At 36.6% G+C, this 45,578-nt stretch carries 29 protein-coding genes and 2 pseudogenes; 9 read left to right on the top strand and 22 right to left on the bottom strand.

Going from position 1 to position 45,578, the window contains the following annotated elements:
* On the bottom strand, positions 1-704 hold a 704-nt coding region (gene ilvC / locus Q0W26_RS02820; protein ID WP_298522158.1), incomplete at its 3' end, for a ketol-acid reductoisomerase.
* A 224-nt stretch (positions 705-928) separates the two neighbouring features.
* Between ilvC and Q0W26_RS02815 the strand changes: the two genes are divergently transcribed.
* Positions 929-3,058 carry a hypothetical protein gene (locus tag Q0W26_RS02815; RefSeq protein ID WP_298522157.1) on the top strand — a complete coding sequence of 710 codons (2,130 nt, stop codon included), beginning with the start codon at positions 929-931 and terminating at the stop codon, positions 3,056-3,058.
* Positions 3,059-3,247: 189 nt separating this feature from the next.
* Here Q0W26_RS02815 and Q0W26_RS02810 read toward each other — a convergent pair whose 3' ends face one another.
* The 3 genes from Q0W26_RS02810 to Q0W26_RS02800 are packed head-to-tail and all read right to left on the bottom strand — an operon-like array spanning position 3,248 to position 5,958.
* Positions 3,248-3,775, bottom strand: a complete 528-nt coding sequence (locus Q0W26_RS02810) for a carbonic anhydrase (RefSeq protein WP_298522156.1) — start codon at positions 3,773-3,775, stop codon at positions 3,248-3,250.
* A 2-nt stretch (positions 3,776-3,777) separates the two neighbouring features.
* Entirely contained in the window at positions 3,778-4,263 is a 486-nt protein-coding gene (gene ilvN / locus Q0W26_RS02805) for an acetolactate synthase small subunit (RefSeq protein ID WP_298522154.1), read from the bottom strand.
* The gene (locus Q0W26_RS02800; protein WP_298522152.1) at positions 4,264-5,958 is read right to left on the bottom strand and encodes an acetolactate synthase large subunit; all 1,695 of its coding nucleotides are present in this window, start codon (positions 5,956-5,958) and stop codon (positions 4,264-4,266) included.
* Between the two features lie 96 nt (positions 5,959-6,054).
* Between Q0W26_RS02800 and Q0W26_RS02795 the strand changes: the two genes are divergently transcribed.
* Together Q0W26_RS02795 and Q0W26_RS02790 are read left to right on the top strand one after the other, a co-directional pair.
* The gene (locus Q0W26_RS02795; protein WP_298522150.1) at positions 6,055-6,390 is read left to right on the top strand and encodes a DUF2085 domain-containing protein; all 336 of its coding nucleotides are present in this window, start codon (positions 6,055-6,057) and stop codon (positions 6,388-6,390) included.
* Positions 6,377-6,637, top strand: a complete 261-nt coding sequence (locus Q0W26_RS02790) for a zinc-ribbon domain-containing protein (protein ID WP_298522147.1) — start codon at positions 6,377-6,379, stop codon at positions 6,635-6,637. The genes Q0W26_RS02795 and Q0W26_RS02790 overlap by 14 nt, the downstream gene beginning before the upstream one ends.
* 5 nt (positions 6,638-6,642) lie before the next feature.
* Here Q0W26_RS02790 and argF read toward each other — a convergent pair whose 3' ends face one another.
* The 3 genes from argF to purD form a co-directional block, all read right to left on the bottom strand.
* On the bottom strand, positions 6,643-7,551 hold the full coding sequence (gene argF, locus Q0W26_RS02785) for an ornithine carbamoyltransferase (protein ID WP_298522145.1): 909 nt from the start codon (positions 7,549-7,551) through the stop codon (positions 6,643-6,645).
* Positions 7,552-7,620: 69 nt separating this feature from the next.
* Positions 7,621-8,319 carry a TMEM175 family protein gene (locus Q0W26_RS02780; RefSeq protein WP_298522143.1) on the bottom strand — a complete coding sequence of 233 codons (699 nt, stop codon included), beginning with the start codon at positions 8,317-8,319 and terminating at the stop codon, positions 7,621-7,623.
* Positions 8,320-8,478: 159 nt separating this feature from the next.
* The gene (gene purD, locus Q0W26_RS02775; protein ID WP_298522141.1) at positions 8,479-9,789 is read right to left on the bottom strand and encodes a phosphoribosylamine--glycine ligase; all 1,311 of its coding nucleotides are present in this window, start codon (positions 9,787-9,789) and stop codon (positions 8,479-8,481) included.
* Positions 9,790-9,884: 95 nt separating this feature from the next.
* On the opposite strand from purD, the gene Q0W26_RS02770 reads away from it, so the two are divergent.
* Complete coding sequence (locus tag Q0W26_RS02770) at positions 9,885-10,499, top strand: hypothetical protein (protein ID WP_298522139.1); 615 nt, start codon at positions 9,885-9,887, stop codon at positions 10,497-10,499.
* Positions 10,500-10,919: 420 nt separating this feature from the next.
* Positions 10,920-14,486, top strand: a complete 3,567-nt coding sequence (locus Q0W26_RS02765) for a C1 family peptidase (RefSeq protein ID WP_298522137.1) — start codon at positions 10,920-10,922, stop codon at positions 14,484-14,486.
* A gap of 147 nt (positions 14,487-14,633) precedes the next feature.
* Here the strand turns inward: Q0W26_RS02765 and Q0W26_RS02760 are convergent, their stop codons facing one another.
* A complete protein-coding gene (locus Q0W26_RS02760) occupies positions 14,634-15,533 on the bottom strand; it encodes a hypothetical protein (RefSeq protein WP_298522135.1) in 900 nt (299 codons plus the stop codon).
* Positions 15,534-15,751: 218 nt separating this feature from the next.
* Here Q0W26_RS02760 and Q0W26_RS02755 point away from each other — a divergent pair, with 218 nt between their 5' ends.
* The 3 genes from Q0W26_RS02755 to Q0W26_RS02745 are packed head-to-tail and all read left to right on the top strand — an operon-like array spanning position 15,752 to position 18,055.
* Positions 15,752-17,122: an MATE family efflux transporter gene (locus Q0W26_RS02755; RefSeq protein ID WP_298522132.1), complete on the top strand. Its 1,371-nt coding sequence runs from the start codon at positions 15,752-15,754 to the stop codon at positions 17,120-17,122.
* Positions 17,112-17,525, top strand: a complete 414-nt coding sequence (locus Q0W26_RS02750) for a MarR family winged helix-turn-helix transcriptional regulator (protein ID WP_298522130.1) — start codon at positions 17,112-17,114, stop codon at positions 17,523-17,525. The genes Q0W26_RS02755 and Q0W26_RS02750 overlap by 11 nt, the downstream gene beginning before the upstream one ends.
* Positions 17,522-18,055: a nitroreductase gene (locus Q0W26_RS02745; RefSeq protein WP_298522128.1), complete on the top strand. Its 534-nt coding sequence runs from the start codon at positions 17,522-17,524 to the stop codon at positions 18,053-18,055. Before Q0W26_RS02750 ends, Q0W26_RS02745 begins: the two co-directional genes overlap by 4 nt.
* 207 nt (positions 18,056-18,262) lie before the next feature.
* On the opposite strand, the gene argS is transcribed toward Q0W26_RS02745, so the two are convergent.
* The 11 genes and pseudogenes from argS to Q0W26_RS02690 form a co-directional block, all read right to left on the bottom strand.
* The gene (gene argS, locus Q0W26_RS02740; protein ID WP_298522126.1) at positions 18,263-19,963 is read right to left on the bottom strand and encodes an arginine--tRNA ligase; all 1,701 of its coding nucleotides are present in this window, start codon (positions 19,961-19,963) and stop codon (positions 18,263-18,265) included.
* A gap of 18 nt (positions 19,964-19,981) precedes the next feature.
* Positions 19,982-20,407 carry a signal peptidase I gene (locus tag Q0W26_RS02735; RefSeq protein WP_298522124.1) on the bottom strand — a complete coding sequence of 142 codons (426 nt, stop codon included), beginning with the start codon at positions 20,405-20,407 and terminating at the stop codon, positions 19,982-19,984.
* Positions 20,408-20,411: 4 nt separating this feature from the next.
* Positions 20,412-21,686 (bottom strand): glutamate-1-semialdehyde 2,1-aminomutase, encoded by a 1,275-nt coding sequence (gene hemL, locus Q0W26_RS02730; RefSeq protein ID WP_298522122.1) that lies wholly within the window; start codon positions 21,684-21,686, stop codon positions 20,412-20,414.
* Positions 21,687-21,695: 9 nt separating this feature from the next.
* The gene (locus tag Q0W26_RS02725; protein ID WP_298522120.1) at positions 21,696-22,325 is read right to left on the bottom strand and encodes a cobalt-precorrin-8 methylmutase; all 630 of its coding nucleotides are present in this window, start codon (positions 22,323-22,325) and stop codon (positions 21,696-21,698) included.
* Between the two features lie 82 nt (positions 22,326-22,407).
* The gene (locus tag Q0W26_RS02720; protein WP_298522117.1) at positions 22,408-23,610 is read right to left on the bottom strand and encodes an aminoacetone oxidase family FAD-binding enzyme; all 1,203 of its coding nucleotides are present in this window, start codon (positions 23,608-23,610) and stop codon (positions 22,408-22,410) included.
* 4 nt (positions 23,611-23,614) lie between these two features.
* Positions 23,615-24,900: pseudogene (gene aspS, locus Q0W26_RS02715) on the bottom strand (aspartate--tRNA(Asn) ligase).
* Between the two features lie 187 nt (positions 24,901-25,087).
* Positions 25,088-26,359 carry a histidinol dehydrogenase gene (gene hisD / locus Q0W26_RS02710; protein WP_298522114.1) on the bottom strand — a complete coding sequence of 424 codons (1,272 nt, stop codon included), beginning with the start codon at positions 26,357-26,359 and terminating at the stop codon, positions 25,088-25,090.
* A 7-nt stretch (positions 26,360-26,366) separates the two neighbouring features.
* The gene (gene ilvD, locus Q0W26_RS02705; RefSeq protein WP_298522112.1) at positions 26,367-28,016 is read right to left on the bottom strand and encodes a dihydroxy-acid dehydratase; all 1,650 of its coding nucleotides are present in this window, start codon (positions 28,014-28,016) and stop codon (positions 26,367-26,369) included.
* Positions 28,017-28,299: 283 nt separating this feature from the next.
* Positions 28,300-38,745: a CARDB domain-containing protein gene (locus Q0W26_RS02700; RefSeq protein WP_298522110.1), complete on the bottom strand. Its 10,446-nt coding sequence runs from the start codon at positions 38,743-38,745 to the stop codon at positions 28,300-28,302.
* Positions 38,746-39,146: 401 nt separating this feature from the next.
* Positions 39,147-40,049 carry a hypothetical protein gene (locus tag Q0W26_RS02695; RefSeq protein WP_298522108.1) on the bottom strand — a complete coding sequence of 301 codons (903 nt, stop codon included), beginning with the start codon at positions 40,047-40,049 and terminating at the stop codon, positions 39,147-39,149.
* A gap of 809 nt (positions 40,050-40,858) precedes the next feature.
* Positions 40,859-41,644 (bottom strand): DUF11 domain-containing protein, encoded by a 786-nt coding sequence (locus tag Q0W26_RS02690; protein WP_298522103.1) that lies wholly within the window; start codon positions 41,642-41,644, stop codon positions 40,859-40,861.
* Positions 41,645-42,042: 398 nt separating this feature from the next.
* Here Q0W26_RS02690 and Q0W26_RS02685 point away from each other — a divergent pair, with 398 nt between their 5' ends.
* Positions 42,043-43,155: a radical SAM protein gene (locus tag Q0W26_RS02685; RefSeq protein WP_298522100.1), complete on the top strand. Its 1,113-nt coding sequence runs from the start codon at positions 42,043-42,045 to the stop codon at positions 43,153-43,155.
* 190 nt (positions 43,156-43,345) lie between these two features.
* Here Q0W26_RS02685 and Q0W26_RS02680 read toward each other — a convergent pair whose 3' ends face one another.
* The 3 genes and pseudogenes from Q0W26_RS02680 to Q0W26_RS02670 form a co-directional block, all read right to left on the bottom strand.
* Entirely contained in the window at positions 43,346-43,906 is a 561-nt protein-coding gene (locus Q0W26_RS02680; RefSeq protein ID WP_298522097.1) for an AAA family ATPase, read from the bottom strand.
* Positions 43,899-44,684 carry a ParA family protein gene (locus tag Q0W26_RS02675; RefSeq protein WP_298522095.1) on the bottom strand — a complete coding sequence of 262 codons (786 nt, stop codon included), beginning with the start codon at positions 44,682-44,684 and terminating at the stop codon, positions 43,899-43,901. Before Q0W26_RS02675 ends, Q0W26_RS02680 begins: the two co-directional genes overlap by 8 nt.
* A 402-nt stretch (positions 44,685-45,086) precedes the next feature.
* Positions 45,087-45,578: pseudogene (locus Q0W26_RS02670) on the bottom strand (TrpB-like pyridoxal-phosphate dependent enzyme); the annotation flags it as partial.

Below are 45,578 nucleotides of genomic sequence, written 5' to 3'. Positions count from 1 at the left end.
ACGATGAGTTTTACTTCGTGACAGGTTTCAAAGTAAGCGATTTCAGGTTGGTAACCTGCTTCAACTAAAGTAGTGAATCCTGCATTGATCAATTCAGTGATACCGCCGCATAAAACGGTTTGTTCACCGAACAAATCTGTTTCAGTTTCTTCTTTGAATGTTGTTTCCAAAACACCTGCTTTAGTTAATCCGCATGCTTTTGCCATGCCTAATGCAAGTTGTAAAGCATCTCCAGTAGCGTCTTGTTGGACTGCTACTAAACCAGGAATACCGAATCCTTCTTCGTAGGTTCTTCTTACCATGGATCCAGGACCTTTTGGTGCAAACATTACAACGTTTACACTTTCATCAGGTTTAATCAATTCAAAGTGGATGTTGTAACCGTGAGAGAATGAAATGGTGTTTCCAGCTTCAACATAAGGTGCAATCTGTTCGTTGTATACCTTTTCCTGGATTTCATCTGGAAGCAAAATGTGAATAATGTCTGCTTCTTTTGCAGCATCTTCGATGGTTTTAACAGTCATTCCATCTTCTTTTGCTACATTCCAAGAGCTACCATTTTCTCTTAAACCAACAATAACGTTAGCTCCACTATCAGCCATATTTCTAGATTGTGCTCTACCTTGAGAACCATAACCGATTACGGCAATGGTTTTTCCTTCTAAAGCATCAGTATTTACATCTGCATCGTAATACATTTTCATTTAAAATCATCTCTTAATAAAATTACTAGATATAAAATATCACATAATAGATATGAATTTCAATATTTATAAAAGTAACTTAAAATATATGTTTAAATTAGACTTATTAGGGTGATATTATTAGAAATAAATTTTTAAAAATCTTCATATTTGCATTAATCTTATTTTTATGTGTCGGAATAGCTTGTGCCCACGAAAACGATACCGTTAATGTCAATGATGAATTGTCTGTCGATGATAATTCACAAATTGACAACATTAAAGAACTTATTGACAATTGTGAAGACAATGGTGTTGTCAATCTTGAAGGAAAGACATACGGTTTGGATGCATCAAATGAAACACACATTGTCTTAAATAAAACCGTGACAATTGCAGGAATAGACAACGAAACAGTCATTGACGGGAAAAACACTTCACTATTCCTTGACGTTAATAAAAGCAAAACAATAATTGATGACAACTCTATAATAATCGGATATTGGAAGGACGGTTATGAATTCAAATACATGGGAAAGAACGTGACCTTCAAAAACATCACATTCAAGGATTTGAAGATGACAACCTGGCATGAAATGACCTTTGAAAACTGCAGATTCATAAATTCCACATTTACAAGTTATGAATATCCAAATACATTTAAAAACTGCAGTTTTGACGAATCAGCTATTGAAATGGTCCTATTTTTTGGATATGATAAAGACTTATACCATGATCATTCAAAAATCATGAATTGCCGCTTCACCAATTCAACAATCGGATATAAAGCAGAATATACTAAAAACTACATACAGATTATCGGAGGAGACCAATTCCAAATTACAAACAGTCTAGATTTAATTAATTCAAGTTTCAGCAATTCAATTATTAGCCTATATCGCAATAATATCACAATTTCAAATTCAAACTTAAGCAATTCATCCTTAAGAAGCAGTTCCTGCATTTTTAACATTGCAAACACTGACTTTAACAATCCTAAAATCGATGTAGGATACACCACAATCTCAATATCCAAATCCAATTTGGAAAATCCGAAAATCAGATTGAACGGAGGCTATTTTTCAAAAGGAGCTGAACTGAATCTGGAAAACACTACAATAAACAATTGTGAGCTGGAAACTACAGTAACTTTCGGTTCCAGAATCGGAAGCTTGAAAATGAACAATTCACAAATCAGCAACTCCACATTCAACTTAACTTACATCAACGTGTTATTGAACAACTCCCAATTTGACAACTCCTCATTTGAATTGTTCTTCTCAGCTGCCGATATCATCGATTCCACATTCCTCAATAATGAAACTATCCTCAATACCATCAAAACAAGAAACTACAAGGAAGTGTACATATCAAAAGACGATGAAATCTTCCTGCCTTCACTGAAGGAATGTCAGGTTAAAACCGACTACAACGTGACAAACTCCTATCTGATTAACTGCAGCGGAAAGTTCGAAATCAAGGCTGATGACATTAACATGGACACCACCCACAAAATTACAGTAAATAATGAAAGCGTTTATTACTTCAACGACAAATTGGTCATCAATGTAAAGGATCATCTGGGAAATCCAGTAATCGGACTTGAAATATTCATCGAGGATTTGGATGATTACACCTATCCTACACCATCCGTTAAAACAAATTCAGAGGGAATTGCAGAGTACAGATTAAATAAGGTTGGCAATGTAAAATTAAAAATTTATTATAAAACTGAAGGCATGCTGTATAGCGATGCGGAATATGGAATAGATTTAAATTTGACAGTGAAACCAACAGTAACCGGCATTAAAGTCAGCAAGGTCAATTTCAATGCAAATGTCTATTCAAACATCAAAGGCTATCTTAAAATTGAAGCGATTGCAAACAGCAGTGCGGATTTAAAGAATCTTAAATTCTCATATAAAGTCTACACCAACGGCAAGGCAAAGACATACTACACAAAAACAGATTCAAAGGGAAAAACAACCTTTAAATTGCCTAAAGCACTTACTGCAGGAACACACAAAATTGAAATCAAACTTGTAAACACCAACATCAAAAAGACAGTTAAGGTAAAGATTGCAAAAGCGAAAACAACCCTGAAAGCTCCTAAAGTAACCAGCAAGTTTAAAAGATCCAAGTACTTCAAGGTTAGCGTGAAAAACAAGGCAACAAAAAAGGCCGTATCAAACGTTAAAGTTAAAATCAAGGTCTACACAGGTAAAAAATACAAAACATACAATGTAAAAACAAACAAGAAGGGAATGGCTAAAATCAACACCAAAAAATTAAAGGTTGGAAAACACAAGGTTGCAATCTCTTCAGCAAACAGCAACTATCAGATTAAGGCAAGCAGCCTAATTACAATTAGATAAAAAGAACGATTATGTTAATGTCATTGTCTGGTGAAACCTATCGAATTATCAATCGGCATTGACATTAACGCCACACATTTGAAAAAATGAATATGAATAAAAATGCGGATATATATCCATCACCAAAAATAACTTAAAAAAGCGAAATTGCAATCGTTAATATTAAAAAAATAGGAAAAATAGATGGGTTTAGTAACCATCTACTAAAACTTTTAGCTCTCCGGTTACAATGTCAATGATAAGACCGTGTACCGGTACGTCTGGAATCAATGGGTGGTTTTTGATTTTTTCAACGACATTTTTTACGTTTTCTTCTTCGTCTTCAAATCCACCGATCCATTCAGCCAAATCATATTTGGCGATGTCCTCTTCAGCAATGCCTCGAGCAAGCATTTTTTCTTTTAATGCATCAGCATCTGCACCGGCCATACCACATTCTGTGTGACCTACAACCAATACTTCTTCACAGCCTAAGTTGTATAAAGCAGCACCGATTGATCTGATTGCATCTTCGCCGACAATTGAGTTACCAGCGTTTCTAACTATTTTTGCATCTCCTCTTTCAAGACCTAATGCAGGTTCGAAAAAGTCAATCAATCTGCAGTCCATACATGTCAGGATAGCTAACTTCTTTTGTGCATGGTGAGACATTTCTTTGCCTTCAAAGTTTTCAACGAATTTCTTATTATCTTCTAAAACATTTTCCAATATAGTCATTTTTATACTCCCCTTGCCATTGCAGTAAGGCCAGTACGTGAAATCTTTTTGATTCCATAACCTTTTAATAAAGATATGAATGCATCTATCTTTTCAATATCTCCCGTCAGTTCGATTATCAATGTTTCTTCGGTTACATCAACAATCTTTGCCCTGAAGATATTTGTATATTGCATTATTTCTGCTCTTGCCTTTTCATTAGGAATATTGACTTTGATAAGGCACAATTCCCTCTGAACAGCATTTTTAGTGATATCTTTAATCTTGATAACATCAATTACCTTGTTGAGTTGTTTTGTGACCTGCTCCAGACCCTTTTGATCTGCCCTGACGGTTATTACCATACGGGACAATCCTTCCACTTCAGATTCCCCAACGGTAATGCTGTCAATGTTAAATCCTCTCCTGTTAAATAGGCCAGCTACCTTCTGTAAAACACCCGGCTTGTCTTCAACCAGTGTGGAGATAACGTGATAATTTTCCAACATCTAAATCACATCCTTTTCAAGTTTGTATTCACCAATCATTTCATTGATTCCGGCTCCAGGCGGAAGCATAGGCAATGCCTCCTCGGAATCTATTACAATATCCAATAGGATTGGTTCATTATCCTTAATTGCTGAAGCAAGAGCCTCTTTAGTTTCACCAGGCTTTGTAATTCTAACAGCATCCACCTTGAAACTTTCAGCCAATTTAACGAAATCAGGACTGTCCTGGAATTCTGTCTGTGAGTGCCTGCTATTATACAGTAATGTCTGCCATTGATATACCATTCCCAAGGTTCTGTTTTCAAGAACGACTGCAATTACAGGCAAATCATAATCATGGACTGTTGCAAGTTCCTGACATACCATCAGGAACCCGCCGTCACCGTTGATTGATACGACAGGGTCTTCCGGACATGCAACTTTAGCTCCGATTGCTGATGGGAATCCGAATCCCATGGTTCCAAGCCCTCCTGAGGATATGAATTTACGAGGCTTTTGGGTGTCATAAAAATGAGCCGCCCACATCTGGTTTTGGCCTACGTCAGTTGTCAATATGGATTCAGGAGTCAAAACTTCTGAAATCTCCTTTATGACTGTTTGTGGCTTCAACGGTACGTCATCATAAGTTACCCTTGGAAGCAGTTCCTGCTTTTTATGCTTAATCATGTCGGCCCATGACTTGACGTCAGTGGATACCTCATGATTCTCCAAGGTCTTGTTTAATGAGGCTAATACGTTTTTGGCATCGCCGACAATCGGCAAATCAACATCCACATTCTTGCCTATTTCGGCAGGGTCTATGTCAATGTGAATGACTTTTGTATCCGGAACAAAGCTATCGAGTCTTCCAGTGGTTCTGTCTGAAAATCTAATACCGACAGCTATCAGCAAATCGGATTCGTTAATGTAATCATTTGAAACTTTTCTTCCGTGCATACCAAGCATGCCTAATGACAAATCATCAGTTTCATCAACTGCCCCTTTACCTAAAAGTGAAGTCATTACAGGAGCATTTATGGTTTGTGAAAGCTTTTTTAATTCACAGCATGCATTGGATATTATAACACCTGCACCTGCAAGGATAACAGGTCTTTTAGCTTGCTTTATCAAATCCCTGGCCTTCTTAATTTGCCTTATATTACCTTTAATTGTTGGATTATATCCAGGAGTGCTTATCACTGAATCATCAAATTTTGTGAGTTCGCCTTCCTGAACCTCTTTTGGAACATCAATCAAAACCGGACCCGGCCTTCCGCTTGAAGCAATTTCAAAGGAAGATTTGACCATTGAAGGTATCAAATCAGGATCTTTAGGCTGGAAACTATGCTTTGTAATAGGCATTGTAATTCCAACTATGTCCGCTTCCTGAAATGCGTCATTTCCAATCAAATGAGTGGGAACCTGTCCGGTAATTGCCACAATTGGAGAAGAATCCATGTATGCAGTCGCTATACCAGTGACCAAATTGGTTGCTCCGGGACCGGAAGTTGCCAAACACACACCCACTTTACCTGAAGCTCTTGCATATCCGTCTGCTGCATGAGCTGCGCATTGTTCGTGTCTAACCAATATATGCTCCATGTCTGAGTCATATAGCATGTCGTAAAATGGTATGGTCTGTCCGCCAGGGTAACCAAAAATTGTTTTTACACCCATATTTTTAAGGGATTCAATTATCGCTTCTCCGCCTCTCATTTTAAAAACCTTTTTATATATTATACACTTACTTATGAATAAAAAAATATATATAATTATCTTATTAAATTTAATGTTAGTAAATTGTGTGATAATATGAACATTACAAAATACTTATGCCACAGGATTCCGGAGAGAAGCTTCTTTTTCAGAGGCCATCAGTTCCCAGTATGCGCCAGATGCACAGGATTCTATACAGGGCTGGCCGTTTTTTTAATCTGGAACTTCTTCTTCAAAATCAGTTATGACATTAACACTTTGATAATGTCAATGATATTGATGGTTCCGGTGGCAATCGACGGCATCACACAATATTTCGGACCAAGAGAGAGCACAAACAACTTACGGTTCATTACCGGTTTCATTGGTGGAATCGGCTTGATAATATTTTTGAAAATAATAATGAGGTGGATTTTGAATGTATTGCTATAAATGCGGAGAAAACAATCCTGATGAAGCAAAATACTGTAAAAACTGTGGATCATTGTTGAAAAAAGAAGAAACGGTTAAAAAAGTTGAAGTAATCGACAATAACAATCAAAATTCAAACAACAGCTACAAAAGCACAACTACAACCACATCAAGCAGTTCAAGCAGCGACTCATCAATGTGGATTGGATGCTGCTGCGTAGGTTTAATTGTAATCTTCATCATTTCCGCACTGTTCAGCGGAATATAACATTATTAATCTTTTAGATAATAATATAAGACTGCCTTTTGGGCATGCATCCTGTTTTCCGCTTCATCATAGATTACGGATTGCGGCCCGTCAATGACATCGGCAGTTACTTCCTGACCTCTTATTGCAGGAAGGCAATGCATGAAAATAGCGCCCTCATTTGCAAGAGCCATTAAATCTGTATTGACCTGAAACGGTGCAAAGTCAATTTCCCTTTGGGCAGCTTCAGCTTCATCACCCATACTTACCCAAACATCAGTATAAACAACATCGACGTTTTCTAAAGCGATGCCGATATCGTCGCTGACAGTGATTTCAGTATTGTTCTCTGTAGCGAACTCTTTAGCCTTATTTAAAATTTCTTCATCAGGTTCATAACCTTTAGGGCAAGCTACAGACATGTCCATTCCCAAAAGGGGAGCGATAAGTAAAAGGGAATTGCAGACGTTGTTTCCGTCACCAACAAAACAGATTTTTTTGCCTTCAAAGGTTCCGAAATGTCCCTTGATTGTCAATGCGTCGGCAAGGGCTTGGCATGGATGTTCCAAATCCGTAAGTCCGCTTATTACAGGTACATCGGAATATTTGGCTAATTCTTCCACATCACTATGTTTGATGGCCCTGATCATTATTCCATCAACAAAGCGACTCAATACTTTAGCGGTGTCCAAAATCGGTTCTCCTCTTCCCATCTGCAAGTCATTGGATGATAAGAATATGGCTCTTCCGCCCAGTTGATACATTCCTACATCAAAAGAAACCCTTGTTCTTGTTGATGACTTTTGAAATATCATTGCCAATGTCTTATCTTGAAGAGGTTTTTCTTCCATCTCACCCGCTTTAATTTTACTAGCCAAATCGAGAATGTATGTAACATCCTCCTTAATATCACAAACAGATAATAAACTATCCATCTTAAATTCCCCTTTTTATAATTATAAAAAAGAATATTTGTAAAAGATATATATTAAATGTTTCTATGATTACATTCTATAATGAATATCCCTTAATGTTGAGATTACCGGAACCAGCAGAAACAGATAAATGAAGTTGCGGGAAACGTTGAAGTCCAGCAGGTTTACGACAACAGTTAATCCCATTATTATAAGGAGGGTATTAATAATATGTCTTTTTTCACTTTTGGAAGGCATTTCTTCGAAAAATCTTCTTGAATCAGCATAGTAGTACATCAGTAAAAAGAACACTATTGTTAAAAATATGTTCAGGCCAAATAGGGTTTCTGATAAGAAGAAATGAGAATAATTTCCAATCAGTGAAGTCGAAAACGGTATGAATGAAATGCAAATCAGGAATAGTATGTTAATCCATAGATAAGGAATGTTCAGCCTTTTGATCTTTATGAATTCATGATGGTAAATCCAGAATGAACTGATTAAAACGAAACTGACTATTGTAACGCCGACGGTTGGTGTTAATGTTGAGATGAATGATATGAAATCAGAATAGCTGGCAATCTGAAGTTCCGGCAGCGCAATACCGAATACCAGCAATGTCATTACCATTCCGAAAATTCCGTCGGTAAGTCCCATCAATCGGCCGGGATCGATGTCAACATCACTTTCAAATGCCAGTTTGAAACGCTCATAATAGCTTAATCTCCTATTTACTTTTCGAAGATGTTTCTTTTCTTTTATAGCACTTCTGTATTCTGAATTATTCAATTCCTTTGATAATTTATTAAGCTTTTCAATATAATCCTCATCCGAAGAGTTTTCCTTTAAAATCTCAAGTCTATGATGAATATCCTCCTTAAACTCATCTAATTCTTCAGGACTATATCTCTTAATTTAAACCACCAAAATTAAAAAAAGAAAAGAAATTTAGTTTAAAATTTCTTTCATATGTTCTACACGTTTATTTACAAGGTCTGTTGTGCCTACATCCCTTCTGTGGTAAACATTACCTTTAACGAATTCACATGCCTTTTCAGCTACCTTTTCAGCTTCTTCTATGGATTCTCCACTGGCTACAATTCCCAATGCCCTTGAACCGGACAGGTGGATTCCATCATCTTCAGCTGAAACCGCTGCATAGAATACTTTTGCACCCATTTCCTCAATGGCTGCTTCGTCAACTTCAATGACTTCTCCTGCATGTTCTGTTTCAGGATAGCCGTCAGGCACGATGTATTTGCATACGCTGGCCTTGTCTTCAAATTCCACTGAATCGAGATTTCCGTCAACAATAGCCCGGCAGACTTCAACCAATGGAGTTTTAAGTAAAGGCAATACGTTCATTGCTTCCGGATCACCGAATCTTGCATTGTATTCAATGAGTTTCGGTCCGTCTGCAGTCAGCATGAACTGACCGTATAGAATACCTTTGTACGGTTCTGCCTCTTCAGCAATAGCCTTTAAGGTGGATTTCATTATTTCCACTGCTTTGTCGTAATCATCCTGGCTTAAGAATGGCAACAGACCTCCAACATCGGAGTATGATCCCATACCACCAGTGATTGCACCGACATCACCTTCAAATGCATGAGGATGGTCCTGTGCTGCAGGCATCGGTGCCAGGTGTTCGCCGTCACAGAATGCCTGGATAGTGAATTCTTCACCAATTAACCTTTCTTCGATGATAACTTGAGCAAATCCACCCATTACATTATCAATAACTTCGCATGAGTATTCCTTTGCCTCTTCGTTGTCTTTTAAGTGGTCACCTACAATCTTAACCCCTTTACCACCGGTCAAACCGACAGGCTTTACAACAACGTCACGGTCAAACTCATCGAGGAATTTGGATACGTCTTCGGAGTTGTCGAACACCTTATAAACCAAAGACCCCTCGATTTCATAATCTTCGAACAGTTTTCTCATGAATGATTTATCAGTTTCAATTCTGGCTGCGCTTTGGGTTGGTCCAACACATTTTATTCCGTTTTTTTGAAGCTCATCCACAATTCCTTTTCCGAGTGGAGCTTCAGGACCGATGAATGCAATGTCAATTTCATTTTCAACTGCATATTCCGCAACCTTTTCAACTTCCCCTTCATCACCTTGTTTGAATTCTGCAATCTTGCTCATTCCAGGGTTGATTTTACTCATATAACAATATAATTCCACATCATCCTTAAGTGCATCAGCAATAGCATGTTCACGAGCACCAGTACCAACTACTAAAACTTTCATGGTTAAATCTCCTTATTGTTTAAATATATGTAACTAAAAATATTTAAAGAGTATATATAGTATTGAAACAAAATAATAAATCATTGGTGATATTAATGAATAGGAATATAATAATAGCACTTATAGTTATTTTTTTAATTATTCTAGCAGGAATCATTACCTTTGCACAGTCAAATGTCAAAGTAGATTCACAAATTGATATCTTAAGCAATGCCAGTTTGAAAAATGGAGAAATGGTTGAGTTTCAGCTTCTGGACGCCCAGGGCAATCCATTAGCTAACCAAAACATCAGCATTTCCTTTGGAAGTAATGGTCAAAGCGAACAGCTATCCATCATTACTGATACTGAAGGAAAAGGTGCACTGCTTATAAATAACGAAACCCCAGGAAACTATAACGTGAATCTAAGTTATGCAGGTGATGATAGACACAATGGCTGTTCAGCAAGTCAAAACATAACTATTGGCGATGGATCATTTGAAAGCAGCGAATATTCAACAACTGAAAGCAATGGTGACTATTCAAGTGCTGCGACATCAGATGCATCTTCCGCATCATCCCAATCCTCATCAGATTTGCAATATGACAGCGAATTGAATGTGCAATATGATTCAAACGGAAAGATTGTCGGTGGTCAAAACGATGGTGCAAACATTGAAACCGTTAGAAACAATCCACAGCAAGTTGATTCCGAAGGAAATCTAGTTTGATTAAAATTATCGGCTAAAGCCGAATTATATTAAAAATTGAAAAGAGGAAATGAAAATTTCCTCACTTATTTTACTTTTATACTTGTTTAAAGGTAAGTAACTTTTACAGAGTATGTTTTGCATTTTTTAAACTTATTGATAACATTCTTTTTAACAGTAAATTGAGCCATTCCCTTTTTGTTGGTTTTGCCACGCATGTTTTTCCGTTGAATTTGAATGTTTACAAAAAGCAAGATAAAACCTGTTTTTAATTGATTCAAAATTTATTCATCCAGAGTTTAGTCTTATTTGTAAATATTATAAATTAAAGAGCATTTGTAATTATTGATTATATTTTACACCAAAATACATCACAAATCAACAAATTTTAATAATAAATTTGATTATACAATATTATATATCAATTGAGGAGAAGATATTTTGAAATTTTATAGGATAAGTATCATCTTTTTGATTCTATTGGCGTTTTCCATCGGCGCCGTTTGTGCTGAGGATGTAAACAATGCAACCTTAGATACAACCGACAGTGATGTCATATCCGCCGGTGATAAAACATTTACTGATTTATCGAATTTAATCAATTCATCCACATCAGCCACAATTGATATAAAAGATGATTATAAATTTAATAGTGAAAAGGACACTCAAAAAAGAATTATTATTGAAAACAGTAAATTGAATTATACTTTCAATGGAAACAATCATGTGATTGACGGCAGCGGCAGCGCAGGTCTTTTCAGGATAGTCAATTCCACAGTAACATTAAAAAATCTTGTCATTAAAAACTGCAACAGCTCAGCAATAGTTTTAGATAATACAGTTTTAAATACCGTGAATGTTACTTTTGAAAATAACACTGATTTAAACTCAGCAGGCTCAATATTAGGTTATCAAAGTACCCTTACAAGTAACGGAGATAAATTTATAGACAATTCTGCCAAATATGGTTCTTCCATATATTTGATAAGAAGTGAATTTGATGGACAAAACGATTTATTTACAAGCAAGATTCCGGTTAACTGGGCGATGCTGTATGGTAGTGATTCAGACATAAGAATCGCAAATTCAGTTTTCGCAAATTCAACTTCAAGATATGCAACCGCAATTTACAACAATTATATAACCGTAGTTAAAAAATCAAAATTCATCAATCTTTATGCAAACCTCACAGGAGGAGCAATTGCAATCAAAGGTGACAACGAATTAGGCAAGCCATCACAAACAATAATTCAGGATTGTGATTTTATAAATATCACTTCCGCTAAAAACGGTGGAGGACTTTACATAGACATTGCAGCCACTAACGAAAGAACCGGAGGAGTTTTAATAAACAATTCCAACTTTATCAACTGTAAATCCATGTTTGGAGGAGCATTATTGCAGTTAGGCGGCACATTAAACATCATCTATTCCAATTTTGAAAATAACGTCGCATGGATTAGCGGTGGAGCAGTCTACACATCAAATACAACAACATATGTTGGAAGATGCGATTTTACAAACAATACTGCTGAATTTATGGAAGGAGGGGCGCTGTTCATAGACTTTGGTAATCTTGAAAGTGAGCTCAACAAGTTCATTAAAAATAATGCAACCACCGGAGGAGCAATCTACCTTTATGACAGCTTATACACCGTCGTGAAATGTGACTTTGCAGACAACGGTCAGGCAATCTATTCCTGCTATGACAATAAAGGATCATATCAAAAAAACAATAACTTCGGAAAGGACAAAGTCGTCATAGACCAAGAATTCTTTGAAACATATGTTAATTATGCAGGAAAACAGATTATTCTAAACCCTTTAAAGATTGAAGGCTCACCAAGTGATTCCTACTTTAATCTGGCAAAACAGGGATTAGTGACTCCAGTCAGAAATCAGGGATCAATGGGTTCATGCTGGGCATTCGGTATAACAGGGGCTTTGGAATCCGCATTCCTGATTGCAACAAACATTTCCCTTGACATTTCCGAAAATAACGTTCAAAATTTAGGGTTAAGATACTCCCGTTATGGAGATGTTAGTAGCATTGAAGGCGGAAACTACGTCACTGGTTCAGGCTATTTCCTGGGATGGTTAGGTGTAGTTTCAACTGAAAATGATGAATATGACGAGCTTGGAAAAATATCCCCCGTCATTTTTGATGAAAATGCATATCACATAGTTGATGCAATTTTCGTCAATATTACAGATTCACAGGGCTTAAAGGATGCATTGACAAAATATGGTGCATTGGATTTATATATTTTTGGTGCTGACAGGAATACAAATTATTACAATCCCGACACCCATGCACTGTATTATAACGGGAACATAAGCGGAAACCATTATGTCACTTTGGTCGGTTGGGATGACAACTACCCAGCGGACAACTTCAAAATCAAACCTGAAGGCAATGGAGCCTGGATTTGTAAAAACAGCTGGGGAACAGACTGGGGAGAAAATGGATACTTCTACTTATCATACTATGACAACTCCCTTAAAATAGGCGCATCTGCAGTCGGATTCGTAATCAACAACACTCAACTGTACAACCATCTTTACCAATATGACGTATGCGGATTTTCCGAATCCTACTATACCTTCAAGAAAGGTCAGGGAGAATACATGAACGTGTATTATGCAACCGACGAAAATCTGATTGCCGCAGTTGGAACCTACTTTGAAAATGCCAATGAGAACTATACAATTACAGTTTATGTAAACGGCAGTGAAATGTATTCACAATCTGGAAAATCCGCATTTTTCGGATTCAATACAATCAAACTGAACCAATATATCTTAATAAATGAAGGAGATAATTTTGCAGTCAAAATCAAATGCAGTTCTGCACCGCTACTTGAATCCTCAAGAATCATTTTCCAAAAGGACGTATCCTTCATTGACTCAGGTTCCGGCATGTACGACACATCAAACGATTACCTTGTTGTTATTAAAGCATACACAGTCGAAAACCCAACCTTTATTGAAAATATCAAACAATATTACTCCGAATTCAATAAGTTTATAGCCTACAGCGATTTGGAAGGTGCTGTTTTGACTTTAAAACAGAACGGCACAGAAATCGCCAAGGCAACCGTTAAAGATGGAGAAGCCAATTTCGGCGTTGTTTTAAAACCTGGAATGTATGCACTGCACAATCCAGTAAATGGAACAACAATCATTAGCAATGTTGAAATATTAAGCACAATACAAATCCCAAATGAAATAACAATCGGATACAATACTCAATTAAAAATAACACCAACATTCATTGATGATTGGGGTAACGAATTGAAAGGCGTGGAAATCACATATAAATTCGACAATGAAGCTGAAGGCAAAATCAAAACAGATGAGAACGGTGAGCTTACCTTTGAGGTTCTCCAGGGAACAAGCATCGGAACCCACAAATTAGCAGTTAACAATCCTGTTACAGGAGAAAATCTTACAATAACAATTAATATCGTCTCCAGATTCGTTGGCAACAAAAACATTGCCATGTACTACTATGACGGAAGTAAATACAGCGTGCGTATTGTTGGCGATGACGGCAAATTTGTCAGTGCAGGCAAATTCGTATCCATCAAAATAGGTTCCAAAACATTCAACGTGAAAACCGATAAAGACGGTTATGCAACACTGACAATTCCGAATACAATAACTGTCGGAAAATACACCGTTGTGGCAACCTATGAAGGTCAAAGCGTTAAAAATACCCTTCAGGTAAAACAGGTATTGAAATCAACTAAAACAGTTACAGTTAAAAAATCAGCTAAAAAACTTGTTTTGAAAGCTACCCTTAAAGGCAAAACCGCTTTGAAAAATAAAGTGGTCAAATTCAAAGTGAACGGCAAAACATACTCCGGAAAAACCAATTCCAAAGGAATTGCAAAAGTTACCATTAAGAAATCTGCTCTTAATAAGCTCAAAGCAGGTAAAAAATACACTGTAACAATTAGTTACTTGAAAAATACAATAAAAACAACTTTAAAAGTTAAACGTTAGAGAATCACTTCTCTAACCCTTTTCTTATTTTAAAAGATTTAATTTGTCTCATCCACTAAATTGTTATTTTTCCCCGTAATCTTAAATCCTTAAATTTTTAAAAAAATATGAATTAAATTAGGAAAATCCTAAATTAATTCCTGAAATTTAAAGGTTTTGAACTACTTCAAGAGACAGACCGGTACGTTCTGCAATTTCAGCATTACTAAGAACATCTTTTAAGTTTTTAGCTAAGTTTAAGGTTACATTCTTAGTAACTTCCTTAGTAACTTGCTCTGTAACTTGCTCAGTAACTTGCTTAGTAACTTCCTTAGTAACTTGCTCTCTAACTTCCCTTTTTGTAGTTTCAACCAAGTTGGTTTCATACTCCACTAAAAAATCGTTATACATCTTAATAATCCTCCAAAATTTATCAAGCAATTTTTTGTCATCATCTGCAACAATTTGTGCCACAATATACTGACATTGCTTTATTTTGGCCTGTTCATCTTCACCAAATAGATTTTTATTGTTTACTATTCTAAAGACTTCAAACGCTGCTTTTACCGGATCAACATTTCCCATCAATGGAATGAATATCAAATTATAATGGTCTTCCTGAGACAATTTCTCCTGATTTTTAATTTTTTCTTTAATGTTAATTAATCTTTCTAATCCATCGAATTCTGAATAGAAAAATAATCTAGGCTTAAACGGGAAAAATTTAGAAATGAATGCAACCATCTTTGAATTCTTTCTAATTCCTGTAGAAATTATATTGGTTTCAACCAATTTTCCACTGATTAGCCTTAGATTAATTGCATATTGGGCACATCTCAAAAGAAATTTTTCCCCAATATTTCCCGATTGAAATTCGATATTTATCAGAGTTCCGTCCTCAAGGACTAAAACCCCATCCATCAATCTTTGTCTAAATGTTGGTATTATCAATTCTGTAGGATAGAAACCTACAACTTTTCTTGCATCGCCCATCATTGTTAGAATTGCCTGTGCAAAAGCGATGAGCGATAGTTTTTGCAAAGTATCGTGCTTGAATGGAATATACATTTTATCACCGCATTGTTTTTTAAATATGGCATATCGATATACTCAAGGATATTTTAGATTTCCAAAGTATTTAAATCGTTTAGTTGTTAATTAAAGCAATATTACGAGGTAAAAACAATTTTAAAGGATGATAACAATTTTTCAAAATGGGACAATAACTTTAAATAGTAACACTTGCATATACAAGAGTATAGTTGCATATGCAAGAGAGGTATAGCATGGAGAAAAATGAAAATATTGAAATGATTACAGGAGACCCTAAAAAAGCAATAAACAAATTATCATTGCCGATTATAGCCAGCATGTTTTTGATTTTTGCAAACAATGTTATTGACAGCATTTGGGTTGCAGGACTTGGTGCAGAACCATTGGCCGCAATAGGATACATCACACCACTGTTCATGATCTTAGTCGGATTCGGAAACGGGATAGGGGCAGGTGGTAACTCACTCATCTCAAGGTTCATCGGCGCCGAAGACAGGCAATCAGCAAACAATGCAGCGATACACAACCTTATCTTAAGCGTTATTGTTTCAATCGTCATTTCAATAATCTTTCTGGTATTCATGGAACCAATGCTAAACATGATGGGTGCAAACAGCGTCATAAAATATGCTACAGATTACGGATTCATCATATTCACATGGACATTCGCACTTTTAATGCCGCCGATTGTAGGCGGAGCGTTCAGAGCTGAAGGAGATATCAAAAGGGCAACAGTCCCAATAGCTCTGGCTGCAATAATCAACATGATTTTAGATCCTATTTTCATCTACACATTTGGTATGGGAGTTCAGGGAGCAGCATGTGCGACTGTAATGGGACCCCTAATAAGCCTGCTTTTAATGTTCTACTGGATATTCATCAAAAAAGACACATACCTTTCATACAACCGCAAAGATTTCCACAACGACCTTGGAATGTACAAGGACATACTGGTTGTAGGTATTCCTGCCAGTCTGGAGCAATTGGTGCTTTCAGTCCTGACAATATTCGTCAATTACATGCTTACAATCGTATCCGGACCAGTATCTGTTGCGGTATATACTGCAGGATGGAGAATAGTCAGCATCGGAATGCTTCCGGCAATAGGTGTCGGAACAGCGGCCATTTCCGTTGCGGGAGTTGCATATGGAGCTCGTAAATACGAAAACCTAAGAGTGACTGCCAGATATGCAGTTAAAGTGGCATTGATAGCTTCAATAATAGTTTGCATTATTTTAAATGTCTTTGCAAATCAGATTGCATTCATATTCTCATATTCAGAAACCAGCGCACAGCTTGAACCTCTGATTGCAAGTTTCCTGCAGATAATGTGCCTCTTTATCCTATACGTTCCCTTTGGAGCAAGTGCAGGTAACGTTTTCCAGGGAGTTGGAAAAGGAACAATATCATTTGTCCTTACAACATTCAGGGAATTCATACTTGTGCTGATTTTTGCATACCTTCTGGGATTCACATTCAACATGGGAGAGTTCGGAATCTACTGCGGAATGCTTTTAGGCGGAGGAATAGGATCGCTGATATGCTACGCCTGCATTGAACTCTACATCAACAAACTTATCAGAGGCAATGAAAATGTCCAGTAAAAGCTTTCCGACCGTTCCCTACATATCCATACTCTACAGGGAACATGCGAAATACCTGAACGAAAAGGTTAAAGACGAGGATTTGAGTTTTGGCCTTTTCCCGCTGCTGATAGCAATATATGACAATGAGGGAGTGATTCAGGAGCAGTTGGCCCAAAGCTTTCATCTAAACGAAAGCACAATAACAAGAAACCTCAAAAAGCTTGAGGATAAGGGATTCATCAAAAGGATTCCGGATAAGAGAACCAAAAGAATTGAGATTACCGAGAAAGGTGCAAAAACCGCTCAAAAGGTAATGGATTACGATGACGAGTGGGATGAGAGAATAAAAGAAATAATAGGCACTGAAGATTATGATAATTTTAAAAATACATTAAAAACAATTTCAGAGGCGTTAATATGAACCAGACTATCAATGACTTGAAAACAAGAAGAAGCATACGCAAATTCAAAGACGAACAGATTTCAGATGATGATTTAAAGACAATTCTGGAAGCCGGTACCTACGCTCCAACAGGAAGAGGTGCCCAATCACCAAAGATTGTTGTAATTCAGGATGAAGAGAAAATCAAGGAACTTTCCGCATGGAACAGAAGCTTTTTTCCGGTTGAAGTTCCTAAAGACATGGACCCTTTTTACGGAACAAAAACCTTGCTTATTGTTCTTGCAGACAGTGAAATGCCAACATGGGTTGAAGACGGAGCAAGCGTGCTTGCGGTTCTGGTTAATGCCGCCCATGCAGTTGGTGTAGGCAGCTGCTGGATTCACAGGGCACGTGACGAATTTGCAAGCGAAAAAGGTAAAGAACTCTTAAAAGAATGGGGAATTCCTGAAAGGTTTGAAGGTGTTGGCCATGTCGTGTTGGGCTATCCGGACATGGAAGCGCCTGAGCCACTTCCAAGAAAAGAAGATTACATCCACTTTGTGGATTAATCCTACTTAATTAGACCTCAAATAATATTAACATTAACAGTCATAAATCCAATATAATTGCTCGAACTTTACATTAACATCAAGCATTTGCAAAAAACAATCATAATCAAATTAGAGATATATATCCAGGAAATCAAATTAAAATTAAATTGTCCAATCGATGATGGTAATGTCAAAAAAAGAATTAAAGATGAGTCAAATACTCATCTACATTTTTTCAGGTGCTGAAACACCTAAAATATCTAATGAATTTTTAATGGTTGTTTTGGCCCTGTCAACCAAAATCAATCTTGTATCTTCAAGTTCAGATCCGATAACCTGTTCTGATTTGTAGAACTTGTTGAATGAACCTGCCAAATCCTGACAGTATTGTGTAATGTTGTGAACTCTCTTCTTGTTGGCGCAGTCTTCAACAACCTGTGGGAACTTGGCTATTTGCCTTACCAAGTCCTGTTCGGTTTCATTAGGAACCCAATCATCGGACACTTCCAAAGAGCTTATGTCCTTTCCTGCGTTTTCCAGCAATTTATTTGCCCTTGCATGTGCATACTGAATGGAAGCACAGCCTCGCTCAAAGCTTAAGGCATCATCCCATTTGAATGTCAGGTGCTTTTCAGGAGACAGTTTTGCAATGAAGAATCTGATTGCTCCAACACCTATCTCTTCAGCCATCGGTGCAATTTCCTCTTCGGTCAAATCAGGATTTCTTGATTTGATTTCATCGTGAGCCCTTAAGACAGCTTCATCTATAAGTTCATCGACAGATACGAATTTGCCCCTTCTAGTTGACATTGATCCTTCAGGAAGTGTGATGAATTCATAGAATATTACTTCAGGAGGAGTTTTTCTTAAGATTTCTTTAAAAATGACTTTAATCTGCTTTGCAGCTAATTTATGGTCTGAACCTAAAATATCAAGAACTGTATCTCCTAAAGAATTCTTGTATACATGATAAGCCAAATCTCTTGTAGAGTAGAGTGAAGTGCCGTTTGACCTTCTCAAAACAAATTCCTTTTCTATGTTAAAGTCAATCAAATCTATGTACAACACTTCGTTTTCCCTTGTAAATCCTTCTTTTTTAATGTAATTTACAAGATCATCAACCTCACCGCTTCTTACGAACTGGCCTTCCCAGACAAAGTCATCATGGACAATGTTCATTCTCTGAAGTGATTCCTTCATTCCGCTTATGCATTTTGATACGACATCTTCGAAGACTTTGTTCAACTCCTCATCTTCGCCTTCCTCGTATTTTTGAATCAGTTCATCGACTTTGGCATTCAATGCTTCATCCTCTTCTACAGCCTTGTTTGCATCGAAGTAAAGTTTTCCGATTTTGTGGTCAATCTTATCGCCTTCGTAATCGTCAATGTTGAGGCCGCATTCGGTTATTCCGCAGACAATGATTGCGATTTGCCTTCCCATGTCATTTACATAATATTGAGTTACGACATCTCTTCCAGCCAATTTCAATAATCTTGAAAGGGAATCTCCAAAAATGGAGTTTCTGATGTGTCCTATATGAAGTGGACCGTTCGGATTGGCGGAAGTGTGTTCCAAAACAATTTTTTCACCATATGCCGGAAGCTGACCGTAGTTTTCATCGACCTTTTCCAAAAGCAATTTGGAGAATTTGGAATAGTCAATGAAGAAATTAACGTAAGGTCCAAAGTTTTGGACTTTAGAAAAAATCTCCGGAACTTCTATTTTATCAACCAGGTCTTTTGCAACTTCCGGTGGGGAAGTCCTTAACTTTTTAGTAAGGGCGAATGCAATTGTACTTGCAAGGTCTCCCAATTCCGGATTTGGAGGAAATTCCAATTTGAAATTCCTGTCTATCTCTTCATCATACTGATCTAAAGCCTTATTGATGGCTTCAATAGCTTGTCTTTCAATTTCAAAATACATTAACTCACCTTATAAACATTATAAACCTCTTAACCAGAGGGAAGCATAACCGATTTTCGGAATAACAACCAAATTGTCGCCGATTGTTACAACTCTTTCTTGAATCTGCTCTGCCTTAACATAATATGGATCCGGAGACTTGTTGTTATCTCCCTTTATTTCATACATCGTAGTTCCATTAATACTGACAATATTTATAACCCTATGAATAACCGGCTGGTCAAACCATGCCGCATCATAAACAACGACATCTCCCACTTTAACATCCTTAGGGTCAAATTCGTGAATGCCTAAAAAGTCTGCCTTTTCAACAAGAACAATATCTCCCCTGTAAAATGCAGGCTCCATACTGCCTGAAACAACCACATTCAGGTGTTGGGCAGCTATTAAAACTATCACAAGAATTATTATATATGATGCAACTTCTTTAAAGTCAATTTCCATTATATTACCTTCTTCTTTTACTAAATGCTGCTTTCAATGCAATTTCAATAGCGTCGGAAGTCTTTTGCATGTCTTCCATGCTGTGGGCATTGGAAATAAAATTACATTCGAATTGTGATGGAGGAATGAATACTCCTTCCTTCAGTAATGCCTTAAAGTATCTTAAGAATTGTCTTCTGTCGGATTCCTGCGCATCTGCGTAATTGTAGACCGGTGCAGGATTGAAATAAATCTGAAACATTGATGCAAGTCCGACCGGCTGAATGTTGTACTCCTCATCGTCGATGATTGATTGGATGTTGCCTCTAAGGTAGTTTCCTTTCCTTTCAAGTTCCTTGTAAAATGCATCATCCAATTGTGTTAAAGTGGAAATACCTGCTTGTACTGATACAGGGTTTCCGGAAAATGTTCCTGCCTGATAGACAGGACCTTGAGGTGCAATCAGTTCCATGATTTCCCTTTTACCGCAGAATGCACCCATAGGAAGTCCTCCACCTACGATCTTACCCAATGTGGTCATGTCGGGAGTGACTCCGTAATATTCCTGAGCTCCACCACGGGATGCTCTAAAACCGGTGATTACTTCATCAAATATCAATACGATTCCATTTTCTTCTGTAATTTTTCTGATGAACTCTAAAAAGCCAGGTTTTGGCTCAATACATCCAACATTACCCATTACAACTTCCATAATGATACAGGCAATGTTTTCGCCTTCCTTTTCAATCAATTCTGTAAGAGCCTCTTCATCGTTGAAGGGAACGGACAAGGTATTCTTTGTAGTGTCTGCAGGAATTCCCGGAGAGTCCGGCAATGTTGCAGCTCCTGAACCGCCTTTTACCAAAACATAATCGTGAGCCCCATGATAGGCCCCTTCGAATTTGATTATTTTATCCCTTCCTGTGAAACCTCTTGCAAGCCTGATTGCACTCATGGTGGCTTCGGTTCCGCTGTTGCAGAATCTTACCATTTCAGCAGAGGGAATTCTGTCAACAACTTCTTTTGCAAGGGTTATCTCATTTTCAGTTGGAGTACCGTAAGCTGTACCGATAGTCAATTGATTGGAAACTTCCCTTACGACTTTAGGGTCGGCATGTCCCAATATCAAAGGACCATAAGCCAGACAATGGTCAATGTAAGTTTTTCCATCAACATCTGTGATTCTTGAACCTCCAGCGCTTTTGACAAAAAACGGATAAGGTTTAAAAGCACGTATCGGAGAGTTTACTCCTCCTGGAAAATAATTTTTAGATTCATTGAACAATTCTTCTGAATACATTATATCACGCTATAAATGTTGTATTAATGAATTTACGCATGCAACGGCAATTGGTGTACCTCCTTTAGGACCTTCCACAATAATATTTGGAATGTCTGAATTATGCAAGGCTTCTTTTGAATCGGCTGCTCCTACAAAACCAACAGGAACGCCTACGATAGCCTTAAGATTCATTTCACCGTTTGCATATAAATCCATAGCTTCAAAAACAGCAGTCGGAGCATTGCCAGAAACTACGATACCTTCAAAATCATTGCTTGCAGCATAACGCATTGCGGCGGCCGCTCTTGTGATTTGATGCTCTTTAGCAATCTTAATGACCTCTTCGTTTCTGATATAACACTCAACTTCCCCTTCATATCTTGTAATACCATATTTGACCATGTTAATGTCAGTCAAAATGGTTTCTTTATTTCTTAGGGAAGCCATAGCTGCATCTACAAAATCAGAACTCATTTTTACTAGTTTTGCATACTCAGGATCCGCAGTTGAGTGGACAATCCTCTCAACGATGTCTCTTTCTATAGGTTTCAAGTCTTTGACATCATCCCCAATAAGGCCACGGATAATTTCTCTACTTTTGTTTGCAATATCCAAACCTTGTTTAGTTGATGCACCCATGAACATTTTGTCTGTCATAATGTTAGATATGTATTAAATATATGTTAAATATTTTGTCTTATCCAGCATCAACATTAAAAAAAGGCAAATAATTTCAAAATTATTTTTCACTGGCTGACATGCCCGCCAGATAACCTGTGGAAAATGCGATTTTCAAATTGTATCCGCCGGTTGGACCGTGCAAGTCAAGAACCTCCCCTGCAAAATACAGGTTAGGTGTTAATGTGGATTCCATTGTCTTCGGATTGACATTTTCCAAATCAATTCCACCAATTGTCACTTTTGCCAGTTTGGCGTTGAAATCCGTGATTTCAAATGTGAATCGCTTAAGTTTTTCAATCAGGCGGTTCTTGCTTTTCCTGTTGATTCTCGACAGCTGAATCTCGCCGTCCAAATCACATTCATTCAGGAAAAATTCGATGAAATTGTTTGTCAAAAATAGCTTCAGGTAGTTCTTGAGCATGGTTTTTCCTTTATGTTGAAAGTCACTTGTGAATCTTTCAGCCAGCTGGTCTCTTGTAAGCTCCGGAAGCAAATCGATTGCGATTTCAAAACTGATGTCGGGATCGTTTTCTAATAAGTTATAACTTATACTTTCAGAAATCTCATTGCTTAAATTGATGACGCCAGGACCTGTTAGACCAACATGTGAGAAGAGAACATTACCTGTAATCTTGCTTTTCTTATAACTTATAACAACATCATATAATGTGATTCCTGCAATTTCCGACAAGTCCCTTTTGGTTATTAACGGCACCAGGCCGTATTTTATGTCAGTTAATGGATGTGAAGTCAGCGCGTAGTTTTTGATGTCGCATCCTGTTTGAGGATAAGTCATGCCACCTGTAGCAATTATTATTTTATCTGCCCTTATCTCATCGTTTATTACAAATCCTTCTTTGATTGATTTTACTTCAAAGTTATAAGTTATAACTACATCTTTTAAGTAATCAGTTAGAACTTTTAAGATATCACTGGATTTTTCGGTTTCGGGGAAAATCCTGTTGTCATCTTCCTGGATGAAATTCAAACCCTTGTCCTGAAAAAGAGAAAGTAAATTTTCATTGGTAAAAGTATAAAAAGAGTGTTTTAAAAAGTTTTTTTGAGAATATGAATTCAATAGCTTTTTGATTGGCTTTAGATTTGTAATATTGCATCTGCCTCCACCGGTCATCAAAAGTTTAAGACCCAATCTGGAGTTCTTTTCAAGCAATATTACACTGGAGGAATTTTGGGAAGCTGCGATTGCAGCCATAATTCCTGCCGGCCCTCCGCCAACGACAGCTATTTCATATTCCTTCATAGTACTAAGGAGTTAATCTGTGTCTGTCTCTTGGGAAGAGTACACATTCACGGATGTTTTCAGCGCCTGTAAGTACCATGGTTAATCTGTCAGCACCGACACCCCATCCTGCATGAGGAGGCATACCGTATTCGAACGCTTTGAGATAGCTTCCAAATCCGTCCGGGTTCAGGCCTCTTTCTTCGATTTGTTTTACAAGCAAGTCATGCTGGTGTACACGAGTAGCACCGGAGGATAATTCCAAGTTGTTGTACATTAAATCGAATGCATGAGAGTATTTTTCATCTCCTTCCTTAGGCATTACATAGAACGGTTTGATTTCAGTCGGCCATTCAGTCAGGAAGTAGAATCCACCCATTTGATCGCCTAATGCCTTTTCAGCTTCACGGGATAAGTCTTCTCCCCAGTCCATTTCAACATCACGGGAATTGACAATTTCTACTGCTTCATCGTAAGTTACAACAGGGAATTTACCTGGAACTTCAATTTCATGGCCTAAAATATCCAATTCATCTGCACATTTATCGTTGATGTCACCTATTACTTTAACAAGCATGTCATTTAAGACGTTCATTACGTCAACATCATCCATGAAAGAAGCTTCTGCATCGATGGAAACAGCTTCGTTCAAGTGTCTTAGGGTATCGTGCTCTTCTGCTCTGAAAATCTGACCTATTTCAAATACTTTGTCCATTCCACTTGCCATCATCATCTGTTTGTACAATTGTGGAGATTGGCCTAAAAATGCTTCTTTTTCAAAGTAAATAATAGGGAATAATTCTGTTCCTCCTTCAGTAGCGGATGCTACAAGTTTAGGAGTGTTAATTTCATAAAATCCATTGTCATAGAAGAAATCTCTGATTGAATGGAACATTTGACCTTTGATTTTGAAAATTGCTGAAACGTTTTCTTTTCTGATATCCAGGAATCTTGAATCCAATCTTGTATCGATTCCAGCTTTAACCTTTTCAGTTGGATCCATTGGTAAAGGTTGGTTAGCCAAGTTCAATACTTTTACTTCTTTCGGTAAGATTTCAACATACCTTTAATTGCAACAACGGATTCTTTTCTCAATTCTCTTAATTCTTCCATAATTTTTTCATCAACTTTTTTGCTTGGAGCTGTTATTTGAACTCTGCCTGTCACGTCACGTAAGATAACGAACATGATTCCTCCGAAATCACGGATTTCATGCACCCAGCCCATTACAGTAACATCACTGCCTGCAATTTCTGAGTTGCATTCACTGGCATAGTTGGTTCTTCTCCAATCATGTAATAAACCTTGCAAATTATTCACCTCGGTTATAAAAATAAAAAATAATGATAAATTTTCATTATAATTTTAGTTTAGTTTTAATGTTTAATAAATATATGTAATATTGAACTATATCACCCTTTGAAAAGGTAGATATTAAAATAATAATTGATTTAATATCAAAAAAAGAAAGGTTTATAAGAAAAATAACTTATAAACACTATTTCAATCTTGTTTTAAATGAGTTTGCATGAGCATAAAATCCTTCATATTCAGCAATTGGAACTGAGGTTTTGGATAGCTCACTAAGACCTTCTTTTGTAATTCTTTGAACAGTCGGCTTTTTGATGAACGCTTCGGTTGAAAGTCCGGAATACATTTTGGCTCCTCCGCCGGTTGGAAGAACATGGTTTGTTCCGGATCCGTAATCACCTGCTGCAACAGGTGAGTATGAACCTAAAAAGATTGAACCGGCATTATTGATGTGAGATAATGTTTCATCATCGTCTTTTGTGGATATAATTAAATGTTCAGGAGCATATTCGTTTGTAACGTAAATAGCTTCCTCAAAAGTGTCAGTGATAATGATTTTTCCACTTTTTGACAATGACTCTTCGATAATTTCACGCCTTGGTGCTGTCTCAGTCAACTGTTTGACAAACTCGTCTGTCTTTAAAGCCAAGTCCCTATCATCGGTTACTAAAAAGCATGATGCGTTAGGGTCATGTTCTGCCTGTGCAAGAATGTCTGTTGCTAAAAATTCAGGATTTGCAGATGAATCCGCCAATATCAACACTTCAGAAGGTCCTGCAGGAAACTCAATATCTACTTGACCATACACCAATTTTTTGGCGGCTGTAACGAATATATTTCCCGGACCGACAATTTTTTCTACTTGAGGTATTGACTCGGTACCATATGCAAGTCCAGCAATGGCCTGTGCTCCGCCGACCTTATATATCTCATCGGCACCTGCAATATCTGCAGCCACCAAAATTGCATCCAAAATTTTGCCGTCCTTCTGTGGAGGAGTTACACAAACGACCTTTTCGACACCTGCAATTTTTGCAGGTATTACTGTCATCAATATTGATGAGGGGTAAGCTGCCCTTCCTCCAGGTATGTAACAGCCAGCAGAGTTGATAGGCCTTACGATTTGGCCCGCAACAATTCCCGGATTTACTTCCATTTCCCACTCGGACGGAATCTGTTTTTTGTGAAATTTTTCAATGTTGGATGCCGCATTTTTCAAAGCGGTTAGCAGTTCATCTTCCAAAGTATCGTAAGCCTCTTCAATTTCATCTTTGGATACTTTCAAATTTTCTATTGTAACACCGTCAAATTTTTCAGTATATTCTCTAATAGCATCATCCTTGTTGAGTTTAACGTTGTTTAAAATGTCAGATACAATGTCTAAAACCTTGTTTACATCTTCTTCTGATCTTTTAATGGTTTCGGTTAAATCAATCTCTGAATAGTTAAGAATATCCATATTAACACTACCTTAAGATAGCTCCAGTATCAGCGGAGTGAACAAGTTTCTGATATATTGCCAGCCAGCCTGAAACATCGCTTTCAGGGTGTTTGACTTGTCTGAGCCTTTCTTCGATCTCTTCGTCAGTGAGTTCAACATTAATCAGCCTGTTGTTAATGTCGATTTCAATAATATCACCGTTTTGTATTGCTGCAATCGGTCCGTTTTCCCTTGCTTCCGGTGAAACGTGACCTATGCAAGGCCCTCTTGTTCCTCCTGAAAATCTTCCGTCGGTTATTAGACCCACATCCTTAATGTTCATTCCTGCAAGTGCTGAAGTTGGATTAAGCATTTCACGCATTCCAGGTCCTCCTTTAGGCCCTTCATACCTGATTACAACAATGTCACCTTCTTCGATTTCATGGTCGAATATCGCCTTTGTGACTTCCTCTTCTGAATCATACACTTTTGCAGGGCCTTTAAGATGCATGAGATTATCTGCAACGGCACCTTTTTTAACTACACTGCCGTTTGGAGCGAGATTACCTTTCAAGATTGCAATTCCACCATCTTCATGGACAGGGTCATCTAAAGTGTGAATGACATCAGTGTTTTTATTCTCCACAGTTTCCAGGTTTTCCTTAATGGTTTTTCCAGTCACTGTCAACTGATTAACATCAATCTTATCACCTAAAGTTTTCAATACTGCCTGAATTCCGCCTGCAAGGTGCAAATCCATCATTGAATCTTCACCGGCAGGAGATATGAGAGCAATATGAGGGACTTTTCTTGATATTTCATCGAACAATTCCAAATCGACATTAACGCCTTCAACTTCACTGGCCAATGCAGGAATATGCAATGCTGTATTTGATGATCCTCCCAATGCCATGTCAACTGCGATTGCATTGTTGAAGGCTTCCTGAGTCATTATGTCTGACGGTTTTATGTCATCTTCTACAAGCTTGACAATTTGTTTTCCGGATTCAAATGCCACCTGATTGTTTTCCTCTGTCAGAGCATGTGTTGTTGCGCAGGTAGGAAGTGAAAGTCCCAATGTTTCTGTAATGCATGCCATTGTGTTTGCTGTAAACAGGCCTGAGCAGCTTCCAGCTCCAGGACATGCACATTTTTCAAGTTCATGGACTTCCTCTTCAGACATTTTGCCTGCAGAATAAGCTCCAACAGCTTCAAAAACAGTAATCAAATCAGCGGGTTTACCCTTATATGAACCTGCTTTCATTGGCCCTCCGGTAACGACGATTGATGGCACATTGACACGTGCTGCACCCATTATCATTCCAGGAACAACCTTATCACAGCTTGGAATCAATACAAGTCCGTCAAATGCATGTCCTTTTGTCATACTTTCAACTGTTGCCGCAATTATTTCCCTTGAAGGAAGAGAGTATTTCATTCCTTCATGGTTCATACTGATTCCGTCACAGACTGCCATTGTATCAAATTCAAATGGGATGCCGCCTGCAGCAATAATACCTTCCTTTACAAACTCAACCAGGTCTTTCAGGTGAATATGGCCCGGTACAATATCGGTATAACTGTTAGCTATTCCAATAAACGGTTTTTTAAAGTCGTCATCATCAAGCCCGCATGCCCTTAAAAGAGACCTGTGCGGAGCCCTCTGAATTCCTTCTTTTACACTATCACTTTTCATTTAATCACACAATTAATTTAATCAACAATATTTATGTCTATTATATCTTTTAAAATATTGGAATTAATTTGAAATTGGAAAATATTGTTGGCCTTACCTATACGTGAAGATAAAGTCTGGAAAAATTATAGTGATTGATTAATATTATAAAAAGAAGCTTTGATTAAAATGATAGTTGTTAATGTTAATGTTAAATTATAATAGCTATCTTCGATTAAATGATAGTGAAAAAATTTGCAAAAAATAAAAAAAGTATGGGAAAATCAATTCCCATTTCATGTGTTTAATTTCTTCTTCTTAATGTTACGCCAACTATAGTCAACAATGCCAACAGAACAATCACAATCGGATTACCGGTTGCATGCATAGTTGGAGCCTGACTTGGAGTTGGATTGTTTTGAGGATGTTCATCCGGAACAGGGTTTACTGCTTCAACGCTAGCTTCATCATAGTTGTTGTCCTCATTTGGATCTGGAGTGTCACTTTCAACAACTGCACTGTTAACGTTTACAGTTTCACTCAATGCAATACAGGTAATTTGAAGCACTGCAGTTTCACCAACTTCCATATCTCCAATGGTCCAAACGCCCATATCATCATCAAATGAACCTTTAGATGCACTTGCAGATACGAATTCCATGTCTCCGGTTGCGCCATCAGTTACACGAACATTAATAGCTTTATCAGGGCCGTGGTTGATAACCTTAATGGTCCAGATAATCTTGTCTCCAACTTCCACAACTTCCTTGTTTGCAACTTTGATTATTTCCAAATCAGCACTGGTTTTTACTTTTTTAGGAGTTACCTTTGCGGTATCCTTATTGTTGGTCTGATTCGGATCGTAGGTTGAAGTATGTGCAATAACATTGTTTACGATTGTACCGCTTGAAGTCAATACTTTTGTGGTTAATGTTAAAGTAGCAATTTCACCGTTGCTTAAATCTCCAACAGTCCATATTTCATTCATGAAGAATCCTTTGGTTCCTCTTGCTGAAATCAATTGCAATCCGCTAGGGATGAATTCTTCCACATATACGTTTTTGGCAGTATCAGGACCTAAGTTCGCAACAACGATAGTCCAGGTAATCACATCACCTTGTGCAGGTTCAGGATTGGATACTGTTTTGACAACTTTAATGTCAGATTCAGGGTCAACACCGGTAGTGTCATTGCCTCTGTTGTTGTCGGTGTTGTTGTCAGGAGTAGTGGAGTTTACTACAGCGACATTTGTAATGTTTGCATTGGTAATGTCAACTTTTGTCTTGATTGTAAGGCTTACAGATTTGCCGTTAGCCAAATCTCCAATAGTCCAAACACCAGTGGATGCATCATAACTGCCATCGGATTCGATGAATGTTAATCCGCTAGGCAATTTATCAGTTACAGTAACGTCTTTTGCTGTGTCCGGACCGTTATTGGTTACAGTAATAGTCCAGGTAATCTCATCACCTTTGTGAGGATTCTTATTTGAAACGACTTTAACGACTACCAAATCAGCTAGGGTTTCAGTTACGACTGTAGTTTTGTTGGTTGCCTTGTTGTTGCTCATGTCAGGATCGTATACTCCGCTTGTTGCGGTAACATTGTTTACAATTACCATGCCGGTAGTGTTGACTTTTGTTACAATGGTTAAAACACGTGTTTCACCACTTGCCAAATAATCGATAGTCCAAATACCTGTTTGCGGGTTATAATTGCCGTCTGCACTGATGAATATCAATGTGTCAGGCAAGTTATCTTTAACGATGACATTGTCTGCACCGTCAGGACCGTGGTTGGTCATTGTAATCTTCCATTCAACGATTTGGTCTTTTACACATTCTGTTTCATTTACCTCTTTAACTACACCGATGTCAGCTTCAGGAGGCACATCAGTTGTGTTGTTTGCTACATTGTTGGTTTTGTCTGAATCAGGAGTGTCAGATGTCACATTAACGATGTTTGTGATTTTAGTGTTGGTAGTGTCTACCAAAGTATCGATTGTTAATGTCTGGGATTCTCCATTTGCCAAAGCAGTAATGAACCATACCATTCTGTTTGAATCGAACAGTCCTTTAGTAGCTTTGTGAGCTTTGTAAACTAATCCGTTAGGCAATATGTCATTTACATATACGTTTTTCGCAGCATCAGGGCCGTTATTGGTGACAATAACAGTCCATGTAACAATGTCTCCTTTGTGAGCGGTTGCATTTGATACCAATTTGACAATGCTCAAATCAGCTTCTGCAGGTACATTGACAGTTTCATTATCCTTATTGTTTGTTTCGTTCGGATCGTATGTTGTTGAATTGACTACAGCAACGTTTGTGATATTTGCATTGGTAATGTTGACCAATGTTTCAACAGTGAATTCTGATGATTTGCCATCCTCGATGGATGGGATTTCAACAGTGATTTCATTTGTAGGTTTTGCAATTCCATTGACGACCACTAAAAGTCCATCCGGAAGAGTGTCGACTATCTTCACATTAACTGCTGTGTCCGGACCTTTGTTGGTTACAGTAATGGTCCAGGTTATGATGTCTCCAGCCTTAGGAGTTGAATTGCTTACTGTTTTGATTACTTCCAAATCCGCCTCAGGAGCAACATCAGTTGTATTGTTACCTTTGTTGTTGGTTTCGTTTGAATCCGGAGTGTCTGATGTGACAACAGCTACATTTGTAATAGTTCTGTTTGTAATGTCTACAAGAGTGGTGATAACCAGGCTTGAAGACTTGCCGTTTGCCAAATCGCCAACTGTCCATACACCGGTTTCAGGGTTATAAGCACCATTGGAGCCTCTGAATAACAATCCTTCAGGCAATTTGTCAGTTACTTTAACGTTTTTAGCATCGCTAGGACCTTTGTTGGTTACTGTAATGGTCCAGGTAATGATGTCTCCTTTGTGAGGATTCTTGTTTGAAACCTCTTTGACGATTACCAAGTCAGCGTTTTCATTAACGGTAGTGTTATTGTTAGCCTTGTTGTTGTCAGTATTGTTATCCGGAGTGTCTGAAGTGACAACAGCAACATTCTCAATGGTTCCGTTAACGATATCTACAGTAGTATTGATAACTAAACTGTATGATTGACCTTTAGCCATTTCGCCAATAATCCAAACGCCGTTGGACGGATCATACAAACCATAATCTACCTTATGGGTCTTGTAGGTTAAGCCTTCAGGTAATTTATCGGTTACGTTAACGTTTTTCGCAGCATCAGGACCGTTGTTAGTGACTGTAATTGTCCAGGTTACAATATCTCCAGCCTTAGGATTAGGGTTGGATACCAATTTGACAATTTCCAAATCAGCTATAGGCAACACTTCAATTGTATCGTTGTCCCTATTGTTGTTTGGATTAGGGTCGAAAACATTTCCGATTGCTAAAATATTATTTGTTAAGATAACATCAGATGCGTTTACCAAGGTTTTTATTTTCTTTGAAATTGATTGGCCGGCTTCTAAATTAACCACAATACGATCTCTTATTGTTTGTTCACTAGCCAAGTTACCATTGGTATCAACAAATACCAATCCCTGTTGAGCGCTGTCAATTATCAAAATCTCGGTGATTGTATCAGGACCATGATTGATAAAGGTAAGGTTCCAGACCACATAATCACCTTTCCTAACGGTAGCGTTCATAGCAGTTTTGATAACTTCCAAATCAGCTTCAGGAATGGAAGTGGTTTTGTTTGTATCATTTGTTTTGTTTCCAGGAGTGTCACTGGTTACATTAGCAACATTGACGATTGTCTTGTTAGTAATGTTAACAATAGTTCTGATCTGTAAAGATTTTGAATCTCCGCTTGCCAAATCACCAACAATCCAGATTCCGGACTCAGGGTCATAATTACCAACGTCAGCCTTATGGCCGCTGTAGATTAAATCGCCTTTAGGCAACTCATCAGTTACCCTGGTGTTAACGGCAGTGTCAGGACCATTGTTGGTTACAGTAATAGTCCAGGTAATCTCATCGCCTGCTTTAGTCACATTAGCTGATACGGTTTTAACAACTACAAGGTTTGCAGTAGGCAGCACTTCAATTGTATCGTTGTCCCTATTGTTGTTTGGATTAGGGTCAGTGACATTTCCAATTACTAAAACATTGTTTGTTAAGTTAACGTCAGATGCATTTACCAAAGTTTTAACAAAGAAGGTTATTGATTGACCAACTTCCAAATTAAGATACATGTGTCTTGTTATTGTCTGTTCTATGGCCAAGTTACCATTTGTAGCGACAAATACCAATCCCTGTTGAGCACTGTCAACTACAAAAATTTCAGTGACTGTGTCAGGACCATGATTGATAATGGTAATGTTCCAAACTACAACATCACCTTTTCCAACAGTAGCGTTCATGGCAGTTTTGATAACTTCTAGGTCAGCTTCAGGAGCTACAGTAGTATTATTGTTAGCTTCATTATTGGTTTGATTAGGATCATAAACATCGTTGGTAACATTCACTTTATTCATTAAGGTCATGTTAGTGACGTTTACTAAAGTATTCAATGTTAAATTCTGTGATTCCCCTTTAGCCAAGCTTGAAATATACCATGTTAAAGTATCCAAATCAAATAATCCTTTGGTTTTTGAATAGCTAGTGTAAACTAATTCTGCAGGCAATTCATCTCTCACATACACATTAAATGCGGCATCAGGACCCTTGTTGGTTACTGTAATGGTCCAAGTGATAATGTCGCCCTTATGAGATGTAGAGTTAGATACCAATTTAATGATTTCCAAATCAGCTTCAGGAGCTACAGTAGTATTGTTGTTCGCTTTATTGTTTTCTTCGTTAGGATCTGGAGTAGTTGAATTTACAACAGCGACATTTGTAATAGTGGCATTGGTAATGTTAACCAATGTGGTAATAACCAAAGCTCTAGGTTCGTTGTTAGCCAATTCTCCAATATCCCAAACACCGGTAGTTGGGTTGTATTTTCCGTTTGAATCGTCAGCCTTATAAATTAAGCCGGAAGGCAATTTATCGGTTACTGTTACGTTATATGCAGTATCAGGACCATTGTTGATTACTTTAATAGTCCATGTTATCTCTTCACCGAAGCGAGGATTCTTGTTGGATACCACTTTGACAATCTCCAAATCAGCTTTTGGATCTGCAGGAACATCGATAGTGTCATTGTCCTCATTGTTTGACTCGTTGGTGTCACGGGTATCAGTGGTTACATTAGCAATGTTTGTAATGTTTACGCCTGATGCATTTACCAAAGTCCTAATCAGTAAAGTCACATTAGTGTGATTCTTTAATGTTCCGATATTCCAGATTCCGGTAACATGATTATATTTGCCGTTACTGTCATCGCTAATCCATACCAATCCTGCAGGCAACTTATCAGTTACAACAGTTTCGATAGCGTCATCAGGACCGTGGTTAATGACGGTTATGTTCCATATTATTTCATCACCAGATTTTGGAGTGGAGTTTGATACTGTTTTGATTACTTCCAAATCAGTTTCGTGACCGACATCAATGGTAGCATTGTCTTCGTTGTTTGAATCGTCAGGATCAGGAGTATCTGAAGTTACATTTACAACGTTAGTGATGACCGCCTTACTGACATCCACTTTTGTTGTAATGTTCAATACTCTGGTTCCTCCATTTTCAATGTCACCAATATCCCATAAATTAGTTCGAGAATTGTAAGTACCGTCACCAGTAGCTTCAACGAAAACCAAACCGTTTGGTATGACATCGGTTGCAACAGCATTGATTGCTGCATCAGGACCATTGTTTGTGACTGTAATTGTCCAGACAACATTTTCATCCTTAATAGGACTATGATTGTTTACGGTTTTTTCAATAGCCAAGTCTGCAACAGGCCCTACTGTAGTAGTGTTGTTGGCCTTATTGTTTGAATCATCAGGGTCAGGAGTAGTTGAAGTAACTACAGCAACATTAGTTATAGTAGTGTTTGTGATATTTACACGAGTGGTAATGACAATGCTTTCATTTTCAAAGTGCATTACATCCCCGATTTGCCAGATTCCTTGAACTGAATCATACAAACCTTTAGTTGCATTGTGGGTTACATAAATTAATCCTTTAGGCAACTTATCATTAACGACGACATTTCTTGCATTGTTAGGGCCATTGTTTGTAACAGTAATTGTCCAGTTGATCAAATCACCATACTTAGGAGTCTTATTGGATACCTCTTTAGTGATTGCCAAATCAGCAATTGCAGGAACATCAATGGTTTCATTATCATAGTTGTTGGTTAAATCTGTGTCATAGGTTGTGGTGGTTACATTTACTTCATTTGTAATTTTACCAGTGTCTACAACCTTTGTAGTAATGTTTAATGTTTTAGTTTCCTTATGTGCCAAGCTACCGACATCCCATATGCCTGAGCCATGGTGATATGAACCTTGATGTGATACATATTCTACGCCAGCAGGCAATATATCAGTTACTATAACATTTTCAGCTACATCAGGACCATGGTTAATGACTGTAATAGTCCAAACAATTGTATCTCCTTTATTAGGAGTTAAATTATTAACTGTTTTGATAACTTCAACATCAGCTTCAGGAGGAACATAGGTTATATTTTCAGCCCAATTGTTGGATAAATTGGAATCATAAGTTGAAGTGGTTACATTTGCAACGTTGATTATGGTTTTGTCTGTTGTGTTGACTTTTGTGTAAATAATAATGAATGCTGATTCACCATTTGCCAAATCACCAATGGTCCATAATCCATTCTGACCCAAGTGAGCAATTTGACCTTTGGAAATATAAGGTTGTTTGGTCTGTACCAATACAACAGGTAAAAAGTCAATTACATATACATTTTCAGCAGTATTAGGGCCGTTGTTGGTTACAATGACTGTCCATTCAATTACATCACCATAGTGAGAGGTTTGGTTTGAAACCAATTTAACGATGCTTACATCAGCTACAGTTGAAATCTGAGTGAAGTTTTCATCATGATTGTTGTCTGGGTTTGTATCAACAGAAGTACTGTAAACAGTAGCGTTGTTTGAAATAAAACCGTCGTAAATGTTTACTTTTGTATTGATTGTCAAGATTGCAGACTCACCATTTGCCAACTCGCCAATATCCCATCTTCCGGAAACAGGATTATATGCACTGCCTTTTGTTCTGGTTGAATTAATATAATCTAAGCCATTAGGCAATCTGTCAATCACATATACTCCAGTGGCCTTGTCCGGACCGTGGTTTGTGACATTGAGAGTCCATATTACAATGGAATTGTGAGAAACACTCTGACTTGAAACTGATTTTTCAATGCCGACGTCTCCTTCAGGAGTCACATTAACAGTTTCATTGTCAAAGTTGTTTTCAGGTACCGGATCCGGAGTAGTTGAGTTTACGGTAGCATTGTTGGTAATTGATGTGCCGGAAACTGTAACTCTAGTAGTAATAGTTAAAGTCTGTATTTCACCGACTGCCATGTCCCCAATGGTCCATCTTCCGATATTTCTGTTGTAACTGCCTTTTGAAGCAATTGTCATTCCATAAATTTCCAATCCGGCAGGCAATATGTCATCAAGATATGCGCCCATAGCAATGCTCGGACCTTCATTTTTAACGAAAATTGTCCAATCGATTAAATCTCCTTTTTTGGTGTTTTTAACTGAAACCTCTTTAACTACACGCAAATCAGCATTTGAAGACACATTAACGGTAGCGTTTACAGGAGGATAATTCCATACCTGCATGGTGTTGTTCCAAACACCGTCTTTGAGTGCTTTAACCTTAATGGTAATTTTGGCACGGGTGCCTGCTGAAATATTTGTGATTTCCCAAATCTGCTGGAAACCATAATTGATATATCTAACCAGATCGGCGCCTTGAAAATCATAAACACCCAAATATTGAACTCCTTCAGGCAGGGTATCGATGACTCTTAAAGTCTCATTGTACATAGAACTGCCGGTATTGTAAACCCTTAAGTAATATTCGAAATTTTCACCTGCTGAAGTGTTGGTTACATTAGCTTCCTTGGTGTAGTATAAATCGACCTTGATGGTTTTGTTGTCCACATTGTTGGACATATTCCAGTCCTTTTCAGTGCAGGTCACATTAACGACATTGTTGAAAGCGCCTAATTCTGTGGTCTTGACAGTCAATGTCAATGTTTGAGATGCACAGTGAGGCATGAATCCGATATCCCATACATTGCTTGTGGAATTGTACTTGCCCTGAGTTGCTGAAGAGTCAACATATTTCAAAGAAGACGGGAGGATATCCCTAACCTTTACATTTGTCGCATTGGTTCCGACACTGTATACTCTAATGGTAAATATAGCGTTTTCACCCACCACATAAACATCCTTGTTACTTGTTTTTGTAACGCTTACATCTACATGCGGATGAACTGTGAAAGTGGTACTGTTGTCAATTGCAGTATATATTTCATCGGCAGGGTGAGCTGCAGTTACATTATAGACACCTGGGTGGAACTGACCGTCTGTGAGGTTTTCCTTTTTAAGTGCAAGCAAAACGTTTCCGTACATGTTGGTTTTTCCGGAATATTGGAAGACCAAACCGTCTTTATATGTCACATTAACTTTTATTATCTGGTCATCTTCACGAGCATCCTGATAAAGAACAGCGCCTCCATGACTGTTTTCCACACCATCCACAGGGTGAAGTTCACTGGAATTTGTGGTTTTGATACCAGTTGGGTATAAATCTGTTGGATTCAATGTGTATGTAACATTGTAGAAATAGATCTCATCAGGGTCACGGTCGTTGTAAATAGCATTGATAAGGTTATCTCCCGCAACAAGAGTGACGTTGACCAATACTTCCATGTCTTCACTCCAGTAAGATTCAGGAGGTTTGGCTTCAGTGAAGAGGAAATAACTCCATGCCTGGTTATTTTCAAATAGATCATCGATTAAAACTAAGTCATCCCCTCTGTTATAAATTGCAGAACCGTTACGTGCGGTATTGTGTTTAAATTTAGAGTATGCAACTTGGTTATCCCTACCGTCAATGTAAACCGCACCACCCAATCCATAATCTTCATCTTGGATGCTTGGATGTGCATGATTGTCCATAAATACTGAATTATTGATTACTGCATGATCTCCTATGGAGTGAATAGCTCCACCGTGCCTTGATGCGTTATTGTCTTCAAATCTGGAACCATAAATATGTGAATAGTTACCTTCCACATAAATTCCAGCACCTCCATGGTCTGCAGTGTTATGGTAAAATTCAGAGTTATTACAGGTGAAGTGATTTCCATAAATATAAACAGTACCCATTTCAGAGTCATGGTTAGTAAATTTAGAACTATCAATATCAGAATAATTTCCTTTTACATAAATTGCTGCACCTTTTCCTCCGTGTGCAAAATTGTCATCAAAAATTGAATCTTTTGCGACAGCATTCTCACCGGTAATGTGAACTGCACCGCCTTCCGGAGCTTCATTGAAATAGAATCTTGAGTTAATAAAGGTGTTGTTATCTCCACTAATGTGTACAGCTCCACCTTCTTCGCTTGCTATATTTCTTTCAAAATAACAATTTTCCATAGTGATATTATGACCGTGAGAATTATCCCCATCAATACCAGCAGGATGGTTAATTCCTCCAACCATAATACCTGCACCTTTTGTTGCAGTATTGTTTATGAACACACAATTTTTAACATCCATGTTGTTGTGTGAAAGACCTAAAGCTCCACCTTCCTCTTCAGCATGACAATTAATAAACTTACAATTTTCAATTGTATACTTTTTGTTACCTTCTATAAAGTCACCGTGAGCATAGATTGCACCACCAACCCATGCAGTACAATTGATAAAATTGGAATTGATTACTGTATTTTCCCCACGTGCCATACAGATTGCACCTGAGTGCTGTTTGGAAGAAGTATTAATAAAATTACAATTGTCAAGTATACTACCAATAATTACAGTGAATTGTCCGGTGTCTGTTCCTTTTGTATCATCAGTAACTCTTGAATTGGTAAAGTTTACATTAGTTAAATTGGAATATTTTAAATCTGCAACACATGTTCCAGAAACAATACCATCATAGACCACATTTATAGCTTTCGTATTGGTCAAACCAGAAAACATTCCCATATAGGTGTCTTGACTGGAATTTGTAAACTTCACATTTTCCAAAGTTGAATCAACAAAGAAAAATACTCTAGACCATTTTCCTAATTTGAAATTAAAATTTGTAAAATGTACGTCTTTAATTATTACATTATTAAAATTAATTTGACTAGCAGAAGTAACATCTATACCATCAATAATACCGTTTTGTATTGTAATCTTTTTACTAGTAGCAAGATTACTTACTTTAGATCCAGTATATGTTAAACCGCCTAAATCAATGATATCCCCCTCATCTGCATTTTGAATTGCATCACGGATATTATAAAATTTTGTTCCCGCAGGGGTTATAGTTTTTGCCCCTAAAACATTCTCATCATTAGTTGCACCTAACAGTGATTCTCCCTTTTTAACTTGCCTTAAAGATCCCTTTGAATGGGAATCAGTACAATTATTGTCTGAACTTACTGATGCTTCATTATTAATATCAGCAGCAGACGTCTCTTGATTTGTCGTTTCAACTTCCGGAACTGTTGGTTCAGAAACTGAAACAACCTGTTCATGTGGAACTTGAGTAAATTCGCTTGAATCTAGAGTAAGGTTTTCACTAGCTGCAACAGCACCTACTGAAAAGATCGCCAGAATAAAAGCGACGACTAAAAGTTTCGCATTTAATTTCATGTTTTTACCTCATTATCTCATGAGAAAAAACCTGCATACAAATTATATAAAAATAGAATAATATGAAAGAATGCATTTCTGCACTAATTAATATATTGTATGGAAGTTATATATAAATGTTTGCAATTTTTAAGCAAAAAATTATCAAATTGGATATAAAAAATAAGAAAAAATTAAACAAAGCTATCGCTAGCATTCGCTAAAAGAAAAGATATGGAAATATATTGTATAAAATATATTTCAATTAAAATAACTATTTTAACCAGCCATATAAAAACCATTTTAGCGATTTAGAATAACTGACCTGATAAAAATTTTATCAAAAGATTATAACCATAATCAACCACCATAAATCATAGCCAACGATTTAAAACGATTAATTAAGCTTATAGTTATTTAATCTACATATTAATATTACCACTGAATCGGTAAAATTCCTGAAAATTATCTAAATTTAGATCATTTTCACTATGTTCTACAGCAAAATCACAAAAAAGTTTGAAAGCAATTAGAAAATCACTACCAAAAAAGTCGTCAACGGTTAAAAATTCACAAGAAACAAAAGCGTAAAAACAAGGGTTAAATTTTAAAAAACAAGAATTGCATACATTTAAAATTCCATATCCATCTCCAACAACAGAATTGTCAATACTGAAAGCAAAATCATTGGTAGCCTTGTTGATACAGTCAACGATATCGCTGTCTACGTCAAATGCAACATCGTTTAAGCAGGCTATCCTGATGTCCTGACTGATTAAGATTGAATTCTTCAATTCCAGAATCTTCGTTATTCCACGATCGAAACTCGTCGTCTCAAAGCTGGAAGTTTCAGTATTTAAATTTATTGTAATTAAAATGATATTCTCCTTGAAATCATTTTTAGAAATGAATAATGAACCTTGGTTGATTACACTAATATTTTCGGTTGTAAGTTCACAATCACCATTCTCAAAAGTATCCTCATCGATTATATCGGCGAAATTGTCTGAAGATATATAATTAACATCATCTTCATTTAACTGGACATTTTGAGATACATCATAAGAACATTCAACATGTTCTATTATATTAGCATCACAGTTATCTGCAACTGGTTCTTCAAAATGATTATTGTCTGTTGAAAGATCTTCGCTGTCACTTCCAACATCATCATTTTCATTTGAGATAAATGTGTGTTCTTGAGCATATTCAACTTCTTCATCAGCTGAATAAGACTCTTCGACAATGACATCATCACTAGTTTCTTCAGCGTACTCTATATAAAAAGCTTCGCTGGAATCCTCAGCCGCTACGACTGGGATCAATACTAAAATCAGCATAAATATAATGGATAATTTTAATATATTAGATTTGATGTTCATTCTCGACACCTTTCATATTCATTCTTATAATTTTTTTATATTAATATTGTACAACAATATTCTTTCTCATTGTTATTATCAATAATATGTTCAAAGTTTAGATTATTATTTCTAATAACTGGTGTTATATTGACATTTCATCATATATATACTTTACAGTTAATCAAAAAAATCAACAAAAAATATACAATTAGTTATCTATTTGATATTTTTTATCAATTTATTCAATCATACCATATGTTTGAAGATTTCCATTAATTATTAGTTTTTATGAATGATTTTCAACAACTAAAAAAATTTAATCATGAAAATTATAATAGCGTTTAAGATTTGAAAAAAGCTGAAATTATACAGCTGCAATATATTGTAAATCAGGCAAAATAACCGGATAAAATTCTTATAGAAAATTTGTACATTCAATGAATTTTATCTAATTTTTTTAAATAACTGTTGGATGAAATCAAGAGATGTTCCAATGTGAAAAGACAGGGTCAAATACCCCCTGAAAATATTATATATTGTAGACATGAAACTTTAATTCTAATAATCCATTTGGTCGGTAAACTAACATGAATGCAGTTTACAGTATTTTCTTTGGTCTTTGCGCAATTTTGCATATTTTGAACTGAATGAAACAAAATTCATCCCATTGAAATAACTTCTAAATCATCAATTCAAAGTGCACATTTTTGAATCTACAATAAATTTTATATTTTCCGATAGAACCTTCCCAATATATTATTATAATATTCCTAATTTCTTCTTCCTACTGTTACACCAACAATTGCCAATACCGCTAAAATAGCCATTACGACAGGATTACCTGTTGCAGGCATTTTTTGAACTTCAGCAGCACCGCTGTTTTCGCTTTCGACATATAATGTTTCACGGAAAGAATTATTCGAATAGTCAGGATCAAAAGTATCAGCATTTACATATGCAAGTGTAGTAATCGGTTCATCGGTTAATACCCTACCGAGAACAAGCAGCATTGCATAGTCTCCAGCGTCCAAATCACCTATATCCCAAACACCAGTATAAGAGTTGTATTCTCCTTTATTGCATGAGGATGAAATATACAATACATCTCCTCTTACAACATTTGCATAAGCAACAACATTTTCAGCCATATCTGGACCGTTGTTGGTTACAATAAATGTAAAGATAGCATAATCCCCAACTTTTAATTTAGAAGGAACAACAAATGATCTGATTTGCAAATCTGCACTTGATTCATCATCATCTTCAACAGGGACACTAACGAAAGGTTCTAATTCAGAATCATAATCCCCTTCAGTAGGTTCCTCTTCATCATCTAATAAATCATCATCAGAATCGCCAACAATATCATCAGACTCTTCCTGTAAAAGTACAGTATCTTCCATGTCATCTTGAGCTTCTATTGCATTAATTTCATCAATTCCAGCATCCTCTGCATAAACAGAATCGGTTGAATCCTCTGCTGCAACAATTGGAATTAGCATGAAAATCAATGCAATTACAATAGAAATTTTCAATATTCTAGAATTAAAGTTCATTTTCTTTACACCAGTTAAAATTTACAGTTTTAGTATACAATTAATATTGTATAATACTCAATAACTATTGGAGAAAAATCATCTCCAGCGAGCCATGAACTAAAACCTGTTAATATATAAAAAAATTTTAACTATATAAACTTTACAAAAGTTTAATGAAATATAATTGAATTAGACAAAATAATATCTATTTGATAATTTGATTTGACATATTCATAATTTAAAAATTAATCTGAATATTTTACATTCAATAAATTTATGGAAAATTAGATAAAAATAGGAAAAATTATTAAAAATTTGTTAAACAGTGTTTAATTTGAAAAAAATATACAATAAATAGCCGATTTCATATATTGTAAAACTAAAAAATATTTAATATAACCGACATAATATTGATTATGAGCACTTTAGAAAAGATGAAAATCCTAACAGATTCAGCACAATATGACTTATGCGACTATGTTAGTCATCATAAGAGCTCACAAGTTAATTTGCCTGGAATTTATGAAGCCACTGGTCATAACGGCTGTAAAATTCCACTTTTTAAAACGCTTTTGACAAACAAATGCAAAAACGATTGCAAGTACTGCATCAACCAGTCCAAAAGAAACTTTACACGCCTTGAACTGTCACCAGAAGAGCTTGCGAAGGCATTTCTTGGATATTATGGTAGAGGAATGGTCAATGGACTATTCTTAAGCTCAGGGATAACAGGTGATGTAGACGAAACAATGGAAAAGCAGATTGAAACCGTTCATCTTTTGAGAAACAAATATGGATATGACGATTATATTCATTTAAAGGTTGTTCCGGGAGCCAGCAAGGATTCGATTAAAAGAGCGATGGCCTTAGCCAATAGGGTCAGCATAAACATTGAAGCGGCAACCCCTTCAGGACTTGCGGAATTGTCATCAACCAAAGACTACAACAAAGATATCCTTAAAAGGTTATCTTGGATAAACAGCCTGCAGCACAAAAGCACAACATATCCCAACTCAACACATACAACACAGCTGATTGTAGGTGCAAACAGTGAAAGCGACAAGGAAATACTTGAAAGAATGGAGAAAATCTACAAAAAATCAGAACTGAAAAGAACATACTTTTCCGCATTCACTCCTGTTGAAGAGACAGAATTCTCAAATAAGGAAGCATGTTCCACCGACAGAACAGCAAAACTTTATAATGCAGACAGCCTGCTCAATGACTATCACTATAATGTGAAGGAACTGGTATTTGATGAAAACGATAGGCTCTCCCTTACCCAAGATCCAAAGATTTTGGCTGCAAAAAATATGGATATATTCCCTGTAGAAATCAACAGAGCACCACTGGTGGAACTAATAAGAGTGCCTGGAATCGGAGTAAAATCCGCAAGAAAAATTATTTCTATTCGAAAAAAAATGCCTTTTACAAATATAGAACAATTGAAAAAGTTAGGTGTTGTAGTAAATCGAGCTGAACCCTACATCAAAATAAGCGGTGAATTTCAAACCACGTTTGATTTATAAGACATATATGCCTTATTTTAAGTGTTAATGTGATAATTATTGAAAATTATTAAAGCTAAAATCAACTAAAATAATAGAATTTTTTTATAACAAATAGATTGTCGAATAGCTAACTATAACTTCAAGTGTAAATTATAATATATTCAAAAAAAGTAGTATAAATTATAGTATAATTACTATAACATTAAAATCAGTATTGGTCAAACAATTCCCAAATTTCAGGGTATTTTTTAGAGACAGCTTCATCAATGAGAGTTGAAGCTTCTTTTGAAATACTGAATTCAGGTTCGGTTTTTCTCAAATATCTTAAAACTGCTGCAGACCTAGAAGACCAAAGGGTGATTCTTGGATTTTTATCAACAATCTGAGTTACTTCATCTATATGGGATGGGTCTACTTGGATTTTCTGTGCATCTTGTATATCCTCTTGAGGAGGTATATCGCCAGATACCTCTTCGGATGCATCGCCATCTTGACTACTTTCCCCTTCTTCGATTTCGCTTTGTACTCCACTAGTTTCATCGGAAGGAGAATCACTTTCCATATCATTTTCTTCCTCTATTTCTTCAAATATGTTTTTTTCCTTTTTATCGGTTTTTTCTTCTTCTACTTGAGATGAAACCTCTTCTTCAGTATCTTCATTTCCATTTAACAGGTCTTCAAGAGATTGAGGTGAATTACTGTCAAAATTTTCATCATATATTTCTGGAATTAATGAATCCAATCCTTTTCCAAGACCTTTTCTAGCCATTTATACCCTCCTCATCTCTTTTAAGAATTTCTTTTGCAAGTTTTAAATAAGCTTTAGTTCCAGTACTGTCTGGATCGTAAATTAAGCAAGGCTTACCGAAACTTGGTGCCTCTGCCAATCTGATATTTCTTGGAATGATGGTCTTAAACAGTAAATTGCTTTCGCTAAAGTGACTTTTAAGCTCTTTATGAACGTCTTTACTGAGTCTGGTTCTCTTATCATATAGAGTAAGGAGAATTCCTTTAATTGGGGTCGGGCTTCTGAGTCTTTGTTCAACTAATTGTATTGTATTAATTAAATCAGCCACACCTTCAAGGGCATAATACTCAGCTTGGATAGGAATCAGAACACTATCGGAAGCTACTAATGCATTGACAGTAAGTACACCCAATGAAGGAGGTAAATCGATGAAGATATAATCGAATAATGGTACAACATCTTTTAGAGTTTCTTTTAAAATTATATGATAATTTTCACGTTGAGAAAGCTCCATACCTGCACCACTAAGGGATATATTACTTGGGATAATAAACAAATTTTTAATAAACGTAGGAATTGTTGCTTTTTTAACATTTATATCCCCTATAAGCGCATCATATATTGTATTTTCTATTTTGGTCTTATCGATCCCGAAACTAGTGGTTGCATTAGCCTGAGGATCCATATCTACAACCAAAACAGATTTTCCCATTACCGCTAGAGATGTTGCAGTATTGACAACTGTAGTAGTCTTACCACAACCCCCTTTTTGATTCATCACCGCTATTACTTCACTCATTAAAGAATTCTCCTATTTCTGATAAGTTTTAAGTTATCAGTTATGATATAACTTAAAATTTAAAAGGTTTAAAGAATAACAGATAAGTTATTCAGTATAAGTTAAAAGGATTAAGTTATTACTTTTAATTTAAAACTTAAAGGAAATAACTTCTAAGTTCTAACTTCTAAGGGATAGGAATTAAGTTTTAAGTTAAAACTTTAAAGTTATAAAAAATAAGTTTTAAGAAATAACTTATCATAACTAACTTTTAACAAATAAGTTATATTTTATAACTTCTTCCTTATAAAGTATTTGTTTTCACATATAACTTAGCACTTGCAACTTATTAGTTATAAGTTATAATTATAAAGTATAAGTTATAACTTATAAGTAAATAAAATCAAAAAAATAAAAGAAGGATTATTTAGCATTTTGCATAGTTCCTTCAAAATAGCTAGCATATCCTTTCAAGTCTAACATTCCATGACCTGAGAAGTTCATAACAATAGTTTTTTCTTCACCTGTCTGTTTACATTTCAATGCTTCATCTATAGTTACTTTAATAGCGTGAGTTGTTTCCGGAGCAGGAACAATACCTTGATTACGTGCAAATGTAATTCCAGCATTGAAACAATCAACTTGATGAGCTGATCTAGGTTCGATGTAGCCTTCTTTAGTTAATAAAGAAACAATAGGTGACATACCATGATATCTTAAACCTCCAGCGTGAACTGAAGGAGCAACAAAGTCATGCCCTAAGGTAAACATCTTAAGCATTGGTGTGAATTCGTTAGTATCACCAAAGTCATATTGATAGGAACCTTCAGTAAGAGTTGGACATGCACTAGGTTCAACAGCAATGAATTGAGTATCTGAATTTCCATCTATTTTATCTTTAATGAATGGGAATAA

Origin of the sequence: uncultured Methanobrevibacter sp. (assembly GCF_947169325.1) — an archaeon.
In the GTDB taxonomy this organism is placed as follows: domain Archaea; phylum Methanobacteriota; class Methanobacteria; order Methanobacteriales; family Methanobacteriaceae; genus Methanocatella.
The sequence above is the reverse complement of the archived record's forward strand: the minus strand, read 5'-3'. Positions and strand labels throughout refer to the sequence as shown.

Coding starts and splice junctions, on each gene's coding strand:
- Q0W26_RS02720 (WP_298522117.1), bottom strand. CDS start 23,610: ATGAAGGAATATGAAATAGCTGTCGTTGGCGGAGGGCCGGCAGGAATT.
- hemL (WP_298522122.1), bottom strand. CDS start 21,686: ATGTATTCAGAAGAATTGTTCAATGAATCTAAAAATTATTTTCCAGGA.
- Q0W26_RS02685 (WP_298522100.1), top strand. CDS start 42,043: ATGAGCACTTTAGAAAAGATGAAAATCCTAACAGATTCAGCACAATAT.
- Q0W26_RS02690 (WP_298522103.1), bottom strand. CDS start 41,644: ATGAACTTTAATTCTAGAATATTGAAAATTTCTATTGTAATTGCATTG.
- Q0W26_RS02790 (WP_298522147.1), top strand. CDS start 6,377: ATGTATTGCTATAAATGCGGAGAAAACAATCCTGATGAAGCAAAATAC.
- ilvN (WP_298522154.1), bottom strand. CDS start 4,263: ATGTTGGAAAATTATCACGTTATCTCCACACTGGTTGAAGACAAGCCG.
- Q0W26_RS02800 (WP_298522152.1), bottom strand. CDS start 5,958: ATGAGAGGCGGAGAAGCGATAATTGAATCCCTTAAAAATATGGGTGTA.
- hisD (WP_298522114.1), bottom strand. CDS start 26,359: ATGGATATTCTTAACTATTCAGAGATTGATTTAACCGAAACCATTAAA.
- Q0W26_RS02755 (WP_298522132.1), top strand. CDS start 15,752: ATGGAGAAAAATGAAAATATTGAAATGATTACAGGAGACCCTAAAAAA.
- Q0W26_RS02760 (WP_298522135.1), bottom strand. CDS start 15,533: ATGTATATTCCATTCAAGCACGATACTTTGCAAAAACTATCGCTCATC.
- Q0W26_RS02700 (WP_298522110.1), bottom strand. CDS start 38,745: ATGAAATTAAATGCGAAACTTTTAGTCGTCGCTTTTATTCTGGCGATC.
- Q0W26_RS02795 (WP_298522150.1), top strand. CDS start 6,055: ATGAACATTACAAAATACTTATGCCACAGGATTCCGGAGAGAAGCTTC.
- argF (WP_298522145.1), bottom strand. CDS start 7,551: ATGGATAGTTTATTATCTGTTTGTGATATTAAGGAGGATGTTACATAC.
- Q0W26_RS02675 (WP_298522095.1), bottom strand. CDS start 44,684: ATGAGTGAAGTAATAGCGGTGATGAATCAAAAAGGGGGTTGTGGTAAG.
- Q0W26_RS02745 (WP_298522128.1), top strand. CDS start 17,522: ATGAACCAGACTATCAATGACTTGAAAACAAGAAGAAGCATACGCAAA.
- Q0W26_RS02810 (WP_298522156.1), bottom strand. CDS start 3,775: ATGACTATATTGGAAAATGTTTTAGAAGATAATAAGAAATTCGTTGAA.
- Q0W26_RS02725 (WP_298522120.1), bottom strand. CDS start 22,325: ATGACAGACAAAATGTTCATGGGTGCATCAACTAAACAAGGTTTGGAT.
- purD (WP_298522141.1), bottom strand. CDS start 9,789: ATGAAAGTTTTAGTAGTTGGTACTGGTGCTCGTGAACATGCTATTGCT.
- argS (WP_298522126.1), bottom strand. CDS start 19,963: ATGTATTTTGAAATTGAAAGACAAGCTATTGAAGCCATCAATAAGGCT.
- Q0W26_RS02750 (WP_298522130.1), top strand. CDS start 17,112: ATGTCCAGTAAAAGCTTTCCGACCGTTCCCTACATATCCATACTCTAC.
- ilvD (WP_298522112.1), bottom strand. CDS start 28,016: ATGAAAAGTGATAGTGTAAAAGAAGGAATTCAGAGGGCTCCGCACAGG.
- Q0W26_RS02770 (WP_298522139.1), top strand. CDS start 9,885: ATGAATAGGAATATAATAATAGCACTTATAGTTATTTTTTTAATTATT.
- Q0W26_RS02680 (WP_298522097.1), bottom strand. CDS start 43,906: ATGGCTAGAAAAGGTCTTGGAAAAGGATTGGATTCATTAATTCCAGAA.
- Q0W26_RS02735 (WP_298522124.1), bottom strand. CDS start 20,407: ATGGAAATTGACTTTAAAGAAGTTGCATCATATATAATAATTCTTGTG.